This window comes from Pseudomonas sp. IT-P294 (genome assembly GCF_949767865.1).
Lineage (GTDB): Bacteria > Pseudomonadota > Gammaproteobacteria > Pseudomonadales > Pseudomonadaceae > Aquipseudomonas.
In genome coordinates, this window is the sequence record NZ_CATKQW010000011.1 from 688,435 (window position 1) to 745,340 (window position 56,906).

The 56,906-nt window shown below is 60.2% G+C and carries 54 protein-coding genes and 1 pseudogene (2 of these 55 only partly in view); 14 read left to right on the forward strand and 41 right to left on the reverse strand.

The genetic code is table 11. The features are described 5' to 3' along the window. The 6 genes from ACM6I0_RS10505 to ACM6I0_RS10530 all read right to left on the reverse strand — a co-directional run. On the reverse strand, window positions 1-278 hold the start of the coding sequence (locus ACM6I0_RS10505; RefSeq protein WP_285434928.1) for a nitric oxide reductase activation protein NorD. It extends 1,564 nt beyond the left edge of the window; only the first 278 of its 1,842 coding nucleotides appear in the window; it begins with the start codon at window positions 276-278; the stop codon falls past the left edge of the window. Between the two features lie 79 nt (window positions 279-357). Further along, window positions 358-1,785, reverse strand: a complete 1,428-nt coding sequence (locus ACM6I0_RS10510; protein WP_285434929.1) for a cbb3-type cytochrome c oxidase subunit I — start codon at window positions 1,783-1,785, stop codon at window positions 358-360. A gap of 3 nt (window positions 1,786-1,788) precedes the next feature. Beyond that, window positions 1,789-2,229, reverse strand: coding sequence for a c-type cytochrome (locus ACM6I0_RS10515; RefSeq protein WP_010460184.1), 441 nt, complete (start codon window positions 2,227-2,229; stop codon window positions 1,789-1,791). A gap of 157 nt (window positions 2,230-2,386) precedes the next feature. Continuing rightward, window positions 2,387-2,644, reverse strand: coding sequence for a cytochrome C oxidase subunit IV family protein (locus tag ACM6I0_RS10520; protein WP_285434930.1), 258 nt, complete (start codon window positions 2,642-2,644; stop codon window positions 2,387-2,389). Between the two features lie 10 nt (window positions 2,645-2,654). Next, window positions 2,655-3,242 (reverse strand): cytochrome c oxidase subunit 3 family protein, encoded by a 588-nt coding sequence (locus tag ACM6I0_RS10525; RefSeq protein ID WP_285434931.1) that lies wholly within the window; start codon window positions 3,240-3,242, stop codon window positions 2,655-2,657. After that, the gene (locus ACM6I0_RS10530) at window positions 3,226-4,029 is read right to left on the reverse strand and encodes a CbbQ/NirQ/NorQ/GpvN family protein (RefSeq protein ID WP_285434932.1); all 804 of its coding nucleotides are present in this window, start codon (window positions 4,027-4,029) and stop codon (window positions 3,226-3,228) included. Before ACM6I0_RS10530 ends, ACM6I0_RS10525 begins: the two co-directional genes overlap by 17 nt. A 199-nt stretch (window positions 4,030-4,228) precedes the next feature. On the opposite strand from ACM6I0_RS10530, the gene ACM6I0_RS10535 reads away from it, so the two are divergent. The 11 genes from ACM6I0_RS10535 (at window position 4,229) to ACM6I0_RS10585 (ending at window position 13,253) form a co-directional block, all read left to right on the forward strand. After that, window positions 4,229-5,917 (forward strand): cytochrome D1 domain-containing protein, encoded by a 1,689-nt coding sequence (locus ACM6I0_RS10535; protein WP_414922215.1) that lies wholly within the window; start codon window positions 4,229-4,231, stop codon window positions 5,915-5,917. A 24-nt stretch (window positions 5,918-5,941) separates the two neighbouring features. Further along, a complete protein-coding gene (locus tag ACM6I0_RS10540; RefSeq protein WP_285434934.1) occupies window positions 5,942-6,256 on the forward strand; it encodes a c-type cytochrome in 315 nt (104 codons plus the stop codon). Window positions 6,257-6,272: 16 nt separating this feature from the next. After that, window positions 6,273-6,599 carry a c-type cytochrome gene (locus ACM6I0_RS10545; protein WP_285434935.1) on the forward strand — a complete coding sequence of 109 codons (327 nt, stop codon included), beginning with the start codon at window positions 6,273-6,275 and terminating at the stop codon, window positions 6,597-6,599. Further along, entirely contained in the window at window positions 6,596-7,774 is a 1,179-nt protein-coding gene (locus ACM6I0_RS10550; RefSeq protein WP_414922216.1) for a cytochrome D1 domain-containing protein, read from the forward strand. Before ACM6I0_RS10545 ends, ACM6I0_RS10550 begins: the two co-directional genes overlap by 4 nt. A 1-nt stretch (window position 7,775) precedes the next feature. After that, window positions 7,776-8,231, forward strand: coding sequence for an Lrp/AsnC family transcriptional regulator (locus ACM6I0_RS10555; protein ID WP_414922217.1), 456 nt, complete (start codon window positions 7,776-7,778; stop codon window positions 8,229-8,231). After that, entirely contained in the window at window positions 8,231-8,746 is a 516-nt protein-coding gene (locus ACM6I0_RS10560) for an AsnC family protein (RefSeq protein WP_414922218.1), read from the forward strand. Before ACM6I0_RS10555 ends, ACM6I0_RS10560 begins: the two co-directional genes overlap by 1 nt. Beyond that, entirely contained in the window at window positions 8,739-9,182 is a 444-nt protein-coding gene (locus tag ACM6I0_RS10565) for an Lrp/AsnC family transcriptional regulator (RefSeq protein WP_285434940.1), read from the forward strand. The genes ACM6I0_RS10560 and ACM6I0_RS10565 overlap by 8 nt, the downstream gene beginning before the upstream one ends. Beyond that, window positions 9,157-9,660, forward strand: coding sequence for a nitrite reductase (locus ACM6I0_RS10570; protein ID WP_285434942.1), 504 nt, complete (start codon window positions 9,157-9,159; stop codon window positions 9,658-9,660). Before ACM6I0_RS10565 ends, ACM6I0_RS10570 begins: the two co-directional genes overlap by 26 nt. Before the next feature lie 26 nt (window positions 9,661-9,686). After that, on the forward strand, window positions 9,687-10,865 hold the full coding sequence (gene nirJ / locus ACM6I0_RS10575; protein ID WP_285434943.1) for a heme d1 biosynthesis radical SAM protein NirJ: 1,179 nt from the start codon (window positions 9,687-9,689) through the stop codon (window positions 10,863-10,865). A gap of 70 nt (window positions 10,866-10,935) precedes the next feature. Further along, complete coding sequence (gene cobA / locus ACM6I0_RS10580) at window positions 10,936-11,763, forward strand: uroporphyrinogen-III C-methyltransferase (RefSeq protein ID WP_285434944.1); 828 nt, start codon at window positions 10,936-10,938, stop codon at window positions 11,761-11,763. Then, window positions 11,760-13,253, forward strand: coding sequence for a cytochrome D1 domain-containing protein (locus ACM6I0_RS10585; protein ID WP_414922219.1), 1,494 nt, complete (start codon window positions 11,760-11,762; stop codon window positions 13,251-13,253). The genes cobA and ACM6I0_RS10585 overlap by 4 nt, the downstream gene beginning before the upstream one ends. A gap of 264 nt (window positions 13,254-13,517) precedes the next feature. On the opposite strand, the gene ACM6I0_RS10590 is transcribed toward ACM6I0_RS10585, so the two are convergent. From ACM6I0_RS10590 to ACM6I0_RS10695, 22 genes are all read right to left on the reverse strand, one after another. Beyond that, window positions 13,518-14,261, reverse strand: a complete 744-nt coding sequence (locus ACM6I0_RS10590; protein WP_414922220.1) for an SDR family NAD(P)-dependent oxidoreductase — start codon at window positions 14,259-14,261, stop codon at window positions 13,518-13,520. Between the two features lie 110 nt (window positions 14,262-14,371). Then, window positions 14,372-14,875 carry a nitrous oxide reductase accessory protein NosL gene (locus tag ACM6I0_RS10595; protein WP_414922221.1) on the reverse strand — a complete coding sequence of 168 codons (504 nt, stop codon included), beginning with the start codon at window positions 14,873-14,875 and terminating at the stop codon, window positions 14,372-14,374. 33 nt (window positions 14,876-14,908) lie between these two features. Next, entirely contained in the window at window positions 14,909-15,739 is an 831-nt protein-coding gene (locus ACM6I0_RS10600; RefSeq protein WP_285434949.1) for an ABC transporter permease, read from the reverse strand. Continuing rightward, complete coding sequence (locus ACM6I0_RS10605) at window positions 15,736-16,659, reverse strand: ABC transporter ATP-binding protein (RefSeq protein ID WP_414922222.1); 924 nt, start codon at window positions 16,657-16,659, stop codon at window positions 15,736-15,738. Before ACM6I0_RS10605 ends, ACM6I0_RS10600 begins: the two co-directional genes overlap by 4 nt. Then, window positions 16,656-17,945 carry a nitrous oxide reductase family maturation protein NosD gene (locus ACM6I0_RS10610; RefSeq protein ID WP_414922223.1) on the reverse strand — a complete coding sequence of 430 codons (1,290 nt, stop codon included), beginning with the start codon at window positions 17,943-17,945 and terminating at the stop codon, window positions 16,656-16,658. Before ACM6I0_RS10610 ends, ACM6I0_RS10605 begins: the two co-directional genes overlap by 4 nt. A gap of 27 nt (window positions 17,946-17,972) precedes the next feature. Then, window positions 17,973-19,895 carry a TAT-dependent nitrous-oxide reductase gene (gene nosZ / locus ACM6I0_RS10615; protein ID WP_414922541.1) on the reverse strand — a complete coding sequence of 641 codons (1,923 nt, stop codon included), beginning with the start codon at window positions 19,893-19,895 and terminating at the stop codon, window positions 17,973-17,975. A gap of 53 nt (window positions 19,896-19,948) precedes the next feature. Continuing rightward, window positions 19,949-22,066: a transcriptional regulator NosR gene (nosR, locus tag ACM6I0_RS10620; RefSeq protein WP_414922542.1), complete on the reverse strand. Its 2,118-nt coding sequence runs from the start codon at window positions 22,064-22,066 to the stop codon at window positions 19,949-19,951. A gap of 174 nt (window positions 22,067-22,240) precedes the next feature. Next, window positions 22,241-23,629, reverse strand: a complete 1,389-nt coding sequence (gene hemN, locus ACM6I0_RS10625; protein WP_414922224.1) for an oxygen-independent coproporphyrinogen III oxidase — start codon at window positions 23,627-23,629, stop codon at window positions 22,241-22,243. Continuing rightward, the gene (locus ACM6I0_RS10630) at window positions 23,626-24,996 is read right to left on the reverse strand and encodes a coproporphyrinogen III oxidase (protein ID WP_285435053.1); all 1,371 of its coding nucleotides are present in this window, start codon (window positions 24,994-24,996) and stop codon (window positions 23,626-23,628) included. The genes hemN and ACM6I0_RS10630 overlap by 4 nt, the downstream gene beginning before the upstream one ends. A 116-nt stretch (window positions 24,997-25,112) precedes the next feature. Next, window positions 25,113-25,556, reverse strand: a complete 444-nt coding sequence (locus ACM6I0_RS10635; RefSeq protein WP_285434957.1) for a CopD family copper resistance protein — start codon at window positions 25,554-25,556, stop codon at window positions 25,113-25,115. A 262-nt stretch (window positions 25,557-25,818) separates the two neighbouring features. Continuing rightward, window positions 25,819-27,429, reverse strand: a complete 1,611-nt coding sequence (locus tag ACM6I0_RS10640) for a gamma-glutamyltransferase family protein (RefSeq protein ID WP_414922225.1) — start codon at window positions 27,427-27,429, stop codon at window positions 25,819-25,821. A gap of 82 nt (window positions 27,430-27,511) precedes the next feature. Further along, window positions 27,512-28,291 carry an amino acid ABC transporter ATP-binding protein gene (locus tag ACM6I0_RS10645; RefSeq protein ID WP_056739793.1) on the reverse strand — a complete coding sequence of 260 codons (780 nt, stop codon included), beginning with the start codon at window positions 28,289-28,291 and terminating at the stop codon, window positions 27,512-27,514. 2 nt (window positions 28,292-28,293) lie between these two features. Beyond that, window positions 28,294-29,067 (reverse strand): amino acid ABC transporter permease, encoded by a 774-nt coding sequence (locus tag ACM6I0_RS10650; RefSeq protein ID WP_285434962.1) that lies wholly within the window; start codon window positions 29,065-29,067, stop codon window positions 28,294-28,296. A gap of 12 nt (window positions 29,068-29,079) precedes the next feature. Next, window positions 29,080-29,886: an ABC transporter substrate-binding protein gene (locus ACM6I0_RS10655; protein WP_285434963.1), complete on the reverse strand. Its 807-nt coding sequence runs from the start codon at window positions 29,884-29,886 to the stop codon at window positions 29,080-29,082. Window positions 29,887-29,960: 74 nt separating this feature from the next. Then, the gene (locus tag ACM6I0_RS10660; RefSeq protein WP_285434964.1) at window positions 29,961-30,629 is read right to left on the reverse strand and encodes a GntR family transcriptional regulator; all 669 of its coding nucleotides are present in this window, start codon (window positions 30,627-30,629) and stop codon (window positions 29,961-29,963) included. A 244-nt stretch (window positions 30,630-30,873) separates the two neighbouring features. Beyond that, a complete protein-coding gene (locus ACM6I0_RS10665) occupies window positions 30,874-31,965 on the reverse strand; it encodes a GlxA family transcriptional regulator (RefSeq protein WP_285434966.1) in 1,092 nt (363 codons plus the stop codon). Window positions 31,966-32,060: 95 nt separating this feature from the next. Further along, on the reverse strand, window positions 32,061-33,470 hold the full coding sequence (gene gabP / locus ACM6I0_RS10670; protein WP_285434967.1) for a GABA permease: 1,410 nt from the start codon (window positions 33,468-33,470) through the stop codon (window positions 32,061-32,063). Between the two features lie 266 nt (window positions 33,471-33,736). Continuing rightward, window positions 33,737-34,957 carry a multidrug effflux MFS transporter gene (locus ACM6I0_RS10675; RefSeq protein ID WP_285434968.1) on the reverse strand — a complete coding sequence of 407 codons (1,221 nt, stop codon included), beginning with the start codon at window positions 34,955-34,957 and terminating at the stop codon, window positions 33,737-33,739. Next, a complete protein-coding gene (locus ACM6I0_RS10680) occupies window positions 34,954-35,802 on the reverse strand; it encodes an alpha/beta fold hydrolase (RefSeq protein WP_285434970.1) in 849 nt (282 codons plus the stop codon). Before ACM6I0_RS10680 ends, ACM6I0_RS10675 begins: the two co-directional genes overlap by 4 nt. Window positions 35,803-35,835: 33 nt before the next feature. Beyond that, window positions 35,836-37,128, reverse strand: a complete 1,293-nt coding sequence (locus tag ACM6I0_RS10685) for an NAD(P)/FAD-dependent oxidoreductase (protein ID WP_285434972.1) — start codon at window positions 37,126-37,128, stop codon at window positions 35,836-35,838. Window positions 37,129-37,185: 57 nt separating this feature from the next. Then, on the reverse strand, window positions 37,186-37,608 hold the full coding sequence (locus ACM6I0_RS10690) for a RidA family protein (RefSeq protein WP_285434974.1): 423 nt from the start codon (window positions 37,606-37,608) through the stop codon (window positions 37,186-37,188). Window positions 37,609-37,643: 35 nt separating this feature from the next. After that, the gene (locus ACM6I0_RS10695; protein WP_285434975.1) at window positions 37,644-38,783 is read right to left on the reverse strand and encodes a tyramine oxidase subunit B; all 1,140 of its coding nucleotides are present in this window, start codon (window positions 38,781-38,783) and stop codon (window positions 37,644-37,646) included. Window positions 38,784-38,968: 185 nt separating this feature from the next. Between ACM6I0_RS10695 and ACM6I0_RS10700 the strand changes: the two genes are divergently transcribed. Next, window positions 38,969-39,796: an AraC family transcriptional regulator gene (locus ACM6I0_RS10700; protein ID WP_285434977.1), complete on the forward strand. Its 828-nt coding sequence runs from the start codon at window positions 38,969-38,971 to the stop codon at window positions 39,794-39,796. A gap of 109 nt (window positions 39,797-39,905) precedes the next feature. On the opposite strand, the gene ACM6I0_RS10705 is transcribed toward ACM6I0_RS10700, so the two are convergent. From ACM6I0_RS10705 to ACM6I0_RS10745, 9 genes are all read right to left on the reverse strand, one after another. Then, window positions 39,906-40,847: a helix-turn-helix domain-containing protein gene (locus ACM6I0_RS10705; protein ID WP_285434978.1), complete on the reverse strand. Its 942-nt coding sequence runs from the start codon at window positions 40,845-40,847 to the stop codon at window positions 39,906-39,908. Window positions 40,848-40,922: 75 nt separating this feature from the next. Continuing rightward, a complete protein-coding gene (locus ACM6I0_RS10710) occupies window positions 40,923-41,702 on the reverse strand; it encodes a 2-keto-4-pentenoate hydratase (RefSeq protein WP_285434980.1) in 780 nt (259 codons plus the stop codon). Next, entirely contained in the window at window positions 41,699-43,306 is a 1,608-nt protein-coding gene (locus tag ACM6I0_RS10715) for a bifunctional 3-(3-hydroxy-phenyl)propionate/3-hydroxycinnamic acid hydroxylase (protein WP_285434982.1), read from the reverse strand. The genes ACM6I0_RS10710 and ACM6I0_RS10715 overlap by 4 nt, the downstream gene beginning before the upstream one ends. A 62-nt stretch (window positions 43,307-43,368) precedes the next feature. Then, the gene (locus tag ACM6I0_RS10720) at window positions 43,369-43,971 is read right to left on the reverse strand and encodes an amino acid synthesis family protein (RefSeq protein ID WP_285434984.1); all 603 of its coding nucleotides are present in this window, start codon (window positions 43,969-43,971) and stop codon (window positions 43,369-43,371) included. Between the two features lie 10 nt (window positions 43,972-43,981). After that, the gene (locus ACM6I0_RS10725) at window positions 43,982-44,440 is read right to left on the reverse strand and encodes a VOC family protein (protein WP_018927858.1); all 459 of its coding nucleotides are present in this window, start codon (window positions 44,438-44,440) and stop codon (window positions 43,982-43,984) included. 11 nt (window positions 44,441-44,451) lie between these two features. After that, window positions 44,452-45,492, reverse strand: coding sequence for a YCF48-related protein (locus tag ACM6I0_RS10730; protein ID WP_285434986.1), 1,041 nt, complete (start codon window positions 45,490-45,492; stop codon window positions 44,452-44,454). 12 nt (window positions 45,493-45,504) lie between these two features. Then, the gene (locus ACM6I0_RS10735; protein ID WP_019578593.1) at window positions 45,505-46,299 is read right to left on the reverse strand and encodes an SDR family NAD(P)-dependent oxidoreductase; all 795 of its coding nucleotides are present in this window, start codon (window positions 46,297-46,299) and stop codon (window positions 45,505-45,507) included. A gap of 26 nt (window positions 46,300-46,325) precedes the next feature. After that, entirely contained in the window at window positions 46,326-47,816 is a 1,491-nt protein-coding gene (locus ACM6I0_RS10740; protein WP_285434988.1) for an aldehyde dehydrogenase family protein, read from the reverse strand. Between the two features lie 11 nt (window positions 47,817-47,827). Further along, window positions 47,828-49,369: an acetolactate synthase large subunit gene (locus ACM6I0_RS10745; protein WP_285434990.1), complete on the reverse strand. Its 1,542-nt coding sequence runs from the start codon at window positions 49,367-49,369 to the stop codon at window positions 47,828-47,830. A 248-nt stretch (window positions 49,370-49,617) separates the two neighbouring features. On the opposite strand from ACM6I0_RS10745, the gene ACM6I0_RS10750 reads away from it, so the two are divergent. Then, window positions 49,618-50,376, forward strand: coding sequence for an IclR family transcriptional regulator (locus ACM6I0_RS10750; protein ID WP_285434991.1), 759 nt, complete (start codon window positions 49,618-49,620; stop codon window positions 50,374-50,376). A 49-nt stretch (window positions 50,377-50,425) separates the two neighbouring features. On the opposite strand, the gene ACM6I0_RS10755 is transcribed toward ACM6I0_RS10750, so the two are convergent. From ACM6I0_RS10755 to ACM6I0_RS10770, 4 genes are all read right to left on the reverse strand, one after another. Beyond that, window positions 50,426-51,751, reverse strand: coding sequence for a hypothetical protein (locus ACM6I0_RS10755; RefSeq protein ID WP_285434992.1), 1,326 nt, complete (start codon window positions 51,749-51,751; stop codon window positions 50,426-50,428). A gap of 91 nt (window positions 51,752-51,842) precedes the next feature. After that, window positions 51,843-53,192: an aminotransferase class III-fold pyridoxal phosphate-dependent enzyme gene (locus ACM6I0_RS10760; protein WP_414922226.1), complete on the reverse strand. Its 1,350-nt coding sequence runs from the start codon at window positions 53,190-53,192 to the stop codon at window positions 51,843-51,845. Window positions 53,193-53,194: 2 nt separating this feature from the next. Further along, window positions 53,195-54,625 (reverse strand): aldehyde dehydrogenase family protein, encoded by a 1,431-nt coding sequence (locus tag ACM6I0_RS10765; protein WP_414922227.1) that lies wholly within the window; start codon window positions 54,623-54,625, stop codon window positions 53,195-53,197. An 89-nt stretch (window positions 54,626-54,714) separates the two neighbouring features. Continuing rightward, on the reverse strand, window positions 54,715-56,163 hold the full coding sequence (locus ACM6I0_RS10770) for an APC family permease (protein ID WP_285434996.1): 1,449 nt from the start codon (window positions 56,161-56,163) through the stop codon (window positions 54,715-54,717). Window positions 56,164-56,508: 345 nt separating this feature from the next. Between ACM6I0_RS10770 and ACM6I0_RS10775 the strand changes: the two are divergent. Further along, window positions 56,509-56,906: pseudogene (locus ACM6I0_RS10775) on the forward strand (HAMP domain-containing protein); its annotated part runs 796 nt beyond the window's last position; the annotation flags it as partial.

Sequence of the window (56,906 nt, forward strand, 5' to 3'; positions counted from 1 at the left end):
AGACGAAGGTTGCTTGCATCACACCACGCCAGGGGCACTTGCTTGCAGGTGCCGGCGATCTGTTGCAACACGTTGCGGCGCAACAGCAGATCGCGGTCGCTGGCGGCTTCCACACCAACACCGTTGGCGCCGCCCATGGCGCGGAACAACAGCGCCAGCGGGCGTTGCTGGCTGGTCAGTTCGACGCGCGCCTCGGGGAAATCCGGGCTGGCACGTCGGGTGATGAAGCGGTGCCAGACACTGCCTACCCATTCTTCCAGCTCGATGGTAAAGGCCATGACAGTTGCCCTTTTCTGTAAACCACAAAAACGGCCCGCTGTATCAGCCGGGCCGACCTTTTCTAGCCGTTACACCGGCTCATGAAGGAACCACCGCAGCCGGGGCGCGCAACGCTGCGCGGCCACGTTGCTTGAAGCTGAACAGGTAACAGAGCAGTCCCGCAAGGAAACCCAGACCGGCGCCGAAACGGGCCCAGAACAGCACCTGCAGATGTTCGACAGTGGCCATGAATGGCAACGCGACACCATCGACTTGCCAGCGTTGAAGGTAAACCTGAACAACTCCGGCTGCGGTGAGGAACAGCGTGATCATCACCATCGACAGGGTCATCAACCAGAAGCCCCGGATTTCGAGGGTCTGTGAGCGCTCATCGCCTGCTTCACCCAAGCCGCGCAGTCGTGGCATGGCGTAGCTGATCAAGGTCATCACGATCATCGCGTAGGCACCGTAGAAAGCCAGGTGGCCGTGCGCCGCTGTCAGTTGCGAACCGTGGGTGTAGAAGTTGACCGGAGCCAGGGTATGCAAGAAGCCCCAAACACCAGCGCCGAAGAACGCTGTGACGACGGTTCCCTTGGCCCACAGGGTGGCGGCACGGTTCGGGTGTTGCCGGCGACGCTTCTTAACCATGCTGAAGGCGAAGATCACCATGGCCAGGAAAGGCAGCGGTTCGAGTGCAGAGAAAATCGAGCCGACCCACAACCAGACCTCCGGCGCACCGATCCAGAAAAAGTGGTGACCGGTGCCGATGATCCCGGTAATCAGCGCCATGGCGATGATCACATAGAGCCATTTCTCCACGACTTCCCGGTCTACACCGGTGATCTTGATCAGCACGAACGCGAGCATCGAACCCATGATCAGTTCCCACACGCCTTCCACCCAAAGATGCACCACCCACCACCAGTAGAACTTGTCACGGGCCAGGTTGCCTGGGTTGTAGAAGGAGAACAGGAAGAACACCGCGAGCCCGATCAACCCGGTCATCATCACCATGCTGACGGTGGTCTTGCGACCTTTGAGCAGGGTCATGCCGATGTTGTAGAGGAAGCCCAGGCACACCACCACAATGCCCATCTTGGTGATGGTCGGTTGTTCCAGAAACTCCCGGCCCATGGTCGGCAGCAGTTCGTTGTGGGTCAGCCTGGCCAGGCCGGCATACGGCACCAGCAGATAGCCGAGGATCGTCAACACACCCGCGGCGGCAAAGACCCAGAACAGGATGATTGCCAGTTTCGGACTGTGCAGTTCGCGGTCGGCTTCTTCTGGAATCAGGTAATAGGCAGCACCCATGAACCCGAACAGCAGCCAGACGATCAGCAGGTTGGTGTGCACCATCCGCGCCACGTTGAAGGGAATGATCGGGAACAGAAAGTCCCCTATCACGTATTGCAGGCCCATGATCAAACCGAACAGCACCTGACCGAGAAACAGGATCAGAGCAAACACGAAGTACGGTTTGGCCACGGCTTGCGAGGCGAATTTCAGATGCGGATTAGCAATGCTCATCGCTTAGCCCTCCTTGTTTGGCGGCCAGCCATTGGTGTTGATGTTCGAGCTCCATTTGAGGAACTCGGCGATGTCATCCACCTCCTGGTCACTCAATTTGAACTGTGGCATCGCGCGCCGGCCCGGTACGCCCAGCGGCTGCATTTTCATCCAGGCATGCAGGAAGGGTTTGAACCCCGCCTCCCCGCCGCGACGCTGGAACACGTTGCCCAGTTCAGGCGCGAAGTAGGCGCCCTCGCCCAGCAGCGTGTGGCAGCCGATGCAATTGTTTTGCTCCCAGACCAACTTGCCGCGCACCACTGATTCGGTGAGCTGCGCTTCATTGCTGCGGGCCGGAAAGGTCTGTTCCGTGTGATAGGTCAAGGCCAGGAATATCAGGAAGAAGAAGATGCTTCCCCCGAAGTAGATATTCCTGGCCATGCCTTTGGTGAAGGTCTCTGACATGGTCGCTTCCTCTTTGCTTGGCCCGTCCATGATAGGAAGCGAAGGGTTGAAACCTGCTTGATGGCGATCAAGAAAGCCAGATGGTTTTGGTCGGGTATTGTCCACAACGCAGATCGAATGTGGGAGCGGGCTTGGTCGCTCCCACATGTGTATTCCTTCAGCGGAACGACAGCAGTGTCATCCCGATCACCGTCGCCAACACCAGCGCCCAGCTCAACATCAACCGGCGCCACAGTCGCGGCGCGTGGCGCATCTCCATGAAGCCGTCGGTGATCAGCCACGCCTTGCCCACCGCCACCAGCAAGATGGCCAACGTCAACAGCGATGTCGCGCCAACGTGGGCCAACGCCACCGTGCACACACTTAACGTGGCAAGCGCCGCCCAACAGACCAGCAATACCCTGGAAATAGACATGAGAACCTCGTCAACTCAGCACGTAGACCAGCGGAAACAGCATGATCCAGATCAGATCGACCATGTGCCAATAGAGCACGCCGGATTCAAACCCGCTGCGTTTGCTGGCGTCGTACAGGCCACGGCGGCAGCGCTCCGCGAGCCACCCGAGAATGACCATGCCGAGCAGTACGTGGAGAAAATGAAAGCCGGTGAGGATCCAGTAGAGGGTGAAAAAGGTGTTGTGCTCCATGCCCAGCCCCGAGGCGAGCAAGTGCCGGTATTCCTTGAGTTTCAGCACCACGTAGACACTGGCGACGAGCAACGCCATCAGCAGGAAGACCGCACCGTGGCGCGGCCGTGAGTGCCTGACGTGCTCTTGCGCCAGCGCGGCGAACAGGCCTGCGGTGAGCAAGCTCAGGGTCATCGCCAACCCGGTTGAGGTGTTCAGCAACAAACGGCTTTCGCTGAACATCTGCGGCTTGAGTGCCTGGGTCACGGCGAACGCCAGGATCAGGATGGCGAACACCGACAGCTCGGCCAGAATGAAAAACCACATCGCCAGATCGCCCGGCAATTGACGGCGAGAGACGCCCGCGGACTCAGCCAAAGTGGACATCAACCACGTCCATCAGCGCGGCAACGGTCAGCGGATCATCGCTCAGCGGCTCGGCCAGGCAGGCCATGCACGCCTCACGCGGGTTCATGCCGGAGCGGATCATGCGCGCGGTAAAAATCAGCAGCCGCGTTGAGGCGACCTCTTCCAGGTCATGTTGATCGAGCCGGCGTAGCGCCTGGCCCAATCGCACCACTTGCGCCGCCAGCGCGTTGTCCACCTGCGCCTCCCGGGCGACGATGCGTTCCTCGTCGGCCACCGGGGGATAGCCGAAACGCATCGCCACGAAACGTTGGCGGGTGCTGGGTTTCATGCCTTTTAGCAGGTTCTGGTAACCGGGGTTGTAGGAGACCACGAGCATGAATGACGGCGGCGCCTTCAGCACTTCGCCGGTGCGCTCCAGAAACAGCTCGCGGCGATCGTCAGCCAGGGGATGCAGTACGACCACGGTGTCCTGACGCGCCTCGACCACTTCGTCGAGGTAACAGATGCCACCTTCGCGCACCGCGCGGGTCAGCGGTCCGTCCTGCCACCAGGTGCCCTGGGCACCAATCAGATGGCGGCCGATCAGGTCGGCCGCGCTCAGGTCGTCATGGCAAGCCACGGTGTACAGCGGCAGTTTCAGCCGATGGGCCATGTGCTGGACGAAGCGGGTTTTGCCGCAGCCCGTCGGGCCCTTGATCAGCACCGGCATGCCATGACGCCAGGCTTGTTCGAACAGCGCCTCCTCATTATTGAGCGGTTGGTAGAAGGGTTCGATCGGGTGATCGCAAGACTGGATACGGTCCATGGGCTGCCTGTTCCAAAAGCGGATTCAAGGAACACGCTACGGTCCCCTGCGACAACCTGGCAAGTGAGATGGCCGGCAAACTTGATCGTCGTCAAGCGAACATTGGCCTGCTCGGGCATAGCCTTGCACGGCACTAAGAACCTGCGTTCTGCGCTGCCGTTTCAGCACATCGCAAAGGTCTTGCCTGAGGAGAAATGGAATGCTGATCAGCAATAGAAAAACGTTTGCCCTGACCCTCGCCACATTGTGTTCGTCACTGGCTCTGGCAGTGAGTCATGCCGCCAGCGCTGACGAACCCGCCGCCGCGACCAACCCGCCCATGGTCAAAACCGCCGGCGCTCCCGACATGAGCCAGACCGAGTTCGACTCATCCAAGGAAATCTACTTCCAGCGCTGCGCAGGCTGCCACGGCGTTTTGCGCAAAGGGGCCACGGGCAAACCGCTGACGCCGGACATTACCCAGAGCCGCGGGCAACCGTACCTGGAGGCCTTGATTACCTACGGGTCTCCGGCGGGCATGCCGAACTGGGGAACGTCCAATGCGCTGACCAAGGATCAGATCACGGTCATGGCCAAGTTCATTCAGCACACGCCGCCGACGCCACCGGAATGGGGCATGGCCGAGACGTTGAAAACCTGGAAAGTGCTGGTCAAACCCGAGGACCGTCCGAAGAAGCAGTTGAGCAAACTCAACCTGCCGAACCTGTTTTCAGTGACGTTGCGCGATGACGGCAAGATCGCCCTGATCGACGGTGACAGCAAGAAGATCGTCAAGCTGATCGAGACCGGTTACGCGGTGCACATCTCGCGCATTTCTGCTTCCGGTCGCTACCTGTTGGTGATTGGCCGGGACGCCCGGATCGACATGATCGACCTTTGGCCCGTGGAGCCGACCAAGGTCGCCGAAGTCAAAGTGGGCATCGAGGCGCGCTCGGTCGAGACCTCCAAGTTCAAAGGCTACGAAGACAAATACACCATCGCCGGTTCTTATTGGCCGCCGCAATTCACCATCATGGATGGCGAAACCCTTGAGCCCAAGCAGATCGTTTCGACCCGAGGCATGACCGTCGACAAACAGGAATATCACCCGGAGCCTCGGGTCGCGGCGATCATCGCCTCCCACGAATGGCCGGAGTTCATCGTCAACGTCAAGGAAACCGGCAAGGTGATGCTGGTCAATTACCAGGACATCAAAAACCTCACCGTCACCTACATCGATGCTGCACCCTTCCTGCATGACGGTGGTTGGGACAGCACGCACCGCTACTTCATGACCGCCGCCAACAACTCCAATAAGGTCGCCGTGATCGACTCCAAGGAGCGCAAGTTGACCGCGCTGGTGGACGTCGGCAAAACCCCTCACCCGGGTCGCGGCGCCAACTTCAACCACCCGACCTACGGCCCGGTCTGGGCCACCAGCCATCTGGGTGATGACGGCATCTCGCTGATCGGCACCGACCCGACCAAACACCCGCAATACGCCTGGAAGCAGGTCGCCTCGCTGAAGGGCCAGGGTGGCGGATCGCTGTTTATCAAAACCCACCCCAACTCTCGTCACCTGTACGTCGACACCACCCTCAACCCGGACGCCAAGCTCAGCCAATCGGTGGCGGTGTTCGACATCGACAAACTTGACGCCGGCTACACCGTGCTGCCCATCGCTGAATACGCGGGCATCAAGCAAGGCGCCATGCGCGTTGTGCAACCGGAATACAACAAGGCCGGCGATGAAGTCTGGTTCTCCGTGTGGAGCGGCCAGGCAGATGAGTCGGCGTTGGTGGTGATCGACGACAAAACACTGAAGCTCAAATCCGTCATCAAGGACAAACGACTGATCACACCCACCGGGAAGTTCAACGTCTACAACACCCAACACGACATCTATTGAGCTCCATCAATGCAAGGAAACACCATGAAAAACACTCTGTTTTCACTGTTCGCCCTGACCGCTGCGCTGAGTGTGCAGCCGGCCATGGCCCAAGACGCGCTGGAGTTGTTCAAGAGCAAACCCTGCGCAGCCTGTCACTCCATCGACACCAAAATTGTCGGCCCGGCGCTCAAGGATGTAGCGGCCAAGAACGCTGGCGTATCGGGGGCCGTGGACACCCTCGCGGGCCACATCAAGAACGGTACACAAGGCAATTGGGGCCCGATGCCCATGCCGGCAAACCCGGTCACTGAAGAAGAAGCAAAAATTCTCGCAACCTGGGTACTGACCCTCAAATAACCGCCTGGAGGGCGCCATGATGGTTTATCGACACGCAGTGATGCTGGCGGCCCTCCTACTCATTTGCGCCACCGCGGTTGCGGCGCCCGACGCCCAGCGTCAGGCGCAACTCGAACACCTGCTGACCCAGGACTGCGGCGCCTGCCATGGGCTGCACCTGACGGGCGGGCTGGGTCCCGAACTGACCCGCGCAGCGCTGGCCGGCCAGTCCAGGGACAGCCTGATTGCCACCGTCGCTCAAGGCCGGCCCGGCACCGCGATGCCCGGTTGGGCGCCATTGCTCAGCCCCGGCGACATCCGCTGGCTGGTCGATCTTCTTCTCCAGGGATATCCCGCACCATGATCCGTTCAATCCTGTTCTGCGCTGCAGCCGGGCTGTTGTTGTCCGCTTGCGTTCAGCCACCGTTGCGTGGCACTGGTGACCTGGGCGTGGTCGTGGAGCGCGCCACCGGCAGCGTACAAATCATCGAAAGCGATACCCGCACCGCGCTGGCGCGGCTCGAGGGTCTCGGCGACCTGTCCCATGCTTCAATGGTGTTTTCACGGGACCAGCGCTATGCCTATGTGTTCGGGCGTGACGGCGGCTTGAGCAAAATTGATTTACTGACCCGGCGCATTGATCATCGGGTCATCCAGGGTGGCAACAGTATCGGCGGCGCCATCAGCCAGGACGGCAAGCTGATCGCCGTGTCCAACTACGTGCCCGGCGGGGTCAAGGTGTTCGATGCCGACACCCTGCAACTGGTGGCCGATATTCCTGCCACGCCTCTGGCCGACGGCAGCAAACGCTCGCGGGTGGTCGGGCTGGTCGACGCGCCGGGGCAACGTTTTGTCTTCAGCCTGTTCGATACCGGCGAGATCTGGACCGCCGATTTCAGTCAGGGCAGCACCCCACGAATCAGCCGTTTCACCGGCATCGGTGAGCAACCCTACGACGCCCTGATAACTCCCGATGGGCGCTACTACATGGCCGGCCTGTTCGGTGAAGACGGCATGGCGCAACTCGACCTCTGGCATCCAGAGCGCGGTGTGCAACGGGTGCTCGGTGATTACGGTCGCGGCCAGGCGAAACTGCCGGTCTACAAGATGCCGCACCTGGAGGGCTGGGCCGTTGCCGACAACCAGGCGTTCGTGCCCGCCGTCGGCCGTCATAAAGTGTTGGTGATGGATTCACGCACCTGGCAGCAGACCGCTGCGATTCCGGTGGCCGGTCAACCGGTATTCGTCACCTCGCGCCCGGACGGTCGGCAGCTGTGGGTGAATTTCGCCTACCCGGACAACGACCGCGTGCAAGTCATCGACACCGAAACCCACGCCGTGGTCGCCGACCTGAAGCCGGGGCCGGCGATCCTGCACATGGAATTCACCGCACGTGGCGACCAACTGTGGCTGTCATTACGCGACGGCGACCAGGTTCAGGTGTGGGATCCGTACAGCCTGAAGCTGCTCAGCAGTCTGCCGGCCGCCGCGCCAAGCGGCATCTTCTTCAGCAGTCGCGCGCAGAAAATGGGGTATTGAATTGAACCTTGAACTGCTCAGCCGTCAACTGATCGACCGCTTCCAGCACGGCATGCCGCTGTGCCCGGCGCCGTACAAGGAGATGGCCAAGATTCTCGGTTGTCGAGAATCGCAAGTTATGGCTTGCCTGGAGGAAATGGACCGGGCCGGCACCCTCTCACGGATCGGCCCGGTGTTCGAACACAGCCGCGCCGGGGCCAGCACCCTCGCCGCCTTTGCCGTGCCCGCCGAACGCCTGCAACAAGTCGCCGAACGCGTCAGCCAATATCCCGAGGTCAATCACAACTACGCGCGGGAGCATTTCTACAACCTGTGGTTTGTGCTGACCGGCCCCAATCGTCAGCACATCGACCGCGTGCTCGAAGAACTAGAGAACGACACCGGCCTCATGCCGCTGGAGCTGCCGATGTTGACCGCCTACCGCATCGACCTGGGCTTTGCCCTGGGAGAAAACTGATGAACCCGCGATTGAGCCCCAAACAGGCGCTGGCGCTGCGCCGACACCTTGAAGGTGGATTGCCGTTGGTATCGCGTCCTTATCAGGCCCTCGCAGAACGGATAAATGCTGACGAACACCAAGTGCTGGAACAAATGCATCAGTGGAGCGAACAAGGGCTGTTTCGCCGCATCGGTCTGGTGCTGCACCACCGCGCGCTGGGCTTTACCGCCAACGCCATGCTGGTCCTGGACGTTCCGGACGCGCTGATCGACGAAGTCGGCCAGCGGCTGGGGCGAGCGCCGGGCATCAACCTCTGCTATCAACGGCCCCGGCGCTTGCCGCAATGGCGGTACAACCTGTTTTGCATGGTGCATGGGCGTCAACGTGATCAGGTCCAGGCGCAGATCCAGGCATTGCTGGAAGAACATCTACTCAGCGACCTGCCCCATCAGCTGTTGTTCAGCACCCAAGTGTTCAAGCAGTGCGGCGGACGTTTTGCGCCCTCGCGAACAGGAGCGCCTAACCATGGATGACCTCGACCGTCGACTGATCAATCGGTTGCAATTGGGCCTGCCGCTGGTGCGCCACCCATGGCAAGTGCTGGCGGCCGAACTGGACAGCAGCGCCACCGAACTGCTCGACCGCCTCCATGTCCTGCTCGATGACGGGGTGCTCACGCGCTTCGGCCCGATGTTCGACATCGAACGACTGGGCGGCGCCTTCACTCTCGCCGCACTGGCGGTGCCGGAAGAGCGTTTCGACGAGGTCGCCGAGCAACTGCAAGCCCTGCCGCAAGTGGCGCACAACTACCGACGCGAACACGCCTGGAACATGTGGTTCGTCCTCGGTTGCGCCACTGAACAAGCGATCGCCGAAACCCTGCAGCACATCGAAACCCTGACCGCCCTGCCGTTGCTCAACCTGCCCAAAGAGGAGACCTACCATGTCGGTCTGTATTTCCCGGTCTGAAGACACCCTTGCACAGCGTCTGATCGTGTTGACCCAGGCCGGCCTGCCGTTGCTGGACGACCCTTGGGCCTGGCTTGCCGAACAACTGGGATTGAGCATCGAATCCACACTGGACCTGCTCAAGCGCTTGCAGGCTGAAGGCGCGATCCGGCGGATCGCCGCGGTGCCCAACCACTATCGACTGGGCTACCGTCACAACGGCATGACGGTCTGGGATGTGCGAGATGTGGACATGCCGCGCCTCGGTGCACTGATCGGCGCGCAACCCTTCGTCAGCCACTGCTACCGCCGCCCGCGCCGAACCGGCTGGCGCTACAACCTGTTCGCCATGGTCCACGGCCGCAGCGGCGATGAAATTGACAGTTACCGCGAGCACCTGCGCTATCTGCTGGGCGACGCGTGTGCCGCCGAAGAGATGCTGGTGAGCAGCCGCATCCTGAAGAAAACCGGCTTGCGTCTGCCCACCGCTTCGAACTGAATACGTCCCGACTCAAGGAGAGTTGCATGTTGAGGATCAGCCAATACCTGCGTGCGCTTGCCGGCCAGGCGCCTGCCCCCAGAACCAGTCCACCGGGCATACATCGGCCGCCGGTGGTGATCTGGAACTTGCTCCGGCGCTGCAACCTGACCTGCAAACACTGCTACGCCACGTCCGCCAACAGTGTCTTTCGTGACGAACTGGACACGGCCGCCGCGCTAACAGTGATCGACGACCTGCACGAGGCCGGCGTCAAGGTCCTGATTCTTTCCGGCGGCGAACCGCTGCTGCGCGAGGATCTGTTTGTGCTCAGCGCCTACGCCCGGGCCAAGGGCTTCTTTGTAGCCTTGTCCACCAACGGCACGCTGATCGACGAGCACAACATCGGGCAGATCAGCTCGGCGAACTTCGACTACGTCGGCATCAGCATCGATGGCCTGGAAGCCACCCATGACGCCTTTCGCCAACTCAAGGGCAGTTTTGCCCGTTCCATACAGGCGATCCGGCTCTGTCGCGAACAAGGGATTCGCGTCGGCCTGCGCACCACCCTGACCAGGGAGAACCACCCGCAATTGCCCCAACTGCTGGCGCTGATGCGCGAGTACGACGTGCAGAAGTTTTATCTGTCGCACCTCAATTACAGCGGTCGCGGCAAACGCAGTCGTCAACTCGACGCGCAAAAGCAGATGAGTCGGGACGCGATGACGCTGATCTTCGAGCGAGCCTGGGACGACATCCAACTGGGCCGCGACAGTGACTTTGTCAGTGGCAACAACGATGCCGACGCGATTCTGCTGCTGCAATGGGCCGCACAGCGTCTGCCGGAGCATTACCCGCGCCTGGAAAACATGCTACGCGCCTGGGGCGGCAACGCTTCGGGCAGTGGTATCGCCAATATCGACAACACCGGCGAAGTGCACCCGGACACCTATTGGTGGCAGCACTCGGTGGGTAATGTGCGGCACACGCCGTTCCGCGCGCTGTGGCTGGACCAGCCGGATGCTCTGCTGCTGCGATTGCGTGAGCATCCCCGCGCGGTCGGTGGCCGTTGCGCTCACTGCCGCTGGTTGCCCATCTGCAACGGAAATACCCGCACCCGCGCCTGGGCCGAGGGAGATCTGTGGGGCCAGGACCCCGGCTGCCATCTTAGCGATGACGAAATCGGCGCGCCGCCGCCCACGCCCCTCGCTTGCCTCAGCCACTGAATCGTCCGTCCGGCAAACCACCTGACCAAGGTTGGGGCCGGCGAACCTGATGAAGCCTCAAGGACGTCCCATGCACCCATCGATTATTTTACCGGCCGCGCTTATGTCCCCGTTCAGACCGGGCGAAGTCGCCCTGGTAGGCGCCGGTCCCGGCGATCCACGCCTGCTGACCCTGCGCGCCTGGAGCCTGTTGATGCAGGCCGATGCCGTGGTGTACGACCGTTTGATCAGCCCTGAACTGCTGACGTTGATCCCTCTGGCCTGCGCCAGGCATTACGTCGGCAAGGCCAGCGGCTGCCACAGCCTGCCCCAGGAACAGATCAACGAACTGCTCGCCGACCTTGCCGATCAAGGGCAGCGCGTGGTGCGGCTAAAGGGCGGCGACCCGTTCATCTTTGGTCGCGGCGCCGAGGAGCTTGAGTACCTTTTGCAACGCGGCGTTGATTGCCAGGTTGTCCCGGGCATCACCGCCGCTTCTGGTTGCAGCGCCTACGCGGGCATTCCGCTGACCCACCGGGACCTGGTCAACTCCTGTCGATTCATCACCGGCCATTTGCAACGCGATGGCGAGTTGACGTTGCCCTGGAGCAGCCTCGCCGACGGCAGCCAGACCCTGGTGTTTTACATGGGGTTATCGAACCTGGCGATTATCGCCCGGCGCTTGATCGAAGCCGGAATGGCCGCCGACACACCGGCGGCACTGATCAGTAACGGCACCCGCCGCGACCAGCATGTCGCCCGTGGTCTGTTGCACCAACTGCCGACCCTGGCACTGGATTGCCCACCTGGCATCCCGACGCTGACGGTGATTGGAAAGGTGGTCGATCTGTTCGCGGCGCAGCACATGGAATACCCGGCGCGCCTCTACCCAAAACCTCCACGCAAGGTGGCGCTATGAGGCGCCTGGTGCTTGCCCAGTTGTTATGCATCAGTGCGGCGCAGGCTGGCGCAGCGGTTCCGGCACTCGAACAAGCGGCGCACGACTACCAACAACATTGCCAAAGCTGCCACGGCGCCAACCGTTTTGGCGCGGCGGGACCGGCGTTGCTACCGCAGAGTCTGAGCCGGATCAAACCGGACGAAATTCGCAGCGTGATCCAGAGCGGTCGCCCCGCAAGCCAAATGGCCGGCTATGCCAACGTGTTCAGCCCGGCACAGATTGACGCGCTAGTGGACTACCTCCAGCAACCGCCCGCCACCGCGCTCACCTGGAGCAATGACGCCATTCTCGGCAGCCACTCGCTGCTCGCGGATGTCAGCAAGCTGCCCAACACGCCCCAGCATGGTGCCGACCCGCTGAACCTGTTTGTGGTGGTGGAGGCCGGCGATCATCACATCGACATCCTCGACGGTGATCGTTTCGAGGTGCTGGCGCGTTTTGCGTCGCACTTTGCCGTGCATGGCGGGCCGAAGTTCTCGCCGGATGGACGCTTCGTCTACTTCGCCTCGCGTGACGGCTGGATCAGCCTGTATGACTTGCACAACCTGAAGCTGATCGCCGAGGTCCGCGCCGGTCTCAATACCCGCAACCTGGCGGTGAGCAAGGATGGTCGCTGGGTGCTGGTGGGCAACTACCTGCCGGGCAACCTGGTGGTGCTGGATGCCCGCGATCTGTCACTGGTCAAAACCATCCCGGCGATCGGCGAGGACGGCACCGCGTCAAGGGTCAGTGCGGTGTACTCCGCCCCGACACGGGACAGCTTTATCGTCGCGCTCAAGGACGTGAAGGAAGTCTGGGAACTGTCATGGGCCGGCACCCCGGATTTCGTGCCGCGACGGATCCACGCCGGGGATTTTCTCGACGATTTCTCCTTTTCCCCGGACTACAAACAGTTGCTGGCCACCTCGCGCAAGGCCCAGGGCGGTCAGGTGATCGACCTCGACAGTGGCAAGGTGATCACCGATATCGCGCTGCCGGGCATGCCGCATTTGGGCTCGGGGACCTATTGGAAACGTAACGGTGAGTGGGTGTTCGCCACGCCGAACATCAGCAAGGGGCTGATTTCGGTGATCGACATCAAGACGTGGACACTGATCAAGGAAATCCCGACCCTGGGGCCGGGCTTCTTCATGCGCAGTCACGTCAACTCACGGTATGCCTGGAGCGACGTGTTCTTCGGGCCGGACAACGATGCAATTCACCTGATCGACAAACAGACCCTGGAAATTGCCCACACCTTGCGCCCGATACCCGGAAAAACCGCGGCTCATGTTGAGTTCACCCGGGACGGCCGTTTCCTGCTGTTGAGCATTTGGGCCACCGACGGTGCGCTGATTGTTTACGACAGCAATACCCTGAAGGAGATCAAACGCATTCCGATGAACAAGCCTTCGGGCAAGTACAACGTGGGGAACAAGATTGAGTTTGCCGAGGGGACTTCGCATTAGGCCTTGGGGGTATATCCGTTTCTTTGGTAACGGCGTCTATCGGTTTCGCTTTTAGCGAGTCACTTTGGAAAAGCGTGTACGGACCGGACCCAAACGCCCCAAATTAGCCAAATGTATGGTCAGCCCATCTTCTGCCACCCAGTACTGATGAACGGTAAATCGAGCTTGCGCTTAATGATTCCTGATCGTTCCCATGCTCTGCGTGGGAACGATCAACATCTACAGCATCGCGAGCAGGCTCGCTCATGCATGTACTCCGCCCCTTCAGCCCAAGGTATAGCCGTTATCGACTTTCCAGTCCTGACCGTAGACACCCCGAGCACCCTGCGACAGCTGAAAGACAATCACATTGGCCACCGCCGCCGCATCGAGAAAATGGCCGGGCAACAGACGTTTACCAAGGGTGTCAGCGACGTCGCCGAGCTCCCCTTCGCTCAACCCAAGGTTGTCCCACATCGCCGTCGCGGTCGGCCCCGGGGAGACCAGATTGATTCGCACATCAAAACTCGCGAACTCAACGGCCAGTGTCCGCGCCTGAGCCACCAGTGCAGCCTTGCTGGCAATGCAGGCAGCCAACCCGGGAAAGCTCAAACCGGTGAGGAAGCTCCCGACAAACACCACCGAAGCAGGGTTCGCCAGTTGCCCACGCAACGCCGCCAGGGTATTCAGCGCACCGGCACCGTTGACCGCCCACTGTCGCTGGAAGGCCAACATGTCCAGACTGTCGGCCATTTCGGCGACTCCCGCGTTGGGCACCAGATAGTCCACGGGGCCCACCGCCGCCGCACGCTCGGCCAGCTCGCGCAGGTCTTGCTGATTCGTGACATCCCCGGCAAACCACTGCAACCGATCGCCGTAGATGTGCTGCAAGGCCGGTAATTCACCGAGGGTCCGCGACATCGCCAGCACCTTCACGCCCCGTGGCAACAGCGCAGCACACAAGGCCAGCCCAATCCCGGAACTGGCCCCCGTGACCACCGCCAATCGATCCTGAAACTCGGTTTTCATCATGTTCTCCTGGGCATCGCGGATGCCAAGCACTGGGGACGTAGCGAGCCCCTATCTTTGAGCAGACAGAAAAAAACCGACTTGACGGCGATCAGGCTTTTTCGACAGCGTCAGGGTTGCTGCAGCAGCCCCGGAGTGATTTCGCTGAACCGCAACAAGCGACCACCCTGTTGCGCGACAAGCTTTTCAGCGGCCTCGCGACTGGAGAAGGACGCCAACACCACACCCATGGCGCCTTTGAGCTGGGTGCCGACCACGTAAAACGCATCTCTGGCATCGATCAGGTGGGCGTCATCCGGCGCGTTCCACGGACTGCGGCCCATGTCGTGGACATACAGTTTTGCATCGCCGTGATGGTTTTCCGGTTGCAGCCACCAACCGATCATTTCCGCCGTGGAGCAGAACTTCTTCACCCCGGCCCGCTCGACGACTTCGCCCTTGGGTCCTGGGAATCCGTTGATGATCATCCCGCAGACATGGCATTCATCACTGGGATGAAAGGCTGTGGCGGCGCTGCTGTAGGTGGCTTGCGCCGGATTGTCACAGGCCGTCAGCAACAGGCACATCATCAGGCCCGCCACCGCGCGCATTGTCGTCAGATAAAACGTACTCATCGTCAACTACTCCAAAACTATCAAAGTGAACATTCATGTCGCCCGGCGACGAAACAACAGCCAGGCGGAGCCCAATGGCACCGCCACCCACAACGACAGGCACAGCCAGAGCATCGCGCCCGGCATCGGCAAATCGCTGCCCAGCGTCAGTACACCCGTGGTGCCCGCGCCGGGCTCAAAACCGGAGAGATTGATCAGGCGGTAGATGTCGGCCGGATTGAGCAGCAGTAACCAGGGCAGCACTTTCGGGTTGAACTGCCCTTCGCTGAGCACCAACAGCGCCAGCAGTGCCAGGTCGAACACCAGCACGAAGAAGAACCACACGCCCAGCGCCAACCCGGCGGCCGTGGATTTCTCGGCCGACACACTGCTCAGCACATAGGCCAGCCCCAGAAACCCCCAGCCCAGCAGCGTCGACGACGCAATGAACCGGCCAAAGGCCCAGAGCAGCAGGCTCAGTTCGACATCGTCCACCAGCACGGCGATGGCCAGCATGGCGCAGCCGAAACCAATCAGTGTCGCCAGCGCCAGGATCAACCCGTGGCCGACAAACTTGCCGAGCAGAATCTGCCCGCGACCCAACGGGTACGTCAGCAACAGCAGCAACGTGCCGCTTTCGTCCTCGCCGACGATGGCGTCATAGGCCAACAGCAACGCAATCAACGGCATCAAAAACGTTGCCAGACTGGCGAGGCTGGCGATGGTGGCCGGCACCGAGGTGAAACCCAATTGCCCGGAGGCCGCGGCGCCCAGCCAGGCGATGCCGATGGCCAATACCGCGAACAGCACACTGATCGCCAACAACCAGCGATTGCGCAAACCGTCGCTGAATTCCTTGCGGGCCATGTTCCAGACAGCGTTCATACGGCCTCCCCGATCGGCACCGCACCGGCCCGGCTCATGTAGTAGCGGTAAATGTCTTCCAGCGACGGCTGATGGATTTCCACGTCGGCCGGTTCGTCTTCATTGAGCAGTTGGCGCAACAGCCCGAGCTTGCTGCCATTGAGCGCGGCCACTTCAAGCCCTTCGACGCCCCAGCGCTCGGTGACGTGCCCGGCGTTGTTCCAGCGTTGCTGCAAGGGCCCGGCGTGCTTCAGGCCGTTGGCGCGAATCAGCGTCGGCAACCCCGCTTCCTCACGCAGACTGTGGAGACTGCCGAGAGCCAGCAGGCGTCCCTGGGTCAGAATCGCGGCGCGGTTGATGTGCGCCTCGACGCCCGGCAATACGTGGGAGCAGAGAATGATGCTGGTGCCCTGGCTGCGCAGACGATCGAGCAAGCGATAAAGGTCCTGGGTGGCAATGGGATCGAGGCCGACGGTCGGCTCGTCGAGCAGCAACAAACGCGGCTCGCCGAGCAGCGCTTGCGCCAGCCCCAATCGTTGACGCATGCCTTTGGAGTAGGTCTTGACCCGCCGATGCGCCACACCGGCCAAGCCGACTTCCTCCAGCAGTGCGTCCACTTGAGCGGACGCGGCACCTTTGAGTCGTGCGAAATGGCGCAAGGTCTCAACACCGCTCAGCTGTGGGTAAAAGGTCACGTTCTCCGGCAGATAACCGAGCAGGCGCCGCACGTGCGGATCACTGGGTAAACGGCCGAACACCCTGACCTGCCCTTCGCTGGCCTGGAGCAGGCCGAGCACCAGTTTCATGCTGGTGGTCTTGCCCGCACCGTTGTGCCCGAACAAGCCCAGCACTTCACCTTCCGCAAGGCTGAGGTTGAGCTGATGCAGCACGGTGGTGTGCCCGTAGCGCTGGCTGACGCCTTGGATGTCGACGACGTTCATGAGGTGGGCTCCTGGGTCAGGCTTGGCGTGGGTGACTTCATCAGAGGATGGCTGTCCAGGACACCCGGCGATTTCATCACCGGAAAGGCCCGTTGCACCCAACGCAGCAACTCGATGCCGGGGCTGTTCATCAACAGCCGCACCTGCGGGCACAGCCACAGCAGCCGGTCGACGTTGTCATTGGGTTCGTAGGCGATATCGCCCAGACCATCGCTGTTGCGATCCCAGCCCAGGTAATCGCTCCAGTAGTTGCCGCGGCCATCCGCCGACCATTCCTGCAAGCGGGTGGCGACATACTTGACCTGCCGTTGATTACCGACAAAAGCATTGTCGGCGATTCGGTTGTCTTCCGAGCCGGCGGTGAGGTGAATGCCCACGGCGCTGTGCTCGAAGTGGTTGTGTTCGATGCTGTTGAACAGTGAGTTGTAGATGAACAACGCCTTGCCCTCGGCACCGCTGATCATGCTGTCGCCGGTCGAGCCGTCGCGCACGTCAGTGACGAAGTTGTCACGCAAGGTTGAATAGGTGATGTAGTTCATCAGGATTCCGTAGTTCTGATCCTGTTCGGAGCGATTGCCAATCACCGTGAGCTTGCGGCTTTGCATCAGGGCGTAGCCGGTGCGGGTGCGACGGGTAGTGTTGCCGATCAGTTGGTTATCGTTGGCGAACATGTAATGCACGCCGTAACGCAGGTCTTCCAGGGTATTGCCCTGCAGCAGGTTGCCGTTGGAAGTGTCGATGTAGATGCCATCGCGGGTATCGCGCACCTGATTGCCAATGACCTTGGCGCCATGCACCGCATACAGATGAATGCCATTGCCGCGATCCTGGGAGCGCATCGCCGGATCCCCCTGAATACGGTTGTCGATCAGGCTCACATCCTGAGTGCCGTCGACCCAGATACCGAACCCCTGGCCTTGCAGGCGATTGCCTTTGATTACCGCGCCATGGGCTTTGGGCTGGATAAAAACTGCCGCATTCATTGCCGTGAGGTCGTGCCCCCAGTCCAGAAAGGTGCAGCCCTCAATGCCGACATCCGGCGCACTGATGATCAAACCGTTGCCCTGCCCCTCCCCCTGGAACACCGCGCCCGGCTCGCAAAGAATCTGCATTGGTTGATCGACGCTGAACGAGCCACGGTATTCCCCCGCCGGCAGGTGCCAGCGTTGATCGGCGTCCACCTGAAACGGCAACGTGTTGATGGGTTGCACCGCCAGCGCGCTACCGGACATCAGCAGGAGCGCAAGCGCAATGACCTCCACCGGGTTTCCCTTGCTCTGAGTCATTGCTTCGCTCCTGTCGACGGGCAACGGTCAGGCCTTCTCGACCTTCATGCGGCCGACCATTTCCATGTGCAGCGCATGACAGAACCAGCTGCAGTAGTACCAGTGCAGGCCGGCCTTGTCGGCGGTGAAGGTAATCGAAGACGTCTGCTGCGGGCTGATTTCCATGCTCACGCCATGGTTGGTCATGACAAAACCGTGGGTCACGTCTTCGATCTGGTCGATGTTGGTGATGGTCACGGTGACTTCGTTGCCCTGCTTGACGGTGAATTCCGGCAGGCCATAGGCCGGGGCCATCGAGGTCATGTAGACGCGGACTTTGTTACCGTCGCGGATGACCTTGTTGTCGGTCTCCAGTTTGATCCCGTCCTTGGCGGCGATGGCCACGGTTTCGGCGAAAAACAGGTCGTTGCGGTCCCAGATTTTCTTGGTCTTGATCTGGTCGCGGCGGGCCATGACGCAGTCGTGGGGTTCGGCGAAAGCCGGGCCGTCGTGCACCAGCTTCATTTCCTCGCCGGAGATATCGATCAACTGGTCGTTCTCTGGGTGCAGCGGTCCGGTCGGCAGGAAGCGGTCCTTGGAGAACTTACTCAGGACCATCAGCCATTGGCCGTCGGCGTCTCTGGTTTCCGTCAGCGAGGCATGGTTGTGGCCCGGCTGGTATTGCACGTCAAGTTTCTGCTTGATGTAGTTGACCTTCTCGCCGGTGTACGCGCGAATGGCCTCCTCCACGTTCCACTTCACCACCTGGCTGTCGATAAACAGCGTGGTGTAGGCATTGCCGCGGCCATCGTAGGTAGTGTGAAGCGGGCCCAGACCCAGTTCCGGTTCGCCGACTACCACGTCGCGCGGGTCCTTGAATTTGTCGTCGAACAGATCATCCAGCTTCGCGGTGGCGATGATCGTGCAGGTAGGCGAAAGTTTGCCAGCGGCAATGAAGTACTTGCCATCGGGTGTCATGTTGATGCCGTGCGGGTTCTTCGGCACCGGGATGTAACGGGTGAACGCGCTGTCCTTGCCTTCGTCCTTGCGACCGTCGACCACTGGCACTTTTGAGCCGTCGAGGGTGATGAACTTGCCCGCCTTGATCGCGGCTTCGATGCGCGGGATGTTGAACACCACCACCCAGTCGCGCTCGTTGCGCATCATGCCGCCCAGGTCGTAGGCCTTCTCCGAATTGTAACAGGTGGACGCTGCGTATTTGCCGGTGTAGTCGGCGTCGGTGTTGTCCAGGTTGCCGTCGACAATGACCTGGAAGGCCATCTCCATTTTCTCGGCATCGATGGCGTTAAACATCGTGTAGCTGTTCTTGTCCTGCAGGTCGAAGGTGCTGCCGTCATTGGGGTGTGGAATCACGAACTCGGCATTGGCGAACACGTATTTTGTGTGCGGCACTTTTTGCAGGCGCAGCCCGTGAACGGCCTGCACATTGGGCACGGTGAGCATCTTGTCGCACTTCATGATGTCCAGACGAATACGTGCAACGCGGCTGTTGGCCTTGTCGTTGATGAACAGGTATTTGCCGTCGTACTTGCCGTCGGTCATCGACAAATGCGGGTGGTGGCAGTCGCCATTCTTGAAATGAGCGCTGTCGCCCATGATCCGTTTGCTTTCGTTGGTCAGGCCCCAACCAGTGGCGGAGTCGACGTTGAACACCGGCACACGCAGCAACTCGCGCATCGACGGTATGCCCATGATCCGCACTTCACCCTGATGACCGCCACTCCAGAAACCGTAGTACTGGTCCAGCTCGCCCGGCCCGACGTGGGTTTTCAGTTGCGCGTCCTTGGCCGCTGCCGCCCAGGTCTCACGGGTAAACACCGCGCCACCGATGGCCGTGGCACCGGCCAGTACTGCGCCGGTCACCGCGCTGGTGCCCAGGAAGCCTCGACGACTGAGGCCGGTCGATTCCGGCACTTCAGTGGCTTTTTTGGATTCTGTGTCGTTCATCAGGTGTGTTCCTTGAAGGGATAAAAACGGTCACTGCGCACAGGTGCTCGCGGGGTTCACTCCAGAGCGTTCACTTCCACGACAGGTATCAGTTGCACAGGGATGGGTGCCGGTTTGCCGCGCTTCTTGCGCTTGTTGATGAGCGGCGGGCATTTGTTCTCGTTGTGGTAAGTCATCTGGCAATCGAGGCAGTAGTGGCACTCGTTGGCATTGATCCGACCATCGGGATGAATCGCCTGGATCTCGCATTCCTTGGCGCACAGTTGGCAGGGTGTGCCGCAATCCTTGCGGCGTTTGAGCCAGTCGAACAGGCGCAATTTGGTCGGAATCGCCAGCGCCGCTCCCAACGGGCAGATGTAGCGGCAATAGACCTTGCGCGTGAAGACGTTGATGACCAGCAGCGCCACCGCGTAGGCCACGAACCACCACTGGCGGTCGAACCTGAGGGTGATGGCGGTTTTGAACGGTTCCACCTCGGCGAACAGTTCGGCGGTGGACATCGACTCCAGGGAGATGCCGAACAGCAGTAGCAAAATGATGTATTTGATCGCCCACAGCCGTTCATGGACCGCGAAGGGCAATTCGTATTGGGGGATTTTCAGCTTGCGCGCGGCTTCGTTGATCAACTCTTGCAAGGCGCCAAACGGGCACAGCCAGCCGCAAAACACACCACGTCCCCACAGCAGAATGCTCGCAGCGGCGAAGACCCAGAGCATGAAGATCAGCGGGTCGGTGAGAAACAGCTCCCAGCGAAAGTGCTCGAACAGCGCATGCACAAAGGTCAGGACGTTGACCACCGACAGCTGCCCCAGCGCATACCAGCCGAGAAACACCACGGTAAAGGCCAGGTAACCCCGGCGCAGCCAATGCAGAAACCGTGGCCGGCGCGTGAAGGTGTCCTGCAGGAACAGGATCACCGTCAGCAGCAGTAACGCGGTCCCGAGCACGGTGATCTGAAAGGATTTCTGGTACCAGATGGTCAACCACATCGGCCGACCGGCTTCCTCGAGGGCGGCCAATTCTTCGGGGCTGGGCAGTGGCCGTTCAAGGTACGGCTCGGGCAGTTGATAAGGCAGTTCGAAGCTGCTGAACGTGCCACTGAGCGGCCCGGTTTGGCGACGCACCAGCAATTCCAGGGACCAGGGCGATCCCGGGTCGAACCGGGCTGGTTCGCGCACGATGAAAATCGACATTTCGGTGAATTCCGGCATGCCCTTGGCAAACACATCGGAGAGCCGCTGATGGTCCATGTCGCGAAAACTGATGACGTTGCCGAACTGGCGCAGTTGCACCCGATCGAAGATCCCGCCGCGCACATACCCCGAGCCTTTATAGGAAAACAGCCCGCGCCCCAGCACCGCGATGGCCTGCTCGCCGGGCTTGAGGTCTTGCATGAGGAAACGATATTGGTTGTCGCCCAGCAGTGCGCGGCCAATGGTCGGCGGGTTCAGGTCGGCGGTGTACAGCTCGATGAAGGTGTCATCCACTTGGTCGGCGGGGGCAGTGTCGACGCCTTCGGCTTCGGTGCCCTTGAAGGCGGCGTCGACCTGGCCACGGGTCAGGTTCAAGCGGCGGATGGCGCCATTGCCGGTCAGTTGTTCCCAGCTGGCGGGCTCGAAAAAGTCCTGGCGGATGGTGGCGGGCTTACTCACCACCCCGCCCTTGTCCTCGATCAGCTTGAGCGACACGGCCACTTCATGGGCGGCGCGCATGATGACTTCATTGACCACCATGGCGGTGACAGTTGCGCCAGCGATGGCATCGACGGTGACCGCGTTCGGGTCGCTGGAATGGCCGACGACAACCCGCTGGCTGACCTTGATGCCTTTGTACCTGGCGCTGAAACCGTGAAGTTTTGCCTCAGGAATGCCAATCAGCAGAATCGGTTCATGGTGCTCCAGCACATAGGCATCCTGAATCACGCCGGCCGTGTCGAGGATCACCTGGGTATTGATTGGCTTGCCCGAGTAGGCCGGAATATCCACCACGTCCAGGCTCTGGAACACATAACCGATGACTTTGCCGGCGGCGGACAGCGTGCGCACCTTGAACCGGCCTTCGGGGGCGGAAACGGAGTCGGTATGAGGGAAGGTTTTTTCGATGCGCTGCTGCTCGATGTCACCGTATTGCTTGGCCTGCACCGCCTCGAAGGTAGCGAACATCACCACCAGCATGACCACCAGCGCGACGCCCCAGGCGCGTAGGTTGCCGTGTATCAAAGGCTGATGGGTTGTCATGGGTTCGCTGATTTAAAAGGGGCTTGCGGTCATGTTAGGGAGCGTTGCGCCCCCGGCCCTTGATTGAAATCAACTTGCGAAAATACCCCCCGAATGGCTCGCGCCAGGGGCTCAAACCGTACGCGAAAACTGGCCTTTTTGTTCACCCCCCAGATAGGCGTCGAACGCCATCGCGGCACTGCGCATCATCAAGTGCCCTTGCGGCAACAGCACCAGTTCGTCGTGGTGAATCTGCAGCAGCCCATCGCGCACGTGCTCGCCCAACTGCGCCAATGCCTCGGCAAAGTACTCGGTGAAGCGAATGCCGTGACGCGCCTCATACGGGCTGAACGCGATACGGCCATGGCACATCAAGTCGCTGATCACCTCACGGCGCAGCAGGTCGTCGGCATTCAAGCGGTAACCCCGATGCACCGGCAACAATCCTTGATCGATTCGCGCGTAGTACTGCGAAAGCTCCTTGACGCTTTGGCTGTAGCTGTCGCCGACCTTGCCGATCGACGACACTCCAAGGCCGATCAAATCGCAGTCGGCGTGGGTGGAGTAGCCCTGAAAGTTACGCTGCAGGGTGCCATTGGCGCGGGCCAGCGATAGCTCGTCGTCCGGCAAGGCGAAATGATCCATGCCGATATAGACGTAACCGGCCGCGGTCAGACGGCGGATGGTCAGTTCAAGCAATTCCAGCTTGCGCTCCGGTGGCGGCATGTCGGCGGGACGAATCAACCGTTGTGCGCGAACCATCTCCGGCAAATGTGCGTAGCTGTAGGCGGCAATCCGGTCCGGACGCAGCGCTATGATCTTGCTGAGGGTGACGTCGAAACTCTGCACGGTTTGCAGGGGCAGGCCGTAGATAAGGTCGACGCTGATCGACTTGAATTGCGCCTCGCGTGCCGCAGCAACCAGCGCATAAATCTGCTCTTCACTTTGCTGGCGATTGACCGCGGCCTGCACGTCCGGGTCGAAATCCTGCACGCCGAAGCTCAGGCGATTGAAGCCTAATTGGCGCAACGACCGAATTTGCTCGGTGCTGATGGTGCGCGGGTCGACCTCGATGGAAAACTCGTGATCATCGCTGTCATCCATGTTGAACGCTTGGTGCAGGCAGTCCATCAGGTCCGCCAGCTGTTCGCTGGTCAAGTAGGTCGGCGTGCCGCCCCCCAGGTGCAGCTGAGTCAGTTTGCGGGTGTTGTCGAACAAGGCCGACTGCATCGCGATTTCACGCTTGAGGTATGTCAGGTACTCGACGGCGCGATGGGTTTTCTGGGTAATGATTTTATTGCAGGCGCAGTAGTAACAAAGGCTTTTGCAGAACGGGATGTGGATGTACACCGACAGTGACTTTGGCGCGACCACCTGATTGCTGTCGCGGGCGGCACGTTGATAGTCGTCAACGGCAAACGCCTGATGAAACTGTGGCGCAGTGGGATAAGAGGTATAGCGCGGCCCCGGACGGTCGTATTTTTCGACCAGGGCGCGATTGAAATCAAAAGTCGTGTTCATGATTGATCAACTCGTAAGGGGGTCAATGCCTCGCACCCCAAATCCTTTTCAAACAGGTTGCAGATGGCATCCACTTCTGGCCGACCGGCGGGAAGAATGCTGATGAAACGGTCCGACAACTCAATCAACCCATCGCGACTCAATTGCTCCAGCAACGGCCAGACGGACGAGAAATACCTGGAAAAAACCAGCCCATAACGTCTTTCGATGGCGCGGATATCGAGTTCCAGATCACACGCCAGTCGCTCCATGACCATTTGCCTGATCTGCTCCCCTGCCTCGAAGCGCCAACCACGGCACGTCGGCAATTGCCCGCTGTCCAGTTGCTGCTGATAACTGTCAATCCCGTCGGTATTTTGCGTGTACAAATCGTCGATCTGGCTGATGGCACCCAAACCGAAACCGATATGATCGCAATACCCGTGACGGGTGAAACCCTCACAACTGCGGCGTAACCGGCCTCGCTCCTGAGCTATCGCCAGATCATCGTCGGGCCGGACAAACTGGCCCAACCCGATGTAGTGATAACCCGCGCACATTAGTTGTTCAAAACAGATCTGACGCATCGCGCCTTTAGCGTCCTGGCTGCACATCGCTCTGGCGGTATCAGCGCTCACTGGTCGATAGCGTCTTGGTGGCCGTGCATAGTCGAACACCATCAACCTGTCCGGCTCCAGTGCGATAATCGTCGCCAGTTTCAGCGCGAAGCTTTCGGGTGTCTGCCACGCGTGTCCAAAACCCAGGTCGACGTTTATCGATCGATAGCCAAAAGTGCGCGCGGCATCGATGAGCGAGTGGATCGGCGCCGGGTTCTGGTAACAGGCCACCGACCTTTCACAGTCGCTGTCAAAATCCGGAACGCCGATGCTGACATGATTGAAACCCTGGTCGCGCAGCACGCCCATGGTCGCCCAATCGGTTTGATAGAGATCGACCTCCACGCTGTAATCGCCGCACTCATGGACGAGAAAGTTGAATCGGCCACGCAGATGACTCATCAGCCGCTCTATGTGAGCAATGGTGAGTGTTCCGCCGCCCAGATGAAACTGCTCCACCCGTTGCTGCGCATCCAGGTGGCAACCGACGAGGTCGATCTCCTGCTCCAGATGCTGGAGGTACTGCTCAATATTCTGGTGCTCGTCGGCGCTATCGCGAGGGGAACAAAAGGACAGCTTGAGGCTGGAGGGCAACTGCACGTTCAGGGACAACGGACGTCGCTTCTGGCGGCTGACGCGCAACGCGCGAAGCAGATCCAGTGAGCCGATACCCTCATGGAATTTTTGCGTGTCGGCATGACAGTTGGGGTCGAGTACGCCCTGATCGCACCGGGCGATCAGCGCGCCGGGGTTGTGAAAGAAATCGAGCATGACGAGTCTCCGAGACTGGCTGCGGATCATCAGTGTCGAGGTTCGACGACCCATGCGCCTTGATTTGCATCAAGCACAAGCAAAGTCCTGGAAGAACAGACCACCGATCAAAGCCATCACCAGGTCAGATAGAACATTCCCTTGGCCAGCAGCACGATAACGACCATGTGACAGAACAAGCTGCCGTGGATGAACTGCAGGTATCGCGGGCTCATTCGGCCACTTTTGAACAAAAACATAGCCACCAGGAAGTGCAGTAACACGCTCACGGCCAGCGCAATTTTCAAGGCCAGCAATGTGCCGAACGATGACGCCAATGGTGAGGCAAGGACTGGCAGGTAGCGCAGCCAGACCATGCCAAGCCCCGCACCGAACAATACCAGCAGCACCCACGGCATCAGCGTGCGCGCTCGCCGGCCGATGCCCTGCTCGACCAGCAGCATGACCCTGGCGGGTAGCTGTTTGCGGATGCTTTCAAGGAACAGGACTTCGAAGAACACCGTGCCGATAAAGATCAGCGCGGCAAACAGGTGCAACGTCAGAATCAGCGGATAGATCATAGAGGTTTCGCCTTGAGTCAAGGCAACCCGTTACGGTAAAAGTGCACGGGATGTCGGTCTCTGGAGACTACAGAGCCGTCCGATCCATGTGGTTGACATCGATCAAGAAAGCCACAAGTCCCACACTCATCGTGCTAGATCATTATCGAGCGTGCAGGAGCGACCGTTTTCCGTTGCTGTCGATACCGCACGATCAACGACGCAAAAATGTACTGGGCAAGGGACGCCAGGCCGGATAAGGCGCCTGGCCCCCAACACTCTGTTACCACACAGCAATATGGGAATCCGCTCTCGGCTCAGTACCGCCGCACAGCACACCAGTGTCCGGGTCCCGGATGATGATCTGCCCTCGCCCATAATTGATCAGGTCGCAATCGACCTGAATCCGGTGTCCGCGGCGCGCCAGCGAAGCCGCCAGATCCCGAGACGCTCCCTGTTCGATGCCGACCTTCATTTCCCCTAACCATTGCCACCGTGGCGCGTCCAGCGCGGCTTGGGGGTTAAGACCAAAATCCACCAGGTTCATGACCATCTGCACATGGCCTTGGGGCTGCATGTAGCCACCCATGACGCCGAACGGCCCCACCGGCACGTCGCCTTGACTGATGAATCCGGGAATGATGGTGTGAAAGGTTTTTTTGCCCGGTGCCAGGCAGTTGGCGTGGTCAGGGTCGAGACTGAATTCCTGTCCACGGTTCTGCAAGGCGATGCCGCTGTCTGGCAGCACCACACCGGAACCGAAGCCGTGGTAGTTGCTCTGGATGAAGGACACCATGTTGCCCTCGGCATCCGCCGTGGCCAGGTAAACCGTGCCGCTGGCATGGGGATCACCGGGATTGGGTTCACGCGCCTGATCAGTGATCTGTTCGCGACGATGGCTGCTATAGGCATCGCTGAGAAGATCAGCCACGGCCACACGCATGTGCAGTGGATCGGTGATGTAATGCAGCCCGTCGCTGTAGGCCAGCTTCATGGCTTCCAGTTGACGGTGCCAGGTCTGCTGGCTGTCGCGGTGATCGAAGTCAAAGCCCTCAAGGATTTTCAGGGTCATCAGGGCGACCAATCCTTGTCCGCTTGGGGGGATTTCCCACACATCGTAGCCGCGATAGTTGATGCTGATCGGGTCCACCCATTGGGCGCGATAGTCTTGCAGGTCGCTGGCGCGCAGGTAACCGCCGGTGGCGCGGGAATGGGCATCCAGACGCTGAGCCAATGCACCGCGATAGAGGCTTTCACACGCGGTGTCAGCCAGCTCTTGCAGCGTTCGGGCTTGCGCCGGGTTGCAGAATATTTCACCGGCCTTGGGTGCACGGCCATCGATCAGGAACGTGTCGAACCAGGCGTCGAGCACGGGGTCTCGATGGGGGCTGAATTCTTCCAGAGCCGTCTGCCATTGTCGAGCGACCACCGGAGACAGTGGAAAACCATCCCTGGCCAGACTGATGGCGGGCTGCAGCAAGTCGGCAAATGGCAGCTTGCCGAACCGTTTGGAGAGCTCCGCCCAGGCCGATGGGCAACCGGGCACCGTGACCGGCGTCCAGCCATAAAGCGGCATCTGCTCGTGACCGCCCGCCTTGACTGCATCGATCGTCAGCGCTGCTGGCGCCTGTCCATTGCCGTTCAGGCCATGCAATTGGCCTTTGCTCCAGACCAGTGCAAAGGCGTCGCCGCCCAAGCCGCAGCCGGTGGGTTCAACCACCGTCAGCGCTGCCGCCGTGGCGATCGCGGCATCAATGGCATTACCGCCATTGCGCATGATTTCGATGCCGGCTTCGGCGGCCAACGGCTGCGAAGCCGCGACCATGCCACGCCGGGCAAACACACTCTGACGTTGCGAGGGATAGGGATATTCGTGGGCAGAAAATTTCAACATGGCAAAAGCTCTTCCAATCAAAGATTCATTGGCCGCAGGTATCCGGTTACATGCCGGGTGAAAAAAGACCCGACTGAGAAGGTCACAGCACCCGGCTGAGAAAGGCCTGGGTTCGCGGGTGGGTCGGTCGACTGAAAATCTGCTCCGGCGGCCCCTGCTCGATCAATTCGCCCTGATCAAGGACCACCACGCGGTCGGCGACCTCTCGGGCAAATCCCATTTCATGGGTGACCACCACCATCGTCATGCCGTCATCGGCCAACTGCTTCATCACCTGCAGCACCTCGCCGACGGTTTCCGGATCGAGGGCGCTCGTGGGCTCGTCGAACAGCATGGCTTGAGGTTTCATCGCCAGCGCCCGGGCGATTGCCACGCGTTGCTGCTGCCCACCGGACAACATCGACGGGTAATGCATGGCCTTGTCCGCCAGACCGACCCGTGCGAGCAAGGCCCGGGCCTGTTCCAACGCTTCGGCGCGTGGCACGCCGAGCACCTGGATCGGCGCCTCAATGATGTTTTCCAGCGCGGTCATGTGGGGGAACAGATTGAAACGTTGAAAGACCATCCCAATGTCCCGACGCTGGCGAGCGATGTTGCGTTCGGAGTCGCGCACCAGGCTGCCATCGGCGCGCTCTCGATACCCCATGGCTCGGCCGTTGACGCGAATGCGCCCGCCCTGAATGTCCTCCAGCAGATTGATGCAGCGAATAAAGGTGGTCTTGCCTGAACCCGAGGCACCGATCAACACCACCACTTCACCGCGCCGCACCTGCAAGGAAATTCCCTTGAGAATCTCCAGGTCGCCGAAAGACTTATGAATGTCCAGCGCCTCGATGATCAGTTCTTCACTTTTGTGCGCCATGCTTAACGCCCCCTCAGCAATTTCAGCGTGCCGCGGCCGAACATGCGACTACCAGCCGCTGGCGGTGCGGGTCGATCGGACTGCCCGAAACGCGCTTCCAGCCAACGCTGGAAGAAGCCCCAGAGGGTGGTCAGCAGCAGGAAATAAATCGCCACCACCAAGTACAGTTCGAAGACCCGGAATGTCGCCGACGTGACCATTTGCGTACTCAGCAGTAACTCCTGCACGCCAATCACGCTGACCAGTGTCGTGTTCTTGAGCATCACGTTGAATTCGTTGCCCAACGGCGGAACGATGACCCGGAACGCCTGAGGCAGAACGATACGCCGCATCAGTTTGGCGAAGGTCATGCCCAGCGAACGCCCCGCTTCGTACTGCCCCTTGTCCACCGCGCCGATCCCGGCACGAATGATCTCGGCCATGTAGGCACCCTCGTTCAGGCCCAAGGCGATGATCGCTGCCTGGATATTGCCCGGCACCACCAACCCCAACAGCGTCACGTCTTCGAAACGGAAGATGCCGCCCGCTGCCAATGCGGTATAGAGAAAAACGATTTGCACCAATAACGGCGTGCCGCGCATCAGCCATACATAAAACCGCACTGGCAGGTTGAGCAAAGGGTTGCGCGACAGGCGCATCAACGCCGCCGCCAGACCCAACACGCAGCCCAGCGTCATTGCCAGCACACTGATCAGGCAAGTCAGCCAAAGTCCGGTGAGGTACACCCCGCTGGGCTGCAACAGGTATTGCCAGAACACATCCCAATTGAAATTCATCGAGTGTTCGCCTCAGTCGAGTGTGTCGCTGGGAACATGCCATTTGCTCAGCAACTGCACGTAACTGCCGTCGCTGCGCATGTCACTGATGATCTGTTGCACCGCTGCGGTGAGCTGCGGATCATCCTTGCGAACGCCCAAACCGGTGAGTATCCGGCTGAACGCCGGCACCCCTTCCTCGAACAGATCGGGCGCCATGGCCGCGTAGTAACCGGCGGTTTCCACGGTAGTACCGTAGGCGTCCACCTGACTGATGCGCAGCGCCTGAAAGGCGTCGGTGTCACTGTTGTAGACCACCAGTTTCATTGGGGGCTTGCCAGCCTTGGTCAGTTTTTCGTTCTCGGCGTCCAGCAAGGTTTTGATCGTCGAGCCATTGAGCACGGCGACCTTGTGCCCGGACAGTCCATCCAGGGTCTTGATGCCCTTGGGATTGCCTTTGGGAACGACCACTGACTGGCTGGAATACATGTAGTTGACAATGTCGATCACTTCCCGCCGCTCGGGCTTGTCGAACAGCTGATCAACGATCATGTCGCACTGCTGGGCAAGCAATGCCGGCAGCAACCCGGAGAACGGAATGACCCGCCATTGCACCGGTTTGTCTCCCAGCCGTTTGGCGATTTCCAGCCCCAGGTCGACCGTCAGGCCCCGGGGCTTTTGCGCCTCATCGAAAGACACCAGGGGCGGTGAATCCATGCCCGAGCAATAGGTGAGTTTGTCAGCCTTTTGCAGTCGCTCCGGCACTTGTGGCGTAGCAAACGCCCACTGTGTACAGAGTCCGAGGGAGATGGCGGCGAGTAACATTTGGCGTTTATGCATGACGAGACACTCCAGTTGTTTAGTAACGGGGCAGTACTCAAAGTCAAAACACACTGTCGGGTTGATGCCCGATTCTATTTTTCCGATTGCAGAAACTGGATCAGCGCCGGCACCGTGCCCTCGATGTGCTCGCGCACCACCGCCTCGGCCCGGTCGACATCGCCTGAGCGGATGGCGTCGAGGATCACCGCGTGCTCCTGGCGAGCGCTCAAGGGTTTTTCGCTGTGTTGCAGCCACAGACGCATTGGCGCCTCGATCAACGAATACAGCGCCGATATCTGCTTCATCAGCCGAGGACGGCCGCTGAGGCTGCACAGGTGTTCATGGAAGGCACGATGAAGCCTGACCCACTCGGCGCTTTCGTCGCGGTAGTCATCCATCTCGTCCAGCATGCGTTCCAGAGCCGCCAGCTGACGCTCACCGATCCTGGACACGGCCACGCGGATGGCCAGGCCTTCGAGGGCACTGCGCATCTCGAATACTTCGTGTAATTCATCGAAATTCAGGCCACTGACGATGGCGCCACGGTTGGGCCTCAGGGTGACCAGGCCTTGCGCATCGAGACGGCGAAAGGCTTCGCGCACCGGCATCCGGCTCATGCCGATTTCGCTGGCAATGTCCTCCGCGATCAGCCGATCGCCCTTGCGGTAACGACCACCACAGATTGCTTCCAGCAAAAAGTTGTAAGCCTCCTCCTCGGCGGTCAGGGGCTGACGTTCAACGTAGGCGGGAGCGAATTGCATAAAGTCACCTTTTGCAGTTTTGTATCCAATTATCCATGGATTCAAAAAAGCAGAAACCGTGCCATTTCGCTTGATACGGCTTCAAGGTCTTCATTGGAAAGGAGTTTCGACTCAGGAACCGATGAGTCTTTGATCAGCGTGCGACTCGCCGTGTGCTACGAAATGGCTCAGCGCGCCCCAAATGGGTGAAAAATGGTAGCCAGGTAACAGATCATCTCGCCGAAAACCTGCCCACCCGGATGGCTCAGGATTTCACGATTTTGACACTTGCGAAGGTTGACTCATCACGCGCCTGATCGAGCAAACTCATCGACCTTGCCGGTGGCAATGCCTGCGCAATCGGGCTGGCTGTCACTTGGCGTTGCGTTTGCGTGACCGAGCGCTCCTCGCTGGGAGGAATGCCGAAACACTCGCGATAGCACTTTGAGAAATGGGGTGTGGACACAAAGCCACATACCACCGACAACTCCACGATGGAGATCGGTGTTTGCTTGAGCAACTGACGCGCGCGGATAAGGCGCAGCTTGAGGTAATACCTCGAAGGCGAGGAATGCAGGTATTTCTGAAACAACCGCTCGAGTTGTCGACGGGACAAACCGACATAATTTGCCAGTTCATCCAGTTCGATCGGTTCTTCCAGATTGGCCTCCATCAGCGCCACGATTTCCTGCAACTTTGGTTGATGGGTACCGAGCATGTGCTTGAGGGGGACTCGCTGGTGATCCTGCTCGTTGCGGATGCGCTCGTAGACAAACATTTCGGAGATGGCCGCCGACAGCTCATGACCATGATCGCGACTGATCAGGTGCAGCATCATGTCCATGGGAGCAGTTCCACCCGAGCAGGTGAAACGGTCACGGTCGAGGGTGAACAAACTGGAGCTGAGGTTCACTCGCGGAAAAGCTTCTTGCATGGCAGCCAGAAATTCCCAGTGCACGCTGCAGTCGAAACCATCGAGCAACCCAGCCTGGGCCAAGGCCCAGCTACCTGTGCACACGCCCCCGATCCGTTTCAAGCGCCGCGCCTGGGATCGCAGCCAGGTAACGTGCTCCCGGGTCACAGCGCTTTGAATGCCAATGCCACCGCAGACGATCACCGTATCAAGCGCCGGTGCACTATCAGTCGATGAATCCGGCGTGATCGGCATGCCGTCGCTTGCCCATACCCGCTCGCCTCCCAGACTGAAGGTGTGCCAGCGATACAGTTCCTGGCCGGTCAACTGATTAGCCATTCGCAGAGGCTCAACGGCAGACGCCAGAGAGATCAACGTGAATTGGTCCAGCAGCAAAAAACCGACGGTTTGGGGAGGCGCGGGCTTAGAGGTGTCGTATGCCATCGAAGTTACTCTCGCAGCGAACGGTAAGGACCCGCGGCGCAGGCGGTGTTAACCGCCCCGCCGCTGCTTGCGCACTGATGAGATCGCAAGCAGATTTACGCTGAACGTTGCGCCGACACCGCCCTCTGTGGTCGCCCATGGTGACGCGTGGTCACAAGGCCGATGAAGGAAATCACCAACGCCAGGCCGATGGTTGAAGACACCTCCAGACGGTGCTCTGGCGTCACCATCATCACCGCCAATGCTGCGCAGATGAAGGCGATGACCAACCAGGTGAGCCATGGAAACAACCACATCTTGAAGGTCAGCGTGACGTTCTGCCGACGCAGAATCCCGCGCATGCGCAATTGCGACACGGCGATAACCAGGTACACCAGCAACGCAATGGCGCCGGAGCTGGCGAGCAGAAACTGGAATAAACCGGCGGGCATGAAATAGCTGAACAAAGTGACACCGGCACCCAGTACCGTGCTGGCAATCACCGCAGCACGCGGCACGCCGGCAGACGACGTGACCTTCATCGGCTTCGGTGCATCACCGCGTTTGCCCAGGGAAAACAACATGCGCGAGGAAATATAGATCGACGAGTTCATGCAGCTGGCCACGGCAATCAACACCACCACATCCACCAGCATCTTGGCGTGCGCAATGTTCATCAGCTCCAGCGCGCGCTGGTAAGAGCCGACAGACGCCAGCAACGGATCATTCCAGGGCACCACGGAAATGACCACGAAAATGGACAGCAAGTAGAACACACCGATGCGCCAGATCACTGAACGTGTGGCTTTGGCGATGTTCTGCGCAGGGTTGCTGGATTCGGCGGCGGCGATGGTCACCGCCTCTGTGCCGATGAAGCTGAACATGATGGTGATGAATGCCCCGACGACCGCTGACAAGCCGTTGGGTGCAAATCCGCCATGTTCTGCCATGAGTCGACTCAAGCCGCTGGCTTGGTGGTCAGGAATCCAACCCATCAACACCGCAAAACCAAGGCCGATGAATCCGATGATTGCCACGACTTTGGCCATCGCAAACCAGAATTCGAACTCGCCATATTTGGACACGCTGAACAGATTGGTCACGACCAGCGCAATGATCGACAGTAACGCAAACAACCAGGTATCGATTTGTGGGAACCACTGGTTCAGTACGTGCCCTGCCGCGAGCGCCTCGATGGGTATCACCAGCACCCAAAACCACCAATAGAGCCAACCGATGGTGAAGCCCGCCCAACGCCCGATGGCCTGGTCGGCGTAAGTTGAGAACGATCCGGTGTCCGGGTTGGCAACCGCCATTTCACCCAGCATGCGCATGACAAATACAACCAACAGGCCGGAGAACAGATAAGCCAGCAATACCGCTGGCCCCGCGGCCGCGATGGCATGGCCGGAGCCAACAAATAAACCCGCGCCAATAATTCCCGCGATAGAAAGCATTGTGACGTGACGCGGTTTGAAACCCTGCGCCAACTGACCGTTCGAATCTTTGGAGTTGAGGCTATCCATTGTTTTTTTTGTTCTCTGGTGATCGACGTTAAAGCGTGCTGACTGAGGGTCAGGCGATCATCATTTTCCTGTTGCCCCTTATGGTAAGCGGCGAACCTCAGCGCTTCTAAGCATTCCCCATCAGTCTTCACAACTGCTCACTGATACGGAATGACGCGCCACCTTACGCGTCTCACCTTCAACGCAAGTAGCCTGAACGCGCCGCCTTCGAGTCTGATTTCGACATGCACCAATGCAGTGGGTCTTTGACGGGAGAAGGTTTGAAGTCAAGGTTGAAGCGGCACACTCACGTCATCGCGCGCAGCGACCGGACTGACAGGCGCGTAGATCGAGATGCCATACGCAACAAGACAACCAAGCCCACAGCTTCCCACCACCAGGCACAGGGGCCATGGCGTGCCATCGGCCAGGCGACTGACCCACAGACTGGCCAGCGCCCCGGTGGCGAATTGCACCGAGATACCCAGGGCGACACTCGCCCCCGCCTGCCTCGGGAACATGCTCATCAGGCTTGCCGTGCAATTGGCCCCAAGCAACCCGGTGACGCCCATGTACAACACCATGCAAAGGACGATGCTCCACAACCCGCCCCACTGCGTGTACCCCGCCACCATCAGTGCCAGCCCAGCCCCGCCGGCCAGCACGGCACCCACACCCAGCATGCGCTGCGGTCCGAAGCGAGTGACCCAGCGGGCATTGATAAAGGTCACCACGATGATGCCGAGGATGTTCAGGCCGAACAGCCAACTGAAGGTACGTGGCGAGACACCGAAGTACACGACGTACACAAAGGGGGCAGCGGTGATAAAAGCGAACATGCCACCAAACGCCAGCGCCATGCACAGGATCAGCGCCACCGCCCGAGGTTGTCGGACGACGCCCGGGTACGCGGCGAACGCGCCCTTCAGCGAGGTGCTGCGCGCCGGTGCCGGAAGGCTTTCGTTGAGCCCCAGGCTCACCATCAGCAGGCATAACCCGCAAAGGATGAACAACGCGGCGAATATCGTGCGCCAGCCGTCGATCAGCACCAGCCACGTACCGATCATTGGCGCGACCAACGTCGCCATCATCGTCAGCAGATGCATCCAGGACAGCACCTTGGCCGCCTGTGCCAGGCCGAACAGGTCTCTGGCGACGGCCCTCGCCAGGACCAGCGCGCCGGCCCCACCAAGGGCCTGGAGAAATCGCCATGCAGTCAGTTGCTCGATGCTGCCGGCAAACAAACAGCCCAGGGTCGCCAGGCCATAGAACATGAGACTGCCCAGCAACAGAGTCCGACGCCCATACCGGTCCGACAGTGGTCCGTAGAACAGCATGCCCAGGCACAGCCCGGCGAGAAAGGCACTGATCGTGTGCTGCACCTGGGTCGTACTGCTCGACAGGTCATTGGCAATTTGCGGAAGACTGGGCAGGTAAGTATCGATGGAAAACGGCACGAAGGCCGTCAGCGATGCCAACAGTGCAATCAGACGTGCCGTGGGTTTCATTGGGCGCGGATCGCAAGGCTCATGAGAAACCCCGAGACCAGCCGGTTGAACACCTCGCCTTGATCGTCATGCACATAGTGACTGGCACCCGCGACCTCCACGGTTTGAACCTGCGGGTTGCTGGCGCTCATCGCCTGCAGCATCGCGGGCGGAAGGAAGTCCGAGCGCCCGCCGCGAATGAACAAGGTCGGGCAATCCAGTGCGTGCACCGCCGGCCACAGGTCTGTCGGCTCGATACTCAGGCGCGCTTGCGCAATGCCCTGCTGATCGTGGCGCCAGGTGATCACGCCCTCGCTCTCTTTCATCGAATGAGCGAGCCGTGATGCCAGGCCCTGCTCCGACAACCCCGGACGCGAAGCCTGCCAGAATGCGCGGGCCGCTTCCCAGTTTTCGAACTGCAAGGGTGTCTGGCTCATCTCGCGGCGAATGCGCGCGGCGCCGTCGCCCTGGGTTGAAGAGCCGGGACCAATGTCCTCGATCATCAAGCCCATCAGCCGTCCCGGGTTTTGCCGCGCATATTCAAGAGCGTTGGCGCCGCCTAATGAGTGCCCCAGCAACACAAAACGCGATAGGCCAACATGGGCGACCAGGTCTTCAAGGTCCTCGACATACGACTGCGTGTGGTAACTGTCAGGCGAGGCCCAGTCACTCAGTCCTCGACCGCGCTGGTCAAGGGCATAGATGCAGTAGCCCGCACCCAGAGATTGCACCAGCGATTCCCAGGTTTGTGCGTAGGCCCGCAAACCATGCAATAGCACCAGGGGCACGCCGGTCGATTCGCCCCAGCGCAAAAAGTGCAGGCGCAAGCCCGAACGGTTGGTAAAGAAACAGCTGTCAGATGGCATCGGTGGTTTCCTTAATGCGTGGCTTCGACCGACCTAGAAACGATCGAACCGATAAGGGCTTGGATCAATGATCGGCGTATGACCGCTGACAAGATCCGCTGCGAGGTGACCGGCCGCCGGCGACGTGCCGAAACCGTGCCCCGAGAAGCCGGTGGCGACGGTCAGCCCCGGAATCTGGGCGACCGGCCCAATGACCGGATTGGAATCGGGCGTGACGTCGATAGTGCCTGCCCAGGCCTGGGCGATCCGCGCGTGTTCAAAGACCGGCCAGGCGGCAATGAGGTTGTTCATTGCGTCGTTATTGAGCCGCGGGTTGGCGGCCGGGTCCTGCACCCTGACGCGTTCGAACGGGCTGACGCTGTCGGATTGCCAACGTCGGGCAAGCGCCAGGTCATTAAAAAAAGGTTTGCCCAATGTCACGTTCAGGACGCTGCGTTGGGCCCGGAACTGCGGCATATATTGCTTGGCAAGCAACAGGTGATCGAGTGTCAGGAAGGCATCCAGTTTGCCGCGCTGGGTAATGATGTAGCCGCCGTCCTTGTGCTTGCGAAACGAAAAGTCAGGTGCGCCGACCGCAATTTCCGTCGGCCCTTCCATTGAGTGAGTGCGCAGCACCGAACAGGTCAAAGGCAAGGTCGGCAACGACACACCGAGGTTGCCCAGAAAGCGCCGAGACCACATCCCCCCTGCAAGCAGCACATGATCACAACGAATCTCACCTTTCTCCGTGACCACGCCACTGACCACCCCGGCGGACATCTGCAGCGTCCGGACCGCGCACTGCTCGATGATTACCACCCCCCTGTCCAGGGCGGCCTTGGCGATAGCGCTGCTTGCCAGCGTCGGTTCGGCACGGGCATCGGATGGCGTAAAGATGCCACCAGCCCAGTCACCCACGCCGCCTGGCACCAGCTCGCCAATTTCGCGTTTGCTGAGCATCCGCGAATCCAGTGACAAATGCTCCACCGACTTGAGCCATCCCTCATGCATTGCCATCTGCGCTGGGGTGCGGCCCACGAACATGATGCCCTCCTGGCGATACCCGACATCCGCCCCTACCCGCTCAGGCATCTTCGCCCACAAGCGGTCCGCGGCGAGGGCCAGGGGAATATCGGCCGCGTGGCGGCTGGTCTTGCGTACCCAGCCCAGGTTGCGTGACGACTGCTCACCGGCGATATGGCCTTTTTCCAGCACCACCACCGAGATATTGCGTTCGGCCAATGTCAATGCAGCGGTCAGGCCGATAATCCCGCCGCCAATGATGACGACGGAGGTTGTAGAGGGAAACGCGGTAGACGTTTTCACGGGCGCTATAGTCGGTGCCATGATCAAGACTCGGTCAGCGAATGAGGTAAGCCACGCCAGCGCGTGGCCGCGTGACGATCACTGCAACAGTCGAATGACTTCGACGTGTGCCTTCGACGCGTTGCGATACGCCGTCACTTCCAGCTCAACCTTGTAGACCGTCGACCCCAAGGGTGGACAGGTGACGGTGCTGGCCGGGTCAATGCCGCGAAACTTTTCACCGATCAGGGTCATCACGTCCGCTACGTCATTGGGGTCCTGGATAAACACCCGCGAACACACCACATCAGCCAGGGTCGCATCGACCGCTGCGAGCGCTGCCTCAATGTTGGCAAATACTTGATGCGTCTGTTCGAGGATGTCTTGCGGAATCAGCTTGGTCTTCGGGTTGCGGCCAGCGGTGTTGGACACGTAGATCCAGTTGTCCACGACCACCAGGCGCGAATAGCTGGCCTGGTCTTCAAACGGGGAGCCGGTCTTGAGCTTGATGATGTTTGTCATGTGCAATGCCTCTTTAAAAACAAGTGATGGATGGCTTAACGCAGAACCGGGGTTTCCCACAGGTTCAAGGTCACGCCGATGCCTTTTTCGATGGCGTTGCGGTACACCACCGTGCCCCAGGCCACGTCTTCCACGGGCATGCCGCCCACTGACATGATGATGATTTCTTCATCGTTCTTACGGCCTGGCGCAGCCCCGGCGATGATCTTGCCGATGTCCTCGACTTCATCGAGCTGCATCTTTCCTTCGGCAATCATGTCCATGAAGCGCACGCCAATGACCGGCACGCAGTGATGCGCAGGCTTGGGCAGTTCTTCAAACCACGCTTGGTAGAGACCGGTGTTGTCCAGCACCTTGCGTACGTCGCGCCGCTCCATCCCGTCGTCAAGCGAGCAAGAGGCCGGCATCGCCAGGAAGGCACCCGGCTTGACCCATTCGCGCTTCACGATTGGGTAGGTCGTGGGATCGCCCACCTCACCGGAGCTACAATAAGTAACAAGGTCCGAGTCGCGGACCACCGCTTCAAGACTGTCGACCACTTCGATCGTGGTCACTTGCGGGTAGGTGTCTTTGACCCAGGCGATAAAGTCATCGAGGCTCTTCTGGCCTCGACCTTTGATCTTTAGTGTGTCGATATGCGGGCATACCGCGATGAATGCCGCCAATGTGGTCTTGCCCATCACCCCTGGGCCGAGCAGGCCGACGACTTTCGAGTCCTTGCGTGCCAGGTGGCGCGCGCCCACGCCGGGAATCGCACCGGTGCGATAGGCGGACAGCAGGTTGGCCGACATATGGGCCAGCGGTGCGCCGGTGTCGGGGTCATTCAAGGTAAACATCAGAATGGAGCGCGGCAGGCCTTTTTCGCGGTTGGCGATATTGGAGCCGTACCACTTCACGCCTGCGGTGCAAAAGCTGCCGCCCAGGTAGGCAGGCATGGCCATCATGCGCCGATCAGCCGTGGGCTTGGGCATGTTCGGGAAAGGTGAATCCTGCGGAAAGATCACCATCGCGCCATGGGAGTCATTGTTCGGCCCGGCCATGCGATAGTCACCGGCATAGAGCAGGCCGAACATCTCCTCCATGGTATTCACGCACGCCGGCATGTCGGTCACGCCCGCGCGGATCATGTCCTGCTCGGAGAGGTAGATGAAGTCGATTTTTGTAGTTGTAGACATAGTTGTTCTCGGGCTGAAGGTGAGATCGCTGCGGTAGGCACAGCTCCACGCTGTCGACGTCGAGTATCAGGGCGCGTTTTTCGGCGGTATTGTAAATTTCGGACATGCCCGGTTAGCCGTCGCGCAATACTTGGCGTGGTTAATGCGTGATATCTTTCGTATCGCTGCTTATCGAAGGTGCAACCATGATCAAACAGTTCGCGCCGACTCCCCGGCACCACACTGCGAACGAACAGCCCTGGTTCGTGCTCAACTCTTCACGGTATTCGGTCATGCCTTCAGAGCACCCGGCGATCTCGCATTTCTATGCCTTCGACGTGGCTCAATCGGCCAATCTGCTGGCCGTGCCGGATGGTTGCGTGGACATTGTTTTCGACTGTGATGCAACACGCCCCAGCGCGCGGATCTGTGGCACGCCGCTGGCTGCCCAAGCGGTCGAGCTACACCAGAACCATCACTACTTTGGCGTGCGTTTTTCACCGGGCGTCATTCCCGGATTTATCAATGTGCTGGCCGAAGAATTGACCGAACGGGAACTCGACCTTCTGGAGGTCTCGGGGTTTGCCCAACGCATCTTCGAAAGCATCGTTCAAGCTCCGCTGCTGAGTGATCAGATGCGGCTGTTCAACGACTACCTTGCCCCTCGCCTGATGGGTAAAACGTCGACACTCACGGCGATGGTCATTCAGCAGGCGCTGCGCCACCGCGGTGATATTCGTATTCAGCAACTGGAAGACCTCAGCGGGTACACCAGTCGCACGCTGCATCGACAGTTCAGCCAGGACACCGGCATGTCACCCAAGACCTTTTGCCGAATCATCCGTTGCCAGGCGGCTCTGGACACTCTCAATACCCAACACGACGTATCGTTTTCGGAGCTGGCCCTCGACCTCGGCTTTTCCGATCAATCGCACTTCCTGCGCGACTTCAAGAAACTGGTTAGTACAACGCCCTGCGACTATCAACGCAAAATGGTCCAAAACGCCTATAGCGACCGCATCAACTACGCCTGACCCGCCCTTTCAGCTTCGCGTAGCGAAACCAACAATGTCATGAGCGCTTGAATATCAGCCTGAAAAAGGAAATCGGGTGGGAGAAAAGCGTCGACCGCACATGTGGTCTTTAGCGCATTGCCCTGAGCGTTTCGGAGGGTGACTCGCCAAACAATTGCCGGTAATGCGAGGCAAAGTGGCTCAGATGGAAAAAGCCCATTGCCATCGCGATGTCACCGATGTTGTGAGTGCACGCAGAGGTTGTGATCAAGCGCCGGCGCACCGCGTTGAGGCGCAGATTGCGCAGGTATTCGACCGGACGCATCCCGGTCACCGCCTGAAAACTGTTTTGCAGGGTCCGGCGACTCACCCGCAGGTGTTCGCACAGGTCGAGAATGCTCAGTGGCGTATCACCACTGGCATCGATCAACTCCTGGCAGCGCTTGACCAGATAGGCGCTCACGGCGAAATTACCGCGACGACAACGCACCTCATCGGTGGCGTGACTGAACAAATCGAGGAACGCACCGAGCAGTTCTTCCTCGAGCATTTTCTCGGTGGTGGAGTTGATAGCGTCCGTCTGCTCCAAAAGGTGACGAAACAAGGGGTGAATACGCTGGCGTATTCGCAGCAGCAACGCGTCATCGACGCTGAGTTGGGACGTGGTCTTCAGGCGCTTGAGTTGATCGCCAGACAATTCGAAGGCCGCCAGTTTGGCGAAGCGCACCGCGTCGACATTGAGCGCAAAGAAGTGCATGCCTTCAGGCGCGTGCAACACAAACTCCTCGCCGTCCCGCAACAACACCACACTGTGAGTGCCCACCTGTTGCCCCTGCACCACTGGCGGGCAGCCTAACGACATGGCCGCGCACAGTCGACCTTTCGGCGCATAACCGCGCTGCACCACGCGTTTATCCAGCACTTCCTGGAAGATTTGAAAGCGGTCGGCGGACAACTGCCGCAGCTCGCTCGTCAGACAGCCACGGCCAAGTTGGTCATACACTTGCTGCCAGCCCTGGATGGAGCCGGCGTGTTGTTGAGGGTCATTAAAGGTTCGAACTTCAGCGAGCATGGTCGTCGTTCCTCGGTGGCCCCGTTTTTTTATTGGCCTGAAAGGGACTCAGTCATCCGTGACCGCAGCTATCGTTCACACAGGGGCGGCGTGCGCGGTGAAACCCAAAGCCAGTTCCGTGCCAAGCATGCGCAGGCGGTAGGTGGCAGGCTGGATATTCATTGGCGGCAACAGCGCCCCGGACAGCACGATTTGCCCAGCCTCGACAGGTTGACCGTCGGCCAGCAGACGCCGAATCAGCCAGCACAGGTTGGCCGCAGGGCTGTCCTCCCGATCGCGTGTATCACCGTTGCCGCAGAGCTCGCCGTCGCACTCCAGACGATACTCCACGTTGACGTGGTGTACGGGATCGAACGGGATGCGCGGCCCGAGACAATAAAGCCCCGCCGCCGCGTTATCGGCCAGAAAAGCACCTACCCCGAAAGCCCAGCCCTGCCAACGACAGTCTGCGATCTCGAACGCGGGCGCCACGTCGCTGATGGCTGCCAGAATATCCTCGTCACGGTAGTCCCCCGGCAGCAGGGTACGCCCCAGCACAAATGCCAATTCGATCTCAAGCTTGGGCTGGATCAACCGCGAGAGCGCCACCGTCGTCTGCGGCTCGACGATCATGGTATCCGTCAGGGCGCCATACACCGGTTCGTCAAGACCAAAGCGTTTTTGCGCGGCGCTGCCGGCGAAGGCGACCTTCCACCCGCTCAGTTGCTCGCCTGCGACCTGGCGTCGGTCCAGCGCCTGACGCTGCAGCGCATACCCGGCAAGCCGACCTATCGCCTCGGGAGCCAATGGTGCAATGGCTTGCGCCGTGCGCGTCGCCTGATGCAACTGGCTCAGTAGCGCGTGTCCACTGCTCATGACAGTTGCTCCGCCAGCTTGCGCAGTACGCTATCAAGCCTCTCGGGTGTGGTAATGGCGGCCACAAAGCGGTCCGGCCGCACCACGACGATGCAGTCACGCACTTTGGAGAACCATTCACCCAGGCGATTATCCACGTCTTCCACGCTGATGGCGTCCAAGGCCGTCAACGGCTGGCCACGTCCGATGCCACTGCGCGAACGATTGACCTGAATAAAACGCATGTCCCAGCGCGCCCAATAAGCGGCCATGTCCTCGCTGAGTGGCTCGCGCGGGTTCACCCGATACCCAAGCACCGCATAGGAATTGCCCAGCACCTCATCCAGGCGACGACGCTGTCCCTGAGCGTCTTCGATATGTGGTTGGACAAATAGCTGTCCGACCAGATCGTCCTCGCGCAACTCGGCACGCTCGTGATGAACCAAACCCTTGGTGATGGTGGCCTTGGGTTTGAACTTGAACTCCAGCAGGTGCGAGCGCAGGTTGTCGACAGTGTTGACCGCCTGGAACAGCCAGTCACGCACGCCGGCCATCAGCGGGTTGGTCAACCCCAGCACGGCGCCCATGTTGTCAGCCAGGCCCACCAGTTCGGTAGCATGCCCACGGCGTTCCTGATCGTAGCTGACGAGGATCGAAGGCGAGGCGCGCCCCTGGATGATCGCCGCCAGTTTCCAGGCCACGTTGGCCACGTCCCGCAGTCCGGAATTGAGGCCCTGCCCGGCCCAGGGTGGAGAAATATGCGCGGCATCGCCCACCAGCGCCACACGCCCTTCGACGAACCGCACGGCGACCCGGGAGTGGTGGGTATAGGCGCGGATGCGGATGATGTTCAACTGATCGACCGCGTTGCCGATATGCCCACGGATCAAGTCGCGAATAGTGCCCTCGTCACACATCTTCGCCTCATCTTCGCCCTCCAGGAGCATGAACTCCCAGCGGCGTTGCTGGTACGGCAGATAGATGCACACGAAGGGCCGTTGCGGGTCGGCATGCAGTGCAGTGTAAGGCGCATCAAGGGTGTCATTGGCCGTATCGACCACCACCCATTTGCGTGCATGTGTCAGCCCCGACAGCTCGATGCCAAGCTTTTTACGCACAGTGGAGCGTCCGCCATCGGCGCCGATCACATAGTCAGCCCGCAGTTGATACGTATCGCCCTGAGCATCGCGCACCTGCAATGTCACGCCCTGCCCGTCCTGCTCAAGTTCGAGCATTTCATGGCCCTGGCGCAACACTACGCTGTCACGCTGCCCCAGGGTTTCGCGCAACGTGCCCTCCAGCAACTGCTGCATGAAAATATTGCGCATTGGCCAGCCGTAATGGGCGGTACTCGGCTTGACCTCAGCGAAGCACACACCGCGAGCGTTGTAATAGCGCAACGGCACATCGCAGATCATGTCGCGCACTGCGAGATCGGCGATGCCGATCCCCTGGAGTACGCGCAGTGCTTCATCATCCATCCCCACTGCACGCGGGTAAGGCAGTACGCCGTCGGCAAGTTCAAGGACGACGCAGTCGATACCGTACATCCCCATATAATGCGCGGCTGTGATCCCGTTAGGGCCGCCGCCGACTATGACAACCTGGGTCTTCTCCTGCTTCATCGCTATTCACCGCTTTCTTGTTGTGTTTTTAATCCGACGCCGCTAAAGCCATACGCCTGAAATCAGTGCAGCCCATCAATACCTTTAACGTCCGCTGCCTGCAGGCCGCCCAGTCGCGCATGCAAGCGCCCACGCGTGGCGAAGGCCCAGATCACGATGACCTCATCCGGTGCAGGGCCATCGCCAAACATCAAGGAGATACTGTCGTAATGGGAGCGTACATAAAGCGCATCCTTGTGGGCCAACGGCACATCAATGGTGGAACCCGGGCCACCCCGTTTGCCGGTGGACGGCACCCAGGATTTGCCCCCGCCCAACGCCAGGCGCACCGGATCGGCAGCCGGATTGGTCAGGAACGCATTGCCGTGCTCGTACTCACCCTGGCTGCCCACCATGCACGCTTTACCGTAGCTGACGATATCCCGCGAGCCGGCCAGCGCCTGAATACGCCGACCGAACTCTTCGCCCAACAACGGCGACGGTTCTATCAGTTCGGTCAGCGATTCGCTGTAGCGACCGGCATAGGGGTTGGCGATCACGGCGGCGACGGCATATTTGTACAGCGGCTCGCCATCGGCCAATTGGCCGCTTTCGTTGGCCAGGGTTTCTTCGACAAAGCTGTACCACTTGCGGATGTGATACGAAGCGAAATTTGCGGTTTTCATCAGGGTTGCCTCAAAGCGGGTCTAGTGGATCCAGATTGAAATGTCGACTTGGTGCGCCAGCGGCCTTGAACCGGGCCTTGCCGCGCGCATCGTCGTGTTCGGTCTCAAGGAAAAACTCCATGCGATTACCGTCAGGGTCGTTGAAATACACACCATGGCCGATTTCGTGATCGGTGATCTTCACCACCTCGACACCCTTGCCCAGCAACATGCCGTAGAGCTGGCGCAAGGTGGTCATGTCCCCGGCGATTTCCAATCCATAGTGTTGCAACCCCAGCCCGCCCTGATGGGCGCCGGGCTCTGCACGAAGCAAGGCGATGTCGTGATGTTTGGTGCCAAACGCCATCATGACCCAGCTTTCGCCCCGGGCACTTTCATGCATGCCCAGGATGTCGGCGTACCAGCGTGCCGACACATCAGGATCACTTACCGAGAGCGATAAGTGTGTACGAAGGATTTCGACTTTCATCGCCTGATACCTCAGCTTTTTTTGACCACGGATTGATGCCCTGCCTTGATCTGAGCCACTGCGGGGGTCCAGAGCACGTCAGCGATCTCACTGAATTCGCGCCACTGTTTCTGCCAGCCATCACCGCCATTGTCGGAGGTGAACAAATGCCCATACTTGGTTCCCGCAACGATCTGCCGCGGATTTTGCGGGTTGAAGGCAATGGCCCAGACGCAGGAATTGGGTTGTTGCGACAGGGGCAACACTTCCCAGCTGAGCGCGGCATCACGGGACACCAGGATCTTGCTGGTGGTACCGGGCGTGCCATCGGAAATGCTCAGGTACAGGTCGCTTTGCGTGCCCAACGGTGCGTTCATGGCGCGCATGTAATACAGGCCGAACACTTCTCGACCGATAATGCCGGTCCAGGTCAGCCCTTCATCCAGGCTGCGGTAGACGGCGTTGACGCAGACCACCACGATGACTTTCTGGCCATGATTGGGCAGAACCAGAATGTTGTGGACATCCGAGTTGTAGTCCCACAGCAGCCGATCATCGACGCGCGTCCAAGTGTCCCCACCGTCACGGGAATGGAATAACCCACCCTCTTCAAGACCGAACCATAGCTGGTTGCGATCAGTCGGGTCATAGGCGAAAGCCAGCAACCGTGGGCGGCTGACCCCGTCGCAGAACTCAGGAATCTCCACCGGCGCACGATCCCAACTGATACCACCGTCCAGCGTCCGCCACAGCACGGCACGCGAAGGCGCACCGGTGCCGACGAAAATCCGTTTCGCGTCCTGCGGATCGACGGCGACTTTCCAGACCGTCTGCCCGTTGAACGGCGAATCGACCCGCTGCCAATGGCCGCCGGTATCGCGACTGACACACAAACCAACGTCCGTGCCAGCGTAAATCACCTCAGGCTCGCCGGGGTGTACGCTCAAGGATCGAGTGATTGCGTCGAACTCCAGATCCTGGCCCAGGCCCAGGCGATGCCAGGTCCGACCCTCGTCGGCGCTGCGGATCACCGCCTGCCCTACCGTGGCCACTAACAGGGTTCCGTTACTCATCGCTGGTGCTCCTCAGATGTAGATACCGCGGGTCAAACCGCCGTCGATGCCGATGGATTCTCCAGTCACCGCGCCTGCCTTTGGCGAAGCCAGGAAACCAATCAGCCAGCCCATTTCAATCGGTGCCAGGGTGCGGCGAATCGGCGTCGCGTCGATGTAGGCCTGCTCAACCTGTTCCGAGGTCTTGCCTTGCTTGACCGCTTCGCGCTCGTACAGCTCCTGGATGTGCGGGGTGTCGACCACACCGGGGTGAATCAGGTTGACCGTGATGCCCGAAGGGCCCAACTGGTCGGAGAGGGTTTTGGTCATGTGGGCGATCGCCAGGTTGCGCATCCCCGAGAGGACTTTGCTGCTGCGCCCGGTGAGACCGCCGATGTTGATGATGCGACCGAAGCCGCCCGCCTTCATATGCGGGGTCACGGCCTTGGCGCAACGGAAGTAGCCGATCACCTTGGTGTTGAGGTCCGACAGCAGCTCGTCATCGCCGGCATGTTCGATGTCATTGCGCACCACCCCGGACGGCGCTGCGGCACCGTTGACCAGGATGTCGATGCGGCCGAAGTGTTTGTGCGCGGCTTCGACCATGTCCGACACGGCCGACATCTGATTGGTGTCACAGTACAGCGGCAGCACTTCGTTGCCGGTCTGAGCCGTGATCTCTTCGGCAGCCTGTTGGAGAAACTCCATGCGGCGTGCGCAGATCACCACCTTGCAGCCCTCTTCGGACAGAAAACGTGCGACTTCCTTGCCGATACCCATACCGCCGCCGGTGACGATGGCCACGCGACCTTTCAATTCCAGATCCATAGCATTTCCTCTTGTGATTATTCAGTTCAGGCCAGATCGACGAAGACGCTCTTGGTCTCGGTGTAGGCATCGATCACGTTTTTACCCATTTCCCGGCCCCAGCCGGATTGCTTGTAGCCGCCGAACGGCGAAGCCGCGTCGACCACGTTCCAGCAATTGATCCAGACCGAGCCTGCCTTGAGCTGCGCCGCCACGCGGTGCGCCGAGCGCAGGTCGCGGGTCCACAGGCCTGCCGCGAGGCCATAAGGCGAATCGTTGGCGCGCAGCACCAGGTCGTCGATTTCGGTCCAGCTCATGACGGTCAGCACCGGACCGAAGATCTCTTCGCGGGCGACGCAGGCACGCTCGGCGCGATCAAGGAACACGCTGGGCGCAATGAAGTGACCGCGTTCCAGGTGGTCGGGACGACCGCCACCGCAGATCAGTTCGGCGCCCTCCTCCTGGCCGCGTTGCAGGTAGCCTTTGACCGTGTTCAATTGGCGACCCGATACGAGTGGGCCCATGCTGGTGGCCGGGTCCAAACCATTGCCGAGCACGTGGGCGGTGGCATGTCGCTCAAGTTCTTCGAGCACCTGATCGAGCACACTGGCGTGTACGTATAAACGTGAAGCAGCCGTGCACACCTGGCCCTGATTGTAGAAGATGCCGTCGGCGGCCCCCTTGGCAGCGCGCACGATATCGGCGTCCGGCAAGATGATGTTCGGCGACTTGCCGCCCAGTTCCAGCGAGACCTTTTTCATGTTGCTGGTGGCCGCCTGAGCGATCAGCCGACCGACATGGGTCGAGCCGGTGAAGGCGATCTTGTCCACGTCAGGGTGCTGAGCCAGCGGCCCGCCCGTTTCAGCGCCAAGGCCGGTGATCAGGTTGACCACTCCCGCTGGAAACCCGGCGGCTTCGATCAACTGCACCAGTCGAATGGCGACCAGCGGCGTTTGCTCGGCGGGCTTGAGCACCGCGACACAGCCTGTCGCCAACGCCGGGCCAAGCTTCCACACGCACATGTTCAACGGGAAGTTCCACGGTACGATCAGCGCGCACACACCCACCGGTTCACGCAAGGTGTAGTTGAGCATCGGCGCACCGCTGGCCGGCGATACAGGCAGCGTGCTGCCTTCGATCTTGGTCGGCCAGCCAGCGAAGTAGCGAATAATGGTCGCCGCGCTGGCCGCCTCCCCTCGAGCGGCTGAGATGGGTTTGCCGTTCTCCAGCGTGATCAACTGCGCCAGCTCCTCGCGGTGCTGATCCAGCAGGTCCGCCAGCCGGAACAGCAGCAGGCCACGCTGGGCGGGAGACTGCAGTGCCCAGGCGCCGTTGAACGCGACGCGGGCTGCCGCAACGGCCGCATCCACATCGCGCGCGTCGCCTTGGGCCACTTCCGTCAGGGTCTCTTCAGTCGCCGGGTTTTCCACGGCAAACCGTCGACCAGCGGCGGCGTCCTGCCAACTGCCACCGATAAACAGGCGTCCGGGCTGAGACAAAAAATTTTGCACAGCGGGTAGCACTTCAAACTGATTCATCATCGACTCCTTCACAACGCCATTTCGATCAGGCAAGGACCGCTGTCGGCATTGGCATTGGCCAGCGCCTGTTGCAGTTCGGCATTGGTGTGCACCGTGCAGGCCGGAACGCCGTAACCCTTGGCCAGAGCCTTCCAGTCAATTCGTGGGCTATCGAGCACCGTCAGGCGCAGGGCTTCAGGCCCCATTTCAGTCATGCCGAAGCGGCGCAGTTCGTTCTGCAAAATGGCATAGCGATGGTTGGCGGCAATCAGGATGACCACCGGTAACTGCTCGCGAGCGATGCTCCACAGGGTTTGAATGGTGTACTGGGCACTGCCGTCGGATTGCAGGCAGAACACGCGATTGCCCCGCTCCGCCAGTGCGGCACCGAACCCCACCGGAATGCCCTGGCCAATCGCGCCACCGGTATTGGTCAACACCCGGTGCCGCGCGGCACCCGCGGAGGCGGTGAAAAATGGATAGCCGCAGGTGCCGCCTTCCACAGAAACGATGCAGTCGTGCGGCAACGATGCGGCCAACACCTGGCCGATGGACTGAGGGGTGAGCTCGGCATGACCGGGCGGCAGTTCAATGCCCAACGGCGTCGGCACGTAAGCCGGCGCATTGAGGGCATCGGCCAGCGCTGTCAGCGCGCCGGCTACATCGTCGCCGACGTCGGCCAACGCCAGCAGACGCTCGCGCTCGGCGAGGCGCGACGGAATGCCTTCGTAGCCGAAATAACTGATGGGCTCCGGCACTCCGGCACACACGACCTGGTCGTACTGCTCAAGGATTTCAATGGCCACTTCCGGGAAATACGGCAGGCGATCCAGGTTCGGCAAACCACCGCCACGGTAGCTGAGCCGTGGAAAGGTCTCGGCAAACATGCGCACGCCCGGCAGTTGGGCCAGACGCCCCGCTGCTTCCAGACCGGCGACCGACAACCCCTCATCGCCGACGATAAACACCAGGCGTTGCCCATCGCGCAGTGCCTGCGCCACCGTCTCGACCCGGTCACCGGCAAAGCGGCGAACCGGCGCCCGCATCGGGGCGAACACACCGTTGTGCGTCACTGCACTGGCTTGCAGGTCCATGGGCAGAATCAGGCTGGCGATCTGTCCTTTGGCCTGCCAGGCCGCCCGTACTGCTTCCTGCAAATCTTCGCCAATACCCGACGCCGTGCGCGAGGTGCGCACCCAACCGGAAACAGTCCCGGCCAAGGCCTGGATGTCACTGGCCAGCGGCGGATCGTAGTTGACATGCCAGGACGCGTGATCGCCGATCACGTTGACGATGGGGGTATTGGCACGACGCGCGTTGTGCAGGTTGGCGATGCCGTTGGCAAACCCTGGGCCCAAGTGCGTCAGGGTCATCGCTGGCTTGCCGGCAATCCGGCCATACCCATCCGCCGCCCCCGTGCACACCCCTTCGAACAACGACAACACCGGCTTCAGTGCTGGTGCGCTGGCCATGGCCGCCACCAATGGAATTTCGGTGGTTCCGGGGTTGGCGAAGCAGTATTCGATACCGCTTGCCGCTGCCGCATTCACTATCAGTTGCGCACCATTCATTTTCAGCCCTCTTGCTTGAGCATTTGCAGTGGTGAGATTTATCGCACGGCAAAACTCAATTAACAAGCATTTAAATCACATTAATCTCATGAAATGAGATTTACGCGATTTAAATCGACCAAGAAAGGCTTCCGAGATTGCGTTTTTCTCTCACTGAGGTAGTGTTGCGCCAGCGCTTGGCGTTCTTGCGGGATGCCTGGTCTACGCCGGGACGAAGCACGCGCCCTCCCCCCGTCTTTAGGAACAAAATGAGCAGCCTGAGCAAATTGCTGAGTGTCCTGGACCTGTTCGGTCCACAGACATTGAAGATCGACCCCGACACCATTGCCGAGCGCATGGGCCTGTCACGCGCGACCGTGTACCGCTACGTCAAGGATTTGTGCGACGCCGGCCTGCTGACCCGCGTGGATGCCGGCAACTACGGCCTGGGGCCGCGTGTCATCGAACTGGACTGGATGATGCGTCAGTACGACCCGATCCTCATTGCCGGACGAGAGTTGATGCACGAGCTGTCCGCGCAAACCGGCCTGGCCGTGTTTGCGAGCGTTTTTTATGACGGTCGCATCATCAACACCTACATCGCCGAACCCACCGACACCTACCACTTCGCGTTCGGGCGCGGGCAACCCCTGCCGTTTTTTCGCGGCGCGCAATCCAAGGTATTGATCGCCTTTCAGAAAGGTCGCCGCTTGCAGCGCTTGTTCGAAGAACATATGGCCAACGACCCAGACAGTCCTTATGACTGGGCAGAATTCTCCAAAGCCGCGAAAAAAATCCGCAAGGACGGTTACTGCCTCACCCACGATGAACTCAACCTGGGCCTGACCGGCATCGCCGCCCCCATCATCCAGGCAGACATCGACGAAGTGGTCGGCAGCCTGTCCGCTGTCGGCAGCACTCAAAGCTTCAAGCTGCTGCGTCAGGAAACCGTGATCGAAATGGTCATGGACACCACTCGGCGCATTGCCGAAAACATGCGTAATCAGTCGAACACCACCGCGCCCTAACCTATGGATAAGCCGCCGGTCCCTTACCGTGGACCCGGCGGATGTGTGGTCAGAACGGAACGGCCACCGACAATTGACTGTACACGTTGGTGCCATTGCCGCTCACTTGATTGCCTCCCGTGGTTGAGTCCTGATCGGGTTTGTAGAGGCCAATCAGCGGGGTAACGATCAAGTGCGGGTTAACTGCCCACTCGGCGTAGACATCCAGTTCGCGGGCATTGAGGTTCAGCGCATTGCTTTTACGCACCGTGTCGAAATCGAAATACAGCGCGCCCAAGGTCAGGTTCTCCAGCGGCGCGGCCTTCAATCCAACGTGCTGAATGCTGGTGTTGCTGTTGAACGGCCCGGCGTAGTTGCCGGCGACTTCCCCCTGAAACCAGGTGCCGTAGCCCATGCTCAAGCCAGTGAACAGCGGATCCCATTTCTGTGAATAGCGGGTATAGCGATAGGTCACCTTGGGCGCCCAGGCGGTATCGGCGAAGGTGTAGCCCGCTTCGCCATACCAGGCTTTCTCAGGCCCTGCGTCCTTGTCCTGCCAAGCGTATTCGAACGCCAGGCTGACGTTCTTGATGCCCGCATCGCCTTCACCTCGAACGCTGTAGACGTTCATGCCTTTGCGCTGGCGTTGAAGGTCGCTGGCCCATTGATCGTTCACGTCAATGCCATGTATCCAGGTCAATCCGATCGTACCCGGCTGGGTGGTGTAATCCAGGGTACCGGCGGCCAATTCGGTTTCGGCCTGGACACGGTTGTCGGATTTAAGCCACAGCAGACTGCCGTGCAGGCCGTCTTGGCCACCCAGGCGCAAAAGCGCGGTTTGATCGAACGCATGCCGTGCCGCCAGGTAATAAGCGCCCCCACGGTTCATCGTGCCATTGGCCGGGCCCTTGCCCAGGTTCAGTCCGTCATCGTTGATCAGGAACCCTCGGCCCAGCTTGACCACCTGGCGCCCACCGGAAATATCGACCCCATCCTTGCCCAATGCAGGAAACAGGTCACCGGAGCGCCAGCCCAGGTAGGCGTCTTCGATCTTTGTTGTGCGCTCGGTCCCCAGTGAATTGCCGCCTGGGTCGCCGTCGCCCCACGTGGCGGAGCTGACCAGCGCGAAAGCCCCATACGCGGTGCCATTACCTGCCAAGGCCTGGTCGCCGCTCAATCCGTACTTGATGAAACCTTCGCGCCAGGTAGACCCTCCCGACGTGCCGTCGTAGTTCTTGCGACTGTTGAACTGGCCGAACACGGCCGTCATGTCTGCGTTGAGGTGACGGCTCTCATCACTGTACAACTCATAGGCCAGGGCCTGATTGCTGGCGCAAAGCGCCAATGTGCACATAAGCGTGCTACCGAACACTGGACGACGTGATGGATACCGCATGGCTCAAACTCCTTGTGATGCGCCTTTAAAAAGCTGTCTCAGGTATGGGCGTGACACCGGTGCAGACGGGCTGCACCGGTGTCGCGAGGGACTAGCGGCAGGTGACAAGTGCCGCTTCAAGCGCAGAGACAATCAGGCCAGCCTCGTCCGACGTCAGGGTCAACGGCGGCGAGAGAATGATCTTGTTGCCTATCGGTCGTACCAGCACGCCGGCGCGCCGCACTTCGTCAGCGATGCGCAACGGTTGGCCGCCTGCAGGGTCGAGCGGTTGGCGCGTGGCTTTGTCGGCGACCAGTTCCACGGCAATCATCAAGCCCTTGCCGCGCACCTCGCCCACGATGTCGAAACGTTCGGTCAACGGTTGGAGATGCTCAAGCAATTGCGCGCCGACCCTGGCAGCGTTGCCCGGCAGATCTTCGGCTTCGACAATATCGAGTACCGCCAGGGCGGCCGCACACGCGGTCGGGTGCCCGCTGTAGGTGTAGCCGTGCATGATCATGCTGCTGAAGCCAGGGCCGTTCTCGATCCCATCGACAATACGTTGGTTGAACAGCGTGGCACCCATCGGGATATAACCGGCAGTGATGCCTTTGGCCAGACACAGGATGTCCGGCGCAACGCCCCAGCCGCGACTGCCGAGCATGCAGCCCGAGCGGCCGAAGCCGGTGACCACTTCGTCGGCGATCAACAGGATGCCGTGGCGATCACACACCTCACGCAGGCGCGGCCAGTAGTCGGCTGGCGGTACGATCACCCCGCCGGCGCCTTGCACTGGTTCGGCGATCAATGCCGCAATGGTCTGCGCACCCAGCAACGCGATCTGATCCTCCAGCTGACGAATACAGTGCGCGGTCAGCGCTTCGGGGTCGCGGCAATCCCAGGGATTGCGATACAACCAGGGCGTGTCGAGCAAATGGCAGCCCGCCAACAGTTGGCCGTGGTTGTAGTGGTAAACCCCATTCCCTCCCACCGATGTGCCGCCCATGTGCACACCGTGATAACCGTTACGCAGAGACAGGAAACGCGTACGCCCCGGATCGCCGCTGGCGATCCAGTATTGGCGCGCCATTTTCAGCGCGGTCTCCACCGCATCGGAGCCGCCGGAGCTGAACAGCACCCGCGTCATTCGCTCCTGGGCGAACATGGCGGTCAACCGTTCGGCCAGATCAAACACCCGAGGGTGGGCAATGCCGTCGAAGGTCTGGTAATACGCCAGCTCGTCCAATTGCGCGGCGATGGCGGCCTTGACGCTGGCGCGGTTGTGCCCAATGTTGACGTTCCATAGACCGCCCACACCATCAAGCATGCGATGGCCGTCGATGTCGGTGATGTAGTTGCCGTCACCACGGGCGATGATCAAGGTTTTTGAGCGATGCGCCGAGGTGCTGGAGCTCATGGGGTGCCAGAATTTCTTCTCGGCCGTCTTGTATTTTTCGTACATGGTCATGCTCCTTGTTCAGCATCACGTTTACGGACAAACAGCAGTTGCTGGCCAGTGAACTCCAGCAGCCCCTCAAGGCCGAACTCGACGCCGAACCCGGACATCTTGCTGCCGCCAAACGGCGTGTTCGGCTGGATCTGTGCGTGGCAGTTGACCCAGGCAACGCCGCTCTCCAGACGGCTGGCCAATGCCTGGGCCTGCTCGACATCCGGCCCCCAGACCGATCCGCCCAGCCCCATGTCGCCGGCATTGGCGCGTCGCAGCACATCCTCGACATCGCGGTACGCGATCAACGGCAACACGGGACCAAACTGTTCTTCGTCGACCAGGCGCTGGCCATCTGTCACGTCCGCGACCAGGGTCGGCGGGTAAAAGAAGCCGGGGCGATCCAGACGCGCGCCGCCGCACAGCACGCGTGCGCCTTGTGCCCGCGCGTCAGCAACCAGCGCGTCGACAAGCTCCAATTGCTCAAGGTTTTGCACCGGACCAAAGGTGACGCCAGCTTCCAGGCCATCGCCCACCACTTGGCGCGTCGCAATCAGGGTCAGCGCATCAGCAAAGGCCTGGTACTGCGATTCGTGGATATACAGACGCTTGAGGGCCGCGCAGGTCTGGCCCATGTTGAGAAACGCTGCCTGGAAAATCTCCTCGACCACGGCCTCAATCGGCGTACCTGGTAAAACGATTGCCGCGTCGTTACCGCCCAGCTCCAGGGTCAGGCGCTTGAGGTTGGTGGCGGCGCCGCGCATCACGCTTTGTCCGGTGGCGGTCGAGCCGGTAAATACAATCTTCTGAATGCCCGGGTGCGAAGTGATTGCGCTGCCGAAACCGTGCTCGCCCGTCAGGCAATTGATCACGCCATGCGGCACATGGCGGGCAATGATTTCCACCAGGCGCAAGGTGCTCAGCGGAGTCAGGCTCGACGGTTTGCTGATCACACAGTTGCCGGCTCGCAGCGCCGGCATGATGTGCCAGACGGCGATCATGAACGGCCAGTTCCACGGGGTGATAGACGCCACCACACCCAAAGGCTTACGATGCAACTCGATCCGTTGAGTCGGGGTGTCTTCCACCAGCTCGACGGCAATTTCCTGCCCGGCCGCATAGCGGGTCCAGGCAGCGGAGCCCATGACTTCAGAGAACGCCAACTCCAAGGGTTTGCCTTGTTCTTGCACAATCAGACGGGCCAGTGTCTCGGCCTCCCGCTCAATATCCGCCGCGACCGCCAACAGGCGCTCGCAACGGTCTGCGTGAGTGCTGTGGCGCCAGCTTTTGAATGCCGCCTGAGCAGCGTCAACCGCTTGGTCGAGTTGCGCCAGCGAGCCGGCGGGACATTGGGCGAATGCAGCACCGGTGGCCGGGTTGATCACGTCGAACCGGCCCTGTTCACCGGCGACCTGAACCCCATTGATGAGCATCTTGTAGTTGTGCATTTGAAACCTTCCTTTCACACGCTGACGCGCCATGCCAAGCGATGGCAGGCTTGAGTTATCTGGTTAGTCGAGCTGTAACGAGTGCGGCCTTAAAGCTTGTGGCTGCCCAAGGCGAGAAACCGTTGCGGGGAGATCTTGCGCAATCTCGCGGCAAGAAAGACGCCAATGATCAGGGCCATGGGAATGATGGCGCAGAGTCCGTAGGACAACAGCTGGCTAGCCCCGGTCAGCACGTCGAAATGCACCACCGCCAGTACCAGTACGAGCACTAACGCCAGGGAGGAAAAAACCGGCAGGATGCGCCCGCGCCAGATTCCGACGTTCAGTTCGGGATGACGGTGAAAGTAGACACAGACCGCTACCGAAGTCAGCGCCATCAGTAAAATGACGCAAAGGGTGGCGAGGTTGGAGAACCAGGCGAACAGTTGCAGGATCGGGTCCGCATCCAATGCAGCAAAAATCAGCACCACCACGGCGGCAATCAGGCTCTGCAATGCCGAGCCCATATGCGGGCTCTGATGCACGCGGTGCGTGGTGCCCAACAGACTGTGCAACAGGCCGTCACGACCGATGGCGTAAAAATAACGCGCCGCGGCGTTATGAAAGGCCAGCAGGCCGGCATAGATACTGACCATGAACAGCACGCGAATGATCTGGGTCAGGTGCGGCCCGACAAAGTGATCGGACATGCCGTAGATAAATGTCGTGGGATCCTGCAAGGCCTGCAGCATCGGCACGATCTTGTCCGCGCCTACACCCACCACCATCGACCACACCGACAACGCATAGAACCCGCCGATCAGCAGCACCGAGCTGTAGGTGGCAATCGGAATGGTACGTTTAGGGTTGATGGCTTCTTCACCGTAAATGGTGGTGGCCTCAAAGCCGATGAATGCCGCGAAGCAAAACAGCAGGCCGATGGACGGGGTACCGCCGAGCACGTGGGCGCGGTCGAACGCATCAAGGTTGATGCCGCTGTCGCCGCCGGATTTGAGGATGGCAAAATCCAGGATCAGAATCGCCAGGTACTCGGCGATCACCACCACCGACAGCACCCGCGCCGACAGGTCAATCTTGCGATAGCCCAGAATCGCAATGCTCGCCATCGCCATCAGCGAGTAGGACCACCACGGCAACACCAGGCCGAATACGCTTTCCATGGTGCCGCTGACGACCCCACCGAACATGCCATACAAACCGACCTGAAGAATGTTATAGGCAAACATCGCCAACACCCCGGCCGCGCCGCCTGCCAGGCCACCCAGACCCCGTGAAGTGAACGCATAAAAGCCGCCCGCATTGGTCAGGTGCCGGGACATGGTGGTGTAGCCCACCGAGAACGCGAGCAGCACCAGTAACGCCAGGATCAGCAATGCCGGGGTACCGGCACCGTTACCCAACATGATGCCAATCGGGAAGCCACCGGCGATCACACTTAACGGGCTCGCCGCCGACACCACGAAGAAGATGATGAAGCCGACACCCAGGGCGCCACGCTTGAGCTCCGTGGAGCTATTGACCGAGATAGATACACTCATGCTTGTTGACCTTATTGTATGAGGCAGTCGCTGTTGGGGTGGCCCGATCGAATTCCATCGGCACCGATTAGCGTTTTGTTTTAGTTGCGCGCTGAGTTCGATCCTATGCCCGCCCCTGAACCGCTCGCTATCCCAAATCGGTAGCATCCGAGGCGCCGCCCCAAAACAGGTCGATGCGGCACTGCCAACCCCATAGCCATTGCCGATTTGGGATAACCGCTTGGCCGCCCCTCCCCGCATGCTAGCGTCACCCGCTCTATACCCAGATGCCGGCACCGATAATAAAAAGCGAGGGCCTGCACCTCAGCCCATCGCAGCCAAAGCCCTCTGCAGGAAACCTCAGTCATGCGCTTAGCTCACCTAACCATTCAATGGCGGATCACACTCCTGAGCGGACTGTGCCTGCTGGCTGTCGTCGGCGCGCTGGTAGGCGCCTCGGTGTACCAGAATCAACAAAGCGCAAAATTTCTGAAGGCGCAGAGCAGTCAGTTGCTCGGGCAGGCCGCCGTGGACCGATTGCAAGCCCAGGCCGCTGCCCATGGCCAACAGGTCGAACGCTTTTTCAACGAAACGGCGCTGTATGGCGAAGGGTTCGCGCAACAGGTTTTGCAACTGCGTGATCAAACGCTCAATGGACGGCTCACGCCTGGGCAATTGCGTGAAGCGCTGGTCAGCGTGACCCGTCAGACACTGCTCAAACGCGAAAAAGTGCTCGGCCTGTACGTCATCCTTCTGCCTGATGC

Bases quoted from the DNA above. Each gene is read 5' to 3' on its own strand.
- ACM6I0_RS10510 (WP_285434929.1), bottom strand. From the start codon at position 1,785: ATGAGCATTGCTAATCCGCATCTGAAATTCGCCTCGCAAGCCGTGGCC.
- ACM6I0_RS10515 (WP_010460184.1), bottom strand. From the start codon at position 2,229: ATGTCAGAGACCTTCACCAAAGGCATGGCCAGGAATATCTACTTCGGG.
- ACM6I0_RS10520 (WP_285434930.1), bottom strand. From the start codon at position 2,644: ATGTCTATTTCCAGGGTATTGCTGGTCTGTTGGGCGGCGCTTGCCACG.
- ACM6I0_RS10525 (WP_285434931.1), bottom strand. From the start codon at position 3,242: ATGTCCACTTTGGCTGAGTCCGCGGGCGTCTCTCGCCGTCAATTGCCG.
- ACM6I0_RS10530 (WP_285434932.1), bottom strand. From the start codon at position 4,029: ATGGACCGTATCCAGTCTTGCGATCACCCGATCGAACCCTTCTACCAA.
- ACM6I0_RS10535 (WP_414922215.1), top strand. From the start codon at position 4,229: ATGCTGATCAGCAATAGAAAAACGTTTGCCCTGACCCTCGCCACATTG.
- ACM6I0_RS10540 (WP_285434934.1), top strand. From the start codon at position 5,942: ATGAAAAACACTCTGTTTTCACTGTTCGCCCTGACCGCTGCGCTGAGT.
- ACM6I0_RS10545 (WP_285434935.1), top strand. From the start codon at position 6,273: ATGATGGTTTATCGACACGCAGTGATGCTGGCGGCCCTCCTACTCATT.
- ACM6I0_RS10550 (WP_414922216.1), top strand. From the start codon at position 6,596: ATGATCCGTTCAATCCTGTTCTGCGCTGCAGCCGGGCTGTTGTTGTCC.
- ACM6I0_RS10560 (WP_414922218.1), top strand. From the start codon at position 8,231: ATGAACCCGCGATTGAGCCCCAAACAGGCGCTGGCGCTGCGCCGACAC.
- ACM6I0_RS10565 (WP_285434940.1), top strand. From the start codon at position 8,739: ATGGATGACCTCGACCGTCGACTGATCAATCGGTTGCAATTGGGCCTG.
- ACM6I0_RS10570 (WP_285434942.1), top strand. From the start codon at position 9,157: ATGTCGGTCTGTATTTCCCGGTCTGAAGACACCCTTGCACAGCGTCTG.
- nirJ (WP_285434943.1), top strand. From the start codon at position 9,687: ATGTTGAGGATCAGCCAATACCTGCGTGCGCTTGCCGGCCAGGCGCCT.
- cobA (WP_285434944.1), top strand. From the start codon at position 10,936: ATGCACCCATCGATTATTTTACCGGCCGCGCTTATGTCCCCGTTCAGA.
- ACM6I0_RS10585 (WP_414922219.1), top strand. From the start codon at position 11,760: ATGAGGCGCCTGGTGCTTGCCCAGTTGTTATGCATCAGTGCGGCGCAG.
- ACM6I0_RS10590 (WP_414922220.1), bottom strand. From the start codon at position 14,261: ATGAAAACCGAGTTTCAGGATCGATTGGCGGTGGTCACGGGGGCCAGT.
- ACM6I0_RS10595 (WP_414922221.1), bottom strand. From the start codon at position 14,875: ATGAGTACGTTTTATCTGACGACAATGCGCGCGGTGGCGGGCCTGATG.
- ACM6I0_RS10600 (WP_285434949.1), bottom strand. From the start codon at position 15,739: ATGAACGCTGTCTGGAACATGGCCCGCAAGGAATTCAGCGACGGTTTG.
- ACM6I0_RS10605 (WP_414922222.1), bottom strand. From the start codon at position 16,659: ATGAACGTCGTCGACATCCAAGGCGTCAGCCAGCGCTACGGGCACACC.
- ACM6I0_RS10610 (WP_414922223.1), bottom strand. From the start codon at position 17,945: ATGACTCAGAGCAAGGGAAACCCGGTGGAGGTCATTGCGCTTGCGCTC.
- nosR (WP_414922542.1), bottom strand. From the start codon at position 22,066: ATGCTGGTGGTGATGTTCGCTACCTTCGAGGCGGTGCAGGCCAAGCAA.
- hemN (WP_414922224.1), bottom strand. From the start codon at position 23,629: ATGAACACGACTTTTGATTTCAATCGCGCCCTGGTCGAAAAATACGAC.
- ACM6I0_RS10630 (WP_285435053.1), bottom strand. From the start codon at position 24,996: ATGCTCGATTTCTTTCACAACCCCGGCGCGCTGATCGCCCGGTGCGAT.
- ACM6I0_RS10635 (WP_285434957.1), bottom strand. From the start codon at position 25,556: ATGATCTATCCGCTGATTCTGACGTTGCACCTGTTTGCCGCGCTGATC.
- ACM6I0_RS10640 (WP_414922225.1), bottom strand. From the start codon at position 27,429: ATGTTGAAATTTTCTGCCCACGAATATCCCTATCCCTCGCAACGTCAG.
- ACM6I0_RS10645 (WP_056739793.1), bottom strand. From the start codon at position 28,291: ATGGCGCACAAAAGTGAAGAACTGATCATCGAGGCGCTGGACATTCAT.
- ACM6I0_RS10650 (WP_285434962.1), bottom strand. From the start codon at position 29,067: ATGAATTTCAATTGGGATGTGTTCTGGCAATACCTGTTGCAGCCCAGC.
- ACM6I0_RS10655 (WP_285434963.1), bottom strand. From the start codon at position 29,886: ATGCATAAACGCCAAATGTTACTCGCCGCCATCTCCCTCGGACTCTGT.
- ACM6I0_RS10660 (WP_285434964.1), bottom strand. From the start codon at position 30,629: ATGCAATTCGCTCCCGCCTACGTTGAACGTCAGCCCCTGACCGCCGAG.
- ACM6I0_RS10665 (WP_285434966.1), bottom strand. From the start codon at position 31,965: ATGGCATACGACACCTCTAAGCCCGCGCCTCCCCAAACCGTCGGTTTT.
- gabP (WP_285434967.1), bottom strand. From the start codon at position 33,470: ATGGATAGCCTCAACTCCAAAGATTCGAACGGTCAGTTGGCGCAGGGT.
- ACM6I0_RS10675 (WP_285434968.1), bottom strand. From the start codon at position 34,957: ATGAAACCCACGGCACGTCTGATTGCACTGTTGGCATCGCTGACGGCC.
- ACM6I0_RS10680 (WP_285434970.1), bottom strand. From the start codon at position 35,802: ATGCCATCTGACAGCTGTTTCTTTACCAACCGTTCGGGCTTGCGCCTG.
- ACM6I0_RS10685 (WP_285434972.1), bottom strand. From the start codon at position 37,128: ATGGCACCGACTATAGCGCCCGTGAAAACGTCTACCGCGTTTCCCTCT.
- ACM6I0_RS10690 (WP_285434974.1), bottom strand. From the start codon at position 37,608: ATGACAAACATCATCAAGCTCAAGACCGGCTCCCCGTTTGAAGACCAG.
- ACM6I0_RS10695 (WP_285434975.1), bottom strand. From the start codon at position 38,783: ATGTCTACAACTACAAAAATCGACTTCATCTACCTCTCCGAGCAGGAC.
- ACM6I0_RS10700 (WP_285434977.1), top strand. From the start codon at position 38,969: ATGATCAAACAGTTCGCGCCGACTCCCCGGCACCACACTGCGAACGAA.
- ACM6I0_RS10705 (WP_285434978.1), bottom strand. From the start codon at position 40,847: ATGCTCGCTGAAGTTCGAACCTTTAATGACCCTCAACAACACGCCGGC.
- ACM6I0_RS10710 (WP_285434980.1), bottom strand. From the start codon at position 41,702: ATGAGCAGTGGACACGCGCTACTGAGCCAGTTGCATCAGGCGACGCGC.
- ACM6I0_RS10715 (WP_285434982.1), bottom strand. From the start codon at position 43,306: ATGAAGCAGGAGAAGACCCAGGTTGTCATAGTCGGCGGCGGCCCTAAC.
- ACM6I0_RS10720 (WP_285434984.1), bottom strand. From the start codon at position 43,971: ATGAAAACCGCAAATTTCGCTTCGTATCACATCCGCAAGTGGTACAGC.
- ACM6I0_RS10725 (WP_018927858.1), bottom strand. From the start codon at position 44,440: ATGAAAGTCGAAATCCTTCGTACACACTTATCGCTCTCGGTAAGTGAT.
- ACM6I0_RS10730 (WP_285434986.1), bottom strand. From the start codon at position 45,492: ATGAGTAACGGAACCCTGTTAGTGGCCACGGTAGGGCAGGCGGTGATC.
- ACM6I0_RS10735 (WP_019578593.1), bottom strand. From the start codon at position 46,299: ATGGATCTGGAATTGAAAGGTCGCGTGGCCATCGTCACCGGCGGCGGT.
- ACM6I0_RS10740 (WP_285434988.1), bottom strand. From the start codon at position 47,816: ATGAATCAGTTTGAAGTGCTACCCGCTGTGCAAAATTTTTTGTCTCAG.
- ACM6I0_RS10745 (WP_285434990.1), bottom strand. From the start codon at position 49,369: ATGAATGGTGCGCAACTGATAGTGAATGCGGCAGCGGCAAGCGGTATC.
- ACM6I0_RS10750 (WP_285434991.1), top strand. From the start codon at position 49,618: ATGAGCAGCCTGAGCAAATTGCTGAGTGTCCTGGACCTGTTCGGTCCA.
- ACM6I0_RS10755 (WP_285434992.1), bottom strand. From the start codon at position 51,751: ATGCGGTATCCATCACGTCGTCCAGTGTTCGGTAGCACGCTTATGTGC.
- ACM6I0_RS10760 (WP_414922226.1), bottom strand. From the start codon at position 53,192: ATGTACGAAAAATACAAGACGGCCGAGAAGAAATTCTGGCACCCCATG.
- ACM6I0_RS10765 (WP_414922227.1), bottom strand. From the start codon at position 54,625: ATGCACAACTACAAGATGCTCATCAATGGGGTTCAGGTCGCCGGTGAA.
- ACM6I0_RS10770 (WP_285434996.1), bottom strand. From the start codon at position 56,163: ATGAGTGTATCTATCTCGGTCAATAGCTCCACGGAGCTCAAGCGTGGC.